We start from the raw sequence: 57,671 nt of genomic DNA on the forward strand, positions 1-57,671 counted from the left end.
ACCAACAGTTGCTGTTGCGCCAAAAAATCGGGAAAATCGCTGACATCACCATTAAACACCGCCAAACTAACCTCTTTTAGTTGCCAACTTGATTGATTGAAATTAGTTTGTAACTGTTTAGCTAAAGAGCTTAACGACAGGTTATTTGGTATAATTGTAGAGTGGATCTTAATCATCTCAGGCTTAGATAATGGATATTTTTCAACACTAAAAAATTGGAGTTGCTTGAGTATATGTTCAGGATATTGTTGCCTAAATTGCAAAAAAGTTTGCCATAACAACAAAAAACTAAGCCCGGAACCAAAACCAGTTTCGCCAACAATAAACTGGTCACTTTGGTGTTGAATAAAACGTTGGTATAAATTATTACCCTCAATAAACACATAGTTGGTTTCGGCAATGGCACCGTCAGTATTAAAATACACATCATTAAAATAACTCGACATAGGATTCTGGTTTTCATCCCAGAAAATGGTAGGTGTTTGCATAAAAATCCTTTAAACAACCATCTTTGATGGAACTGTATATTAACTAAGTTTCCGTATATAATACGCCAGATTAATTGATGAGGTAAATTATGGTTTTTCTATTTCGCTTAGTTAGCGTTTTAATATTAGGGATTATTATTTGTTGTTTAGGCATAATATTTTGCTTATTTAATCCCCGCAACCCTAAAAATGTTGCCCGTTTTGCACATCTATTTAGTTTCTTTTTTGCCCCAATATTAGGTGTCAAAGTTGATACCCGTAAATATCCAAATATCGAAAATCTGGGTAGTTGCGTGTTTATTGCTAATCACCAAAATAATTATGACATGGTGGTCGCCGCCGAAATTGTTCAACCTAAAACCGTTACGGTTGGCAAAAAAAGCCTGGCTTGGATCCCGTTTTTTGGCCAACTCTATTACTTAACCGGTAACATCTTGCTTGATCGTAATAATAAAGCCAAAGCCCACGATACCATTAATCAAGTCGTCAATGAAATTAAACGCCGAGGTATTTCAATTTGGATGTTCCCGGAAGGTACTCGTAGCCGTGGCCGTGGATTACTCCCTTTCAAAACCGGTGCTTTTAAAGCCGCCATTGCCGCGGGTGTACCAATTGTGCCTATTTGCGTGTCAGACACTAACAATATCAAATTAAATCGTTTACATAACGGCCATATGATTGTCGAAATGCTCACCCCTATTGAGACTAAAAGCCTGCACAAAGAAGATGCTCGTGCGTTAATGGAACAGTGTTATCAGCAAATGGCTGCAAAAATCCAACAAATCAATGCCGAAGTACAGCAACTAAATCAACAATCGTAATTCATGCAGAACCAAGATCGCAATTTTGATGATATTAGCCATAAGTTTGCGCAAAATATTTATGGCACTACTAAAGGTCAAATTCGTGCAGCCATTGTCTGGCAACAGCTAGAAAATATTTTAGCGACTTATCCAAAGCAACAACCGTTAACCATTTTAGATGCTGGTGGTGGTCAAGGCCAAATTGCTTGTAAATTAGCTAAATTGGGGCACCACGTCACATTGTGTGACATTTCGCAACAAATGTTAAAACTGGCGCAAGATCAGGCGCAAAAACAACAAGTTTCTATTGAGTTTATTCATGGTGCTATTCAGCAACTGGATAGTGTTATCAATAAACAATTTGATTTGGTCATTTGCCATGCGGTACTTGAGTGGGTTGCCGAACCTGTCGCTTTACTACAGTCACTAAAACACCACCTAAAACCCAATGGTTATTTGTCACTGATGTTCTATAACTACGATGCCTTATTATTTAAAACCGTTACTTTAGGTAATTTTGGTTACACCCAATCTGGTTTAGCTAAACGTAAGAAGAAGACCCTTTCTCCTGATCATCCCCGCGTACCTAAAGAGGTTTATGCTTGGTTAACCGACCTTGATTTTAAAATCACTAACCTAACTGGTATTCGCATTTTTCATGATTACCTAATCAATAAAAGCAAAGCGCAAACCAACTTTGAACAATTACTGCAACTTGAACAGCAATATTGCCAGAGTGAACCTTACCTCAGCTTAGCTAGATACATATTAGTTACCGCTAAAAATATAAATTAGCTAACTAATCACCATTTTGCCGCAAATTGTAAATCATCACTCGAAAAATTACGCATAAATCGGTATGATAAGCACATAAATTTTATCAGTAAAGGAAAGTAATTATGATCGTTGTAACAGGTGGTGCCGGATTTATTGGCAGTAACATTGTTAAAGGTTTAAATGATCTTGGGCATACCAATATCTTAGTGGTTGATGATTTAACCGATGGTACCAAATTCGCTAACTTAGTCGATTTAGATATTGCCGATTATATGGATAAAGACGAGTTTATTGCCGCCATTATTGCCAACGATGATCTGGATATTGAGGTTATTTTTCACCAAGGTGCCTGCTCAGCAACCACCGAATGGGATGGCAAGTACATGATGGAGAACAACTATGATTATTCCAAAGATTTACTCCATTATTGCTTAGATTTTAACATTCCATTTATATATGCTTCTTCCGCTGCCACATATGGCGGTCGTAGTGATAATTTTATTGAAGATCGCGCCTATGAAAAACCATTAAATGTGTACGGCTATTCTAAATTCCTCTTTGATCAATATGTCCGCAGCATATTACCGCAAGCCGAATCGCCGGTTTGTGGCTTCCGCTACTTTAATGTGTATGGCCCACGTGAATCCCACAAAGGCAGTATGGCCAGTGTAGCCTTCCATTTAAATCAACAGATTAATAAAGGGGAAAAACCTAAATTATTTGTAGGTAGCGACAACTTCAAACGCGACTTTATTTATGTGGATGATGTGGTTAGTGTTAATTTATGGTTCTGGCAAAATAACATTTCCGGGATTTATAATTGTGGTACCGGGCGCGCAGAATCATTTCAAACCGTAGCCGATGCTGTGCTTAATTATCATCACCAAGGTGAAATTGACTATATCCCATTCCCGGAAAACTTGAAAGGACGCTACCAAAGCTTTACCCAAGCAGATTTAACCAAATTTAGGCAAACTGGTTGCCCGATTGAATTCCAAACCGTTACTGAAGGCACCACTAAATACATGCAATGGCTCAACCAGCAATAAAGGTAACAAAAATGAAAACTCTCATTATTGGTCCTTCATGGGTTGGCGATATGATGATGTCACAAAGTCTATACCGCACCTTAAAACAGCTTAATCCTGAGAATGAAATTGATGTCATGGCTCCCGCTTGGTGCCGAGCACTTTTAAATAAAATGCCTGAAGTTAACCAAGCAATTGCCATGCCTCTTGGTCATGGTGAATTTGCATTAGGTAAACGCCGTCAATTAGGCAAATCATTGCGGGGGGAACATTATGATCAAGCCATCGTGCTACCTAATTCCTTTAAATCTGCTTTGATCCCCTTTTTTGCTGAAATTCCTAAACGCACCGGGTGGCAAGGTGAAATGCGTTATGTATTGCTCAACGACATGCGCAAACTTGATAAAAAGGCGTGGCCATTAATGGTGCAACGTTATGTTGCCCTAGCCTACCCTAAACATGAAGTTCATACAGCAGACGATTTACCGCAACCACTATTATGGCCAAAACTAGAAGTTCAAGCGGATGAAGTTACCGCGGCTTTAACTAGCTTTGAAATTCCACAAGACGCACCATTAATTGGTTTTTGCCCGGGTGCCGAATTTGGACCAGCCAAACGCTGGCCGGACTATCATTATGCGGCACTTGCCGATCTGTTAGTTAGGCAACATGCCAAGATTCTAATCTTTGGTTCAGCTAACGATCGTGAAGTTGGTGACAACATCATCGCTAAAATGACGCATGGTGAAGAATGTATTAATTTAGCCGGTAAAACTCAGCTTGAACAAGCGATTAACTTAATTGCCGCTTGTAAAGCCATTGTTACCAACGACTCAGGTTTAATGCATGTAGCAGCGGCGGTGGATCGACCTTTGGTTGCGCTTTATGGTCCAAGTAGCCCTGAGTTTACCCCGCCATTGTCTAATAAAGCCGAAGTAATACGCTTGATCACTGGTTATCAACGTGTGCGCCACGGTGATGCCGAGCAAGGTTACCATCAAAGTTTGATTGATATTAAACCAGAAGCTGTGTTTGAAACTTTGATGAAATTAATTGTCCGTTGTGAAAAGAGTAATTAAGTATGCGTGTCCTAGTAGTTAAAACCTCGTCCATGGGTGATGTACTGCATACACTACCGGCGTTAACCGATGCCGCTAACTGCCTACCTAATATTACTTTTGATTGGGTAGTCGAAGAAAATTTTGCTCAAATCCCGAGTTGGCATTTTGCTGTCGATAAAGTTATTCCGGTAGCGATCCGCCGCTGGCGCAAAAACTGGTTTGGCAAACAAGTGCGCCAAGAGCGCCAGCAGTTTATCCAACAACTTAGGCAACGTGAATATGCCGCGATTATTGACGCCCAAGGCTTAATTAAAAGTGCTTTCCTCATTACGCGTAAAGCACGTGGTATCAAACATGGACTTGATCGCACCAGCATTAAAGAACCGATTGCTAGCTGGTTTTATGACATTAAGCACTATGTACCTAAACAATTACATGCCATTGAACGCGTGCGCTTATTATTCGCCGCCAGTTTAAACTATAATTGTCCAACCACTATAGGGGATTATGCTATTGCGCGCCATTTTTTATCAGCATTGCCTAGCGATAACCAACAGTACCTAGTATTTTTACATGCCACCACGCGTGATGAAAAACATTGGACTGAAGCTGCTTGGCGCCAATTAATAGCATTAATCGTACCAACTGGTTTAAAAATTAAATTACCTTGGGGAGCACCGCACGAACATGAACGGGCTTTACGCTTGGCACAAGGTTTTGACCATGTAGAAGTGTTACCTAAACTGTCACTTGCTGAGGTAGCAACCATTATTGCGGGCGCCAAGGCTGTGGTTTCGGTGGATACGGGTTTAAGTCATTTAACTGCGGCTTTAGATCGCCCTAACATCACCTTATTTGGTGCAACTGATCCCCAGTTAATTGGTGGTTATGGTAATCATCAATACAGCATGATATCGCCAGAAAGGAGCATGCACAGCATAACTGCTGAGCAAGTTTATCAAAAGTTAACTGACTTACTCTAAATTTAACAGCTACAATTTTTATCTATTATGAAAAGGAATCAACAAAATGAATCAATACTGTGATCTCATCCGCGAAAAATATGCTCAAATTGGTAGTAACGATCTTGGTTATATCGAGGATGCTTTAGGAGCGGTTATGCAGGCACTTGATGCAGTCGCTCGCGATCAACAAGTACCGGAATCATTAAGACATAAAGCGGCTTATGCGGCTGCCAACCTATTAATGAGTGATTTTGACATCAACTAATCGCCGTAGGTAAATTAATCACAAAGCGCGTAGATTGGTCATCCGATTCAACATAAATACTGCCTTTATGAGTTTCAATAATCGATTTAACAATCGCCAAACCAATCCCGGCACCAGAACCACTTTCATGACTATTACGATGTCGGGATTGATCAACCCGATAAAAACGGTCAAATAAATTAGGCAAATGTTTGCTGTCTATCTTAGTACCAGGATTAGAAACAATCACTTTTACGCGTTTGTCGGTTACTTGGCTTAAAGTAATGGTGATAGTTTCATTTTTGGGCGTGTAGCGCACTGCATTGGATAAAATATTAATAAATGCCCGCCCTAACATAATTTTATCACCTTGAATATGGGAACACTGACCTTCAATATTAAAAGTAATATGTTTTTCATCTGTAAGCGGTTCAAAATAATCACACAGATTAGTAATCATTGTCAGTAAATCAATATCAATTAGATTAGGCACTAATTGTCGATTATCTGCTTGGGCTAAAAATAGCATATCCGAGATCATTTGCGACATTTTTTCATATTCTTCTAAATTAGAATATAAAATCTCACGGTATTCTTCAGTAGTTCGAGCATTATTCAACACAATCTGAGTTTGAGTGGTTAAGTTAGTAATCGGGGTACGCATTTCATGAGCAATATCTGCGGTAAAGTCACGTTGGCGCCGAAACATATCTTCCATGCGGTTAAGCATATTATTAAACGCTTTTACTAAACTAAAGTACTTAATCGGAACTGATGACGTAGGAATGCGATGATTAAGGCTTTTTAAATTAATACGCTCAATTTTCTTAATTAAACGATTGATTGGTTTTTGGGTAAAATAAATAGTAATCAATGAGGCAATTAAAGCTAAAACACAAGCTATCGCAATAAGTATTCCTAAACCATAACGTAAGCGACTAATAAACTCAATTTGTAAATCCCGCCCAACAGCAACAATAGTAGTATATTCTTTACCATCGTCCACCTTCATGCGCGAGGCTGCAATACGATAGGATGACTTATCCATACTGAAAATTGCGGTACGGTGATCACTAATAATTTGTTCTAAATCTGCTGGAGTTAAAGCAATAGCAAGGTTAGGGCCACGGGTACGGTAAAGAATTTTGCTGCCATCATCAATAATATAAACAAACAAGTGATGATGACCGGTTAAAATCAACAACAGATTCTGAAAAAATTCATCACGATTATCATCCGGAGAATAATAAGACAGTTCACGTTCAATCGAAGTGATCACCGAATTTAATTCAGTCACATTTTGTTGAATGGAAAATTTTTCAAATGAACGTTCAATTAAGCAACTAAAACAATAAAGTAGCCCACAAGTCAGTAAGCAAATAATCACCGGCAACCGGAAGGAAATAATATTATTCTGTTTCATTTAAAACATCTAACTTATAGCCCATTCCTCGAACCGTATGAATTAATTTTGGTTCAAATCCGGCATCGATTTTGTTGCGTAAGCGCCTAATAGCAACATCAATAACATTGGTATCACTATCAAAATTCATGTCCCACACTTGCGAAGCAATTAACGATCTCGGTAATACTTCACCCGGGTAACGTAAAAAATATTCTAATAATAAAAATTCTTTATTGGTTAAATCAATGCGAGTACCGGAACGAGTAACAGTTCGTTTAGGTAAATCCATAACTAAATCGGCAATGGTTAATTTATAATTATTAACTTGCGGAACATTTCGCCTTAATAGTGATTTAATTCGAGCCAATAACTCCGCAAATGAAAATGGTTTAACTAAATAATCATCGGCGCCAAGGTTAAGCCCTTTCACTTTATCTTCCACTCGGCCCATAGCCGTAAGTAAAATAATTTGCGTATCTTTGCCAGCTTGGCGTAAAGATTCCACAATCTTCCAACCTACAATATCGGGTAACATTACATCGAGGATGATTAAATCATAATCTTCAGTCATTGCTCTATGGTAACCATCCAGACCATTATTAGTCAGATCGACAATAAACCCTGATTCAATAAGACCCTGACGGAGGTACTCACCTGTTTTTTGTTCATCTTCAACAACTAATAACTTCATTTTAACATTTCCTTCGTTGTTTTATCAGGTTATCTATATTGTATACATACCCTGTTAGCATATACGAATTATGCAAATGCTATCATGACATTTTAATGACTATTTTGTAATGATGTTGTCACTAACCAGTTGGTTTTGGTTTGCTATATTAGCCGCGCAATGATTCATGAGGCTAGACAGTATTGTTTCATTGTTTTATTTCCTTTCATCCATTCCTTGCAATTTAATGCAGCCCTAGTTTATCTAGGGTTTTTTTTTGTCAAAACAATGCTAGTGTCAATCTCAATACAATTATCGGTAATCTTTAGTAAAACTTAAGTTATTTTAGCAAAAAAAATTCAATTTTAAATAGGCAAATTAGTTACTGCTTTTGTAAAACCACTCCGGTTTCAATATGTTGAGTATAAGGAAACTGATCAAACAATGCCAAATGTTTAATACTATGCGTTAACGTCAATTGTTGTAGATTCTCCTTTAGAGTTTGTGGATTGCAAGAAATGTACACAATCGTTGGGTAGTGTTTAAGCATATCTATAGTAGCCGCATCCAAACCCCCACGAGGTGGATCGACTAAAACCGTATTACACTGGTAAGTGTCCAGATCGATACCATTTAAACGCTTAAACTCTCGCTCTTTTTTAAGCGCACTGGTAAATTCAGCCGCGGATAACCGGGCAATAATCAAATTATTAATCTTATTCACAGCAATATTATGTTGAGCCGAATAAACCGACGCCTTGGCAATTTCAGTAGCAAGCACTTTACGAAAGTTTTGCGCCAAAGCAATGGAAAAATTGCCATTACCACAATAAAACTCCAGCAAATCACCGCCTAAGCCTTTAGTTACACTAATAGCCCACTGCAACATTTTAATATTCACAGCCGCATTAGGCTGAGTAAAACTATTTTCTACTTGCCGGTAAGTAAAGTTATTACCTAGCACCGGTAACACTTCATCAACATAATCCACATCCACCGGGATTTTTTGATTACTGGCACGACCAACTAAGTTGGCATTAATACCCACATTAGCTAATTGTTGTTTTAAAAGTTGAGCTTGTAACAACCATTCGTCACCTAACTTTTTATGATATAACAGCGTAATTAGTAATTGACCACTCAAAGTGGCAAAATAATCAATTTGGAACAGCAAATGCCGCAACGTGTGGTTGTGTTGTAACAATGGCAAAATAGCCTGCATTGCCTGATTAATAAGCTGAGAGGCAACCGGGAAACTATCAACTCGCACCCGTTTTTTAGTATGTTTATCATACATAATGTGATATAACTCTGCACCATTATGCCAAACCCTGAACTCAGCCCGCATACGGTAATGACTAAGCGGTGAGGTATGCACGGTTAGTTCCGGTAATGCAAACGTCGATAACAGATCTTTAAGGTGAGTGACTTTATTGGTTAATTGCTGATTATAAGCTGCGGTTGAAAAACATTCAGTCATATTAATTGATTACTATATAAAATATACGGTTGATTATTGGCAAGTTGCTTATTGCTAATAGCATCAGCATAAAACTGGTTGTTAAGCTAGATAGCGCCAATAATTAAATAACAAGTTAATGAAATTGGTTAGCCATAATCTTAACATAAACTAGCACTGATAATAAATTTTTATACGCAAACGTAGGGTTCTCAGGAAACATCTTGGCAACAAATAACCAATACCCAAAATCTATAATACAGCAAATGCCCGGTAAGGCTTAATTACTGATTGTAGTTCTATTGTTTGCCGTTATAATGATTCACATTATTAGCGACAGCATATTATTAACGATAAATACTCTATGACCGCACAGACTTTTTCCAACTTAGAATTAGACGACGTTTTAATTCACAACTTACAACAGCAAAATATCAATACCCCAACCGTTATCCAAGCGCAAACCATTCCGGTGGCCTTAGATGGCAAGGATATTCTCGGCTCGGCGCCAACGGGTACTGGCAAAACCTTAGCTTTTTTAATCCCGGCAGTGCAGCATCTATTGGACTTCCCGCGCCGCAAGCCTGGGCCGCCACGCATTTTAGTTTTAACGCCAACTCGGGAACTGGCAATGCAAATTGCCGAACAAGCGAAACTATTAACGGCAACCACCAATTTAAGTATTGCCACAATTACCGGCGGTGTGGCTTACATGAACCATGCTGAAGTGTTCAGCAAAAATCAAGATATCGTCATTGCTACTACCGGCCGCTTACTACAATATATTAAAGAAGAAAATTTTGACTGCCGCGCAGTAGAAATGCTGATTTTAGATGAAGCTGATCGCATGTTGGACATGGGCTTTGCTCAAGATGTAGAAACCATTGCCGCAGAAACCCGTTGGCGCAAACAAACGTTACTGTTTTCAGCCACTTTAGAAGGTGAAGGTTTACACGATTTTGCTAAGCGCATTTTAAATGAACCGGTGGAGATTAATGCCGATCCATCGCGCAAAGAACGTAAAAAAATCTTACAATTTTATTATCGTGCCGATGATTTAACCCATAAACTTGCCCTGCTAGTTCACTTATTAAAACAACCAGAATTGCAAAAAACGATTGTGTTTGTCCGCAAGCGTGAACGCGTGCACGAATTAGTCACTTGGTTACACCAAGCTGGCATTAGTAGCTGCTATTTAGAAGGCGAAATGGTGCAAGCTAAACGCAACGAAGCCATTAAACGCATCAGTAATAATACTGTCAACGTATTGGTGGCTACCGACGTTGCCGCGCGTGGCATTGATATTGATGATGTTACCCATGTGATTAATTTTGATGCGCCAAAAACGGCGGATGTCTACTTACACCGCATTGGTCGCACCGCCCGCGCCGGTAAAAAAGGCACTGCCATTATGCTGGTCGAAGCCCACGATAACGAATTATTGAAAAAAATCGAACGCTACATTCAAGAACCGATTAAATTAAGAACTATCGATGAACTGAGGCCGAAGACTAAAGCGCCAAAACCGGTCACCAAGAAAAAAGTCTCACAAAAAACTAAGCAAAAACAGTCGGATAAAAAGAAAGAACAAACTACCAAGAAAAAGGTCAAACTCCGCCACCGCGACAGTAAAAATAAGGGCAAACCGAAAAGGTTAATAACTACAGCCGAATAATAAACACCCGCCTAATAGTTTAAACTTATAAAATTGATTGTTCATAACAACTTGGACAATCAACTTTAATTGCTATAATGCACAAATAAATTGTTATGCACTTTAAATACCACAAGGAGATAGATTATGACATTGGTAACTCGTAAAGCACCCGATTTTACTTCCGCAGCAGTTTTAGGTAATGGCGAAATTGTAACTAATTTTAATTTAGCTAAACACATCAAAGGTAAATATGCAGTAGTGTTCTTTTGGCCTATGGACTTTACTTTTGTTTGCCCATCAGAAATCATTGCGTTTGATCACCGTTTAGGCGAATTCAAAAAACGTCATGTTGAAGTTATTGGTGTTTCTATGGACTCAGAATATGTTCACAACGCATGGCGCAACACCCCACAAGATAAAGGTGGTATTGGCGAAGTTAAGTTCCCAATCGTTGCCGACGTTAAACACGCAATTATGCAAGCTTATGGCATTGAACATCCGGAAGCTGGTGTAGCATTACGTGCCTCATTCTTTATTGATAAATCAGGCATTGTTCGTCATGAAACCATTAACGATTTACCGATCGGCCGTAATATTGACGAAATGCTACGTATTGTTGATGCCTTCCAATTCCATGAAGAACACGGTGAAGTTTGCCCGGCGCAATGGACTAAAGGTAAACAAGGTATGAAAGACAACCCTAACGGGGTAGCTAGTTATTTAAAACAACATGCTAAAGAACTTTAATCGCTAAATTGATTAATTCTAATTTTATCTAAATCTACTTTTACTATTAAACCGGAGTTAAGTTCCGGTTTTTTTTATTATAAAAATCACCAACCACAACTAATCTAACTAATTACCAACAAAAACAATAACCAAACTGACTTTGCAATAAATACCATTACCAAATAGCTATTTTTTGTTACTATTAGCTTTATTCAAATTAATTAGATTGTTATTTATAGGATCATTATGGCATGGCTCATTCTTATTATTGCCGGACTGTTTGAAACCGGTTGGGCAATTGGCCTCAAATATTCTGACAGTTTCAGCAAAATCACACCATCAATCATTACTATAATTTTAATGATTATCAGCATAGTGCTGTTAAGTATAGCCATGAAGAACCTACCGGTGGGGATTGCCTATTTAGTGTGGACTGCAATTGGTGCGGTCGGTGCGATTATTGGCGGTATAATCTTATTTAATGATAGTTTCAGTCTGGCGCAAGCCATTTGTATGGTGTTGATTATTGGCGGTGTGGTTGGATTAAAATTAGTTTCATAAGGCAATAATCCTTTACTTATACTAACTGAATTAGGCTAATTGACTACATGGTCATATGTAAGCCTACCACCCCAATAATAATAATTGTCAACCCTAATAGCCGTTCAGCATTTTTAGGTTCATTAAACAGTAACATATTGGCTAATACCGCCCCTGAGGTGCCCAAACCTACCCAAACCGGGTAAATAATACTCAATTCAAGGTAGTGTAATGAAAAATAAAACAACAAAAATGAAACAAAAAAACCGCCCCAATACAACACTAAACGGAGCCAATTTTTTTGTTGGGCATATAACTTAAGGCCGACGGCACCAATAACCTCGAATATCGATGCAGTAAAAATTAACAGCCATCCCATAAAATTATCCTTCAACGCCTTATCTAATCAAATACTCAACTATCGGTGCGTTTAAGTTGTACCACGCCAATAATAATTAATGCCACAAAAAAGATTTGTAACATTTTTATGTCTTTACCAAATAGCAACGCATCAATCGCAGTGGCACCAATGGCGCCGACGCCAGAAAATATTGCATACACCGTGCCCGTGGGAATGGTTTTGCAAGCATTAGTCAAAAACGTAAAATCGACCATAATCAAGGCGATGATAATTAGCCACTGCCATAATTCGGTAGCAATACTAAACCCTAAAATCCAACATAATTCAAAAAAGCAGGTCAACACCACAAATGCCCACTCTTTATTCACGCTAAACATAGCTACCCCGTCACCCTTGTTTTTTTTGCTATTTATTGGTCGATTTTGCTGTTATCAGTAACCAGTGGCACCGACAGCAACAGATGGTTCGCAAACTTGCTAGTCTGCCACCTAATGATCTAATAACTTAAATTGATTTCGAATATTTGTTATTATTTATTCACTGTAGAAATAATTCTACAATGAAGAAATACAAATGGCAACCCGCAATTGCGGTTTAATAAAGTTAAGGAACCGGGCTAAAGGTTATCTTTGCACGGCTAATGATAATAGCGATATAATATTAACGCTTTTCCGCGTTTGAGATTAACCATGAAAAATTCAGATAAAATTAAAACCACTGGCCCTAAAGGCTTAGCCTCGCAAGCAATGGTGAATGCTGCCATTGAATTTATGGAAGAGGTCGGGGATTCTAATTTTAGTTTACGCAAATTAGCGAGTAAAATTGCCTGTGATCCAATGTCGCTACAATATCATTTCAAATCCAAAAAAGGCTTGGAACGCGCCATGGCCGAAGAGTTAACCCGCCGCATCACTACCATTAGCGGCTCGGCGCCATGGGATCAGCGCTTGCAACATTTAGCTTATCAATACCGCGAGATCGCCCTTGCCTACCCCAACACCTTTAAATTAATGCAACAATTTTGGAGTACCGGGCTAGCCGACTACATTCGCGCCGAATATGTATGCCAAGCACTCACCGACGCCGGTTGCAATGATAACCAAGTCACCAGTTTTTGTTTAGGTTACTACGCTTGTATAATTGGATTGGCCGCCTCAGAAGCTGGTGGCTTATTGCGCCCGGCCGACGAAACCGACGTCCAAGACATTGAAAAATTACCCGCCCAAGGGTTTGAACTAACCAAAAAATTAGCTCCCGCCTTCCAAGCAGTCGAACCCGGACAAGTTTTTGCCTACACCGTGGATCTATTTATTGCAGGGATCAGAAAGGCATTACCCAAAAACTCACCGCCCGGCAATTAGCAGGGCGGCTTTTGGGGTTTTATTAAAATAATTTAATAAAATTGCTTAGAAAGAAAGATTAGTACTCACAAATAATGTACGTCCAGGTTCATTATAGGTGGCCGCGCCGGCACCTTTAACTGTAATTCTGCCGGTTTTAGGATCTTTTAATGACGATGAATTACCTTCCCTAAATAAACGTTTATTAAATAAATTATCAACACCGGCAGTCAGCGTAAAGTTCTTATTAAATTGATATTGACCACTAAAGTTCAAAATTGCATATGGACTTAATTGGTTGGTTGAACTATCGGTAACCTTCTCACCTAAATAATTATATTTTTTCGGTTTTTGCTTACCATACCAAGTTACTGCAGTGATAAATGATAATTTATCGGTTGTTTGCCAATCAATAGATGAATTTAAAGTATATTTAGGAATGATGGATAAATAATCACCAGTTTTTTTATTTTTTGACTGTAACATCCAAGTTAAATTATTGCGCCAATTAATTGCCGAGGTAACAGGTACGGTTAAACTGCCTTCAAAACCTTCAACTACAGCTTTGGGAACATTTTGCCATTGGAAAATATTTGAATTTTTGAATGTTTTATTACCGCCTATAGCTCGACTAATAGGTGAAGTACCGGAATCAATTTTATCACGATAATCATTACGGAAGTATGTAAGCCCAGCGACCAAGCCTTCATTATCGTGGAACTCTAAACCAATTTCTTTATTAACACTGGTTTCCGCTTTCAAATTGTTATTACCAATTAAATAACAACTACCACCGGCCCCCCAACATCCTTGCCCACGGCTATAAAGTAAATAATTCGGATTAGTTTGGTATAAATTTGGTGACTTATATGCTCGTGCAATACCCAATTTCAAGGTAAAATAATCACCTAATTCTTGGGCTAAATTTACCCCCGGGCTCCAGTTACTCCCGGATTCACTTTGGTGATTGTAACGTAATGCCGGCGTTAACATGGTAGTTTGAGTAAGCTCAATATTATCTTCCACGAAAATACTCCACAGATTTGCCGAGGCATTGACACTACGGTTTTTATCTTTAATCCAAGGAATTGAACCACCTTCGCTAACATCTTGGGTATTTGAAGTTGGATCCTTCATTTTTTGGTGATTATATTCGCCACCAATGGTCATAGTTTGTGGTACTACTAGAGTAAGTGGCAGATTAGTTTCATTATGTACGGTAATATTATCGTATTTAATTGTGGCAAAATGCGCATCTTTAAATCGGCCTTCAGTACCACCGGCTAAACCTTCATTCAATCGACTATTACGTGTTTTTTCAACTTGCACATACGACATAGTATTCACGCCATTATCCCAATAACCGCGGTGTGTAAGTGCATAGTTATCTCTATACATTCTATTAGTTTCGTGGTTATATAAACTACTAACCAAATCATTTGGATTGTTATTTTGAGTATCACCGGCATAAATGTTACCTTGACGACTAGTGCCAGCTTCAAAGTCTAATGACTGCTGGTCAGTAATATTCCAACGTAATAATCCATTTAAATCTTTATTACGAACCCCTTCACGCCCGGCACTAGATGAGGTTGGATTGATTTGATGTTTTTTATTGATGTCCCAATCATCGGCTTCGGTTTTATTGATATTACCGTATAAACGCAAACTCAAACTATCGGTTAAACCACCAGTTAATACAAAATCAGTACGTTTGGTCGAACCCTCTTCGCTATGTGTAGCATGATTGATATAGCTATTAAGTGACCCATGCCATTCATTAGTAGGCTGTTTAGTAATAATATTTACCACCCCACCGGCAGCACCATCACCATAACGCGCTGCTGCCGGGCCACGGATAACATCAATTCGTTCAATAAGATCTACCGGCACCCAGTTAGTGTCGCCACGAGTATCACGTTCACCACGCCAACCATAACGAACTGACATCCGGCTTTTTACCGGTTTGCCATCAACTAAAATAAGCGTATTTTCCGGCCCCATGCCTCGAATATCGATTTGACGGTTATTACCACGTTGCCCACTGGTTGAATTACCGGTTAAATTAACTCCAGGCATAGTCCGAATGATTTCAGAAATATCATTTTTGGGTGGCATTTTACTAATGTCTTTTTGGGTAATAACAGATGAACCTAGTGCTTGTTTAGTTTGTTCTGCAGCAGTAACAACAATAATATCTTCCGGATCAGCTGAGTTATTGGCCATAGTGTCAGCATAAGCAGAATGACAAATAACACTCACTAAAATGGATAGCAAATAAGTTGATTTATGTCTTAACATTCGAACTTTCCTTAATTAAATGATAACCGTAGTAATAATTATTTTCATTATCATTTAACTAAAGCAAATTTCCAAGAAATTTTTTACAACAAATCATAGCTATTTGTAACTAGATTGCTCAATATCTATCAAAATAGCGTTAGCTAATTTAGGTTAGATTGATTACTATCATTAATACTAAAACTACTTTGCAGTGCATCTTGCAGAGCAATAACCGCGGCAGTTTTATGGCTTTGTTGAGGGTAAATAACATAATTTAAGCGTAGATTTTCAATATTGGCATGCTTTAATTTTGAAAATAACTCGGTCGCATAGTCTACCATTTTTCGATGTTGCCGATGTTGTAATAACTGCTTTTGTTTGGCTGGTGGTAAGTTTTTTTCAGCCGCAATCAATGACTGTTCACTACCACCGACTGAAAGCAAAACGTTAACTGGTTGGGTTAATGGTTTGTTGGCATTTTGTTGGATATATTGTGCTAATGGATTAAAAATAAAACCACCACTAAACCACATTGAAGGGCTAGAAATAGCATATGTGTCAAAAATTGCTGGTTTGGTTAACCACGCATACAACGTAAATAATCCACCATAAGAATGTCCAAAAATAGCTTGTTTATGGCGATTAATCACAAAGCGTTTTTCCATTGCCGGCTTAAGCTCTTGGCTAATAAAATGCCAAAAGGCATCGGCACCGCCATAATTTTCAATGAAGTTAACCTGATTATTTGGTAATACTTCAAGCAATAATTTATCCGGTTTGGGCAAATAATCCTGCCCGCGGCGGGTTTGGTCATAATAATCAATTGCTACAATAATACCTTCTTGAATATTACAGCGGTCACAACTTTGACTGGTAACAATATTAACCGCAGTCAAAAAATAACTATCACCATCTAACAAATAAATAATGGGCCAACCATCTTTAGGTGCTGGTTTATTTGGGGCATAAATAGTGACTTTATAATCACCAATATGTTGGGAATGGAAACGTTCAATTTGCGAATTAGGCACAACCACCTTTGTTGAACTTGCTGACTGCGATTGGCAACCGGCAAGCCCCAAAACAATGAGTAAACCAATAAAAATTATCCGCAACATAAAATAGCCCAATCTTCAATAATACTAATTTAGCTAATAGTTAACTAATGTAGTGCTAATGTCAACTTTCGCCGATGAACTCGACGAAAATCAATGATTATTTACCCTACCACTGACTTACGGTAGGCAACAATGTCTTCAATGGTGACTACCGGTAAGTTATGTTGTTTAGCAAATTTAACCACTTCTGGGGCTCTGGCCATAGTGCCATCGTCATTAGTGAGTTCGCACAACACCGCCGCGGGTTTTAAGCCGGCTAAAGTGACTAAATCAACCGAAGCTTCGGTATGGCCACGGCGAGTCAGAACGCCACCTTCCCTGGCTACTAATGGGAACACATGGCCGGGGTGATTTAAATCGCTCGCTTTAGCATTATCGGCAACCGCAGCTTTAATGGTTGTGACTCTATCGGCAGCCGAAACCCCGGTAGTCACACCTTCCGCGGCTTCAATCGAAATAGTAAAGGCGGTGTTATTTTTGCTAGTATTATTGGCCACCATCATGGGTAATTGCAATTGTTGGCAACGGCTTAAAGGCAAACATAAACACACAATGCCACTACCATAACGAATAGTCATTGCCATTTGTGCATCAGTGATTGTTTGTGCCGCCCAGATGATGTCACCTTCGTTTTCGCGATCTTCATCATCTAAGACTAACACCCCTTGACCGGCTTTAATCGAGGCGATAGCTTTTTGGACCCGCTCAATCGGGGTGCCAAATTCCTGTAAATTAAACTGATTCATGGTAAATACCTATCTCTTTATTTTTAAAAAATATTCATTATTTACCTAAATAGTATTAAGGGTGGTGTTACTCAATAATGACGCAGTAAACCAGTGGCTTAATCGGCAATTACACTACCGCCGATAAACCTTATTATGCTCACATTAATGCTGCCCAAGTTAATACTATTTATGTAGCAATAAATTAAATACCAGAATCAGGGCAAGTGCTTGACCATAGTGACTTTGCTTAACAGCAAATTATGAAAAGATAAGCAACTCTCTTTTATCCAGACTATAACTGTCGGCTTTGGAATTTCACCAAATCTGCTAGTCCTTAATATCATCGCCTATAAAAGCTAAAAATATTAAGCGCTCGTGGGCTGTACCACCGGTGGGGACTTGCACCCCGCCCTGAGAATTTTGTCAGTAAACTGACGCCTATCACTATAATACAAAATGCATAAAAAAAACATGGATATTTTTTTGTGGCCGTTGGCGTTGTCGGTCGTTAGCGGTTGTCGCTAAGGCAACTACCGCTCTTTACTCGCCAACTCGGTCGACTCGGGTTGCCCCTGCCGCTGCAACCGTCCTTTGGTTGCTTAAACTTTATTACCCCTTATTAAACACCCGTGACTTAAGGATTAAGGACTAAGGATAGGCGCAAAGCCAGGCTTCTTTGTCGGAGGAGTTAGTGACAACTCTGCCGGAATTCGGGTAGACAAGGTGCTGGCCATATGTATTGTTGTAGTCACTTGTCCAGTAGAGGTACCCGGTGAAGCCGGCAGCGGTATAATTGCTCATGTCGCCCCATTCAGAAAAGAAACCAGCACGAATAACACGACTGAAACGATTCTGACCTGATGATGGTTTGGCGCCTTCTATTTTATCAACACTGCACGTCCAACCATATCTACCACACGTAGCGTTAGTTAAGTCTTTGACCTGGGGCATACGGTAACCGCGTGAAGCATCACACAAGTATCGGTTGTAATAATCCTTTTGATTTCCGCTGTTGACGAACCAATGCTGTAACCCAAAAATATATTTTAATACCTCTCTATTACTACTATCTTTACCTACAATCACGAATGACTGTGGCAAGGTGGTAGTAACTCGATCGTACCTATCCGGACCAGTGAGGGTGACGCGGATGTTATTTGGCTCTGATGGTGTTGGCGTCATGGTAGCAGTAATATTACCGTTAGTGACTGTTGGCCAAGTTAAAGTTGATGCATTAATACCTTCGACCAATAAATCAAAATATAGATTATTGGCCCCAGTTGAGGGAAAGTTATCGGCGGTATAAGTCGCAGGAAATCTAGCGCCAATCGGCCGGGCGTAACAGATTGCAGGCTCTGCTTTAGGACTGATATAATAAATGGCAGTACTACCTGTGAAATTACTACTATTAGGTAGCCCATACTGGGTGGTTAAACTACCAGCTGTACTGGTTAATGCCACTTTATAAGGGGCACCACAAATACTTAATACCGCATTTCGACTCACCGCTTGATTGTCTTTATCGGTAATACTCACAGTTAAATCACCGCTAGCAGTAACACCATTAGCACCCTGGCCATCACCATCATCATCGCCCCAATAATTATAGGGTGCGCCAATTAGAGCGTTTAAGGTGATTGAATCAGTATTGGTAGGCACCAGCATACCAATATCGGTAAAGCGCTGATTGGCTACCCTGAGCACTATGGGGTTAGCTGCGGTCGAAGTATTATCCGGTGTGTAGGTGGTTTGAGTAGTACCGTCGGAGATGGTAATACTTAGTAGAGCTTCCGTAGTGGTAACCTTAGTTACCCCATTATCAAAGGTTAAATACGGCGCACTACCATGGATTACCTGGGCGGTAGTAGCTGACAACGCTTGGGTAGTAGTAGCATAGGGCAATAATAGCCACGGCATTAAAGCTAAACAACGCTTTAAGTTTGAACCGAAACGCGGTTGGCGCTTAATTGGTAATAATGGCGGTAACTGCCGATTGGGCGGTAATGGTGTTAATGATTTTAGCTGCTGATTTGGGTAGTTGGGTTGCCGACGGCACGGGGCTAAATCGGGGACTAAATTATCACTTCGGTGAAATGAGTTAACTACGGTGTATTGAGATAGATTTTGGACGTAAAGCTGCCAGTGCTTGTGTCTTGTGTCTTGTGTCTTCCAGTATAAGGCATGATGAAGATTCCGTCAAGTAATTTTATGTTTTATTTACACTTTTCCCATTCGAGTGCGCAGAAATTAACCTCAGCACCACTCATCGCTAAAAGTATATCGCCTTGATAAAATTTAACTACTATTTTGTTTAGTTTATTTGTAAAGAATAGTAAAGATGAAGGCATTGGCTTTATTTTTAAGCTGGGTTTGGGTCGAGTTTTTATACTCAAACATATACCTCTCAGGAAACATCTTGACAAACATTATTATGCTTTAATTATTTGAATCGGTTAGGTTTCGAGCGTTTTACGATTTGGTGATTATTTAAATTACGGTGCCGACGCTCGAGCAAGGGAATTTTAACGCGAAAATTCCCTTACAACCCAAACGCGGGCCTGCAGATGGTGGTCTGCGACTGCCCTCCGCCTTCGCTTGGTCTTAACGCACCGGTCGTGATTTGTTCCTACAAAGCACTCCCTCGGCAAACCTCCCTGTTTGCCGTGCTAACCGCACTCAGTTGTCGGCACCATCTAACGGCCAATTTAACACCAACCCCTTAATACCCTAACCTATTGTGGAATGCTGTTAGTTTTAATTCCCCGCTTAAGTGGTGCTGAGGGAGGTAATTGGCATAGAACAAGCGGCAGGAAGCCGGGTGAGCCGTGGGCGCACAGGGAGGTGCGATACGCGGCGGTTCGTTAAGTGCCAATTAGCGAGCGAGGGTAGTCACGCAGTGACCACTACTTCCCGCGGGGTGTGGGGAGATTGTTAAGAGGGATTCACATTAATCCCTCTTAACGAAAAAGCGGCTCGGGTTGCCCCTGCCGCTGCAACCGTCCTTTTATTACTTAAACTTTATTACCCCTTATTAAACACCCGCGACTTAAGGATTAAGGACTAAGAACTAAGGATAGGCGCAAAACCCATTGGTTCTGAATTCGGGGTAGTCTCTGCGAACGTTGCCGTAGACCGTGTTGACAAAGAACTGGCGTGAACCGTCGCGGTCACTTGTCCAGCAGAGGCGGCCGACGAAGCCAGCAGCGGTATAAGTGCCCATGTCGCCCCATTCGGCTAACAAACCCGCACCAATACTACGATTATAATAATTAACAGATGTTGTATACACAGCGTTAGTTAAGTCTTTGACCTTGGACAGACGGTAACCACCGCCTAAACGACTACACCAGGATGAGTGGTTAGCAGGAGTATCTTCTTTAGTTCCGCGGGGGACGAACCACCGCTTTAACTCAAAACCATAGCTTAATACCTCGTTATTACTACTATCTTTACCGACTAACACAAATGTCTGTGGCAACGCGGGTCTAGCAATACTACCTGGATAATTTGAATTTTGTTGGGCGGCTGTTGCCACCGGACCGGTGAGGGTGACGCGGATGTTATTAGCATTATCGGGAGATGGCGTCATGGTGGCGGTAATACCGCCTTGGCTGACTGTTGGCCATGTTAATGTTGAACCATTTACACCACCTATATCTAAATCAAAATACAGATTATTAGCACCGGTAGTCGGGAAGTTACGATTGTAACCTGATGGGTCAATTGATTGAATAAGGAAGCCTTTATCTGGGTTCCAGATAGTGGCGGGGCCGGCATATTGGCCGGTGCCATAGGTCAGATTTGGTCTGGCGTAACAGATTGTAGGCACAGCTTTAGGACTGATATAATAAGTGGCGGTACCACCGCTGAAACTACTACTATTAGGCAGCCCATACTGGGTGGTTAAACTACCAGCTGTACTGGTTAATGCCACTTTATAAGGGGCACCACAAATACTTAATACCGCATTTCGACTCACTGCTTGATTGTCTTTATCGGTAATACTCACAGTTAAATCACCGCTAGCAGTAACACCATTAGTACCCTGACCATCACCATCATCATCACCCCAATAATTATAGGGTGCGCCAATTAGAGCATTTAAGGTGATTGAATCAGTATTGGTAGGCACCAGCATACCAATATCGGTAAAGCGCTGATTGGCTACCCTGAGCACTATGGGGTTAGCTGCGGTCGAAGTATTATCCGGTGTGTAGGTGGTTTGAGTAGTACCGTCGGAGATGGTAATACTTAGTAGAGCTTCCGTAGTGGTAACCTTAGTTACCCCATTATCAAAGGTTAAATACGGCGCACTACCATGGATTACCTGGGCGGTAGTAGCTGACAACGCTTGGGTAGTAGTAGCATAGGGCAATAATAGCCACGGCATTAAAGCTAAACAACGCTTTAAGTTTGAACCGAAACGCGGTTGGCGCTTAATTGGTAATAATGGCGGTAACTGCCGATTGGGCGGTAATGGTGTTAATGATTTTAGCTGCTGATTGGGGTGGCTTAATTGCCAACTGCGCGGAGCTAAATCTGGGACTAAATCGCGGACTAAATTATCACTTCGGTGAAATGAGTCAACTACAGTGTGTTGAGATAGATTTTGGACGTAAAGCTGCCAGTGCTTGTGTCTTGTGTCTTGTGTCTTCCAGTATAAGGCATGATGAAGATTCCGTCAAGTAATTTTATGTTTTATTTACATTTTTTCCTTTTGAGTGCGCGAAAATTAACCTCCGTACCACTCATCGTTAAAAGTATATCGCCTTGATATAATTTAACTACTATTTTGTTAAGTTTATTTGTAAAGAATAGTAAAGATGAAGGCTTTTGCTTTATTTTTAAGCTGGGTTTGGGCTGAGTTTTTATACGCAAACGTATACCTCTCAGGAAACATCTTGACAGGTGTTATTGAGTTTTACTAATTATAGTCCGTTAGGTTTCGAGCGTTTTATGCTTGGGTGATTATATTAATTACGGTGCTGACGCTCGAGTAAGGGAATTTTAACGCGAAAATTCCCTTACAACCCAAACGCAGGCCTGCAGAAGGTGGTCTACGACTGCCCTCCGCCTTTGCTTGGTCTTAACGCACCGGTCGTGATTTGTTCCTACAAAGCACTCCCTCGGCAAACTTCCCTGTTTGCCGTGCTAACCGCCCTCAGTTGTCGGCACCATCTAACGGCCAATTTAACACCAACACCTTAACACCCTAACCTATTGTTGAATTAATTGGTTTTTATGGTTGTTGTTTTTCTTCCCCCGCTTAAGTGGTGCCGAGGGAGGTAATTGGCATAGAACAGCCGGCAGGAAGCCGGGTGAGCCGTGGGCGCACAGGGAGGTGCGATACGCGGCAGTTCGTTAAGTGCCAATTAGTGAACGAGGGTAGTCACGCAGTGACCACTACTTCCCGCGGGGTGTGGGGAGATTGTTAAGAGGGATTCACATTAATCCCTCTTAACGCCTACGCGGCAGCGTGACTGATTAGCCGGTTTTTATACTGAAACATATACCTCTCAGGAAACATCTTAACAAGCATAACAATGCCAGCTCGATGGCTGGCATTTTAAAAAAGCGGCTCGGGTTGCCCCTGCCGCTGCAACCGTCCTTTAGTTACTTAAACTCTATTATTCCTTATTAAACACCCGTGACTTAAGGATTAAGGACTAAGAACTAAGGACTAAGGATAGGCGCAAACCCCGTTGAGGCTGTTGGGGAAGATGTAGCCGCTGCTGACGTTACCGACGGCCGACTGGACACCGAACTGTACCGAACCGATGCTGTCGCTTGTCCAGTAGGTGCCGTAGTCGACGAAGCCGGCAGCGGTATAATTGCGTATGTCGCCCCATTCGGTGAACAAACCCGCACCAATATTACGTTGGTAACCATTCCAATTTGATGACGGCGTGGCTCCCACTGCTCCTTGGCACCCAGAGCCTGAATTAGTTCCCGAACACACCGCGTTAGTTAAGTCTTTGACCTGGGGCAGACGGTAACCGCCGCCTAAACTACGACACCAGGATGATTGGTTAGGAGGAGTATCTTCTTTAGTTCCGCGGTGGACGAACCAATGCTGTAACTTAAAACCATATTTTAATACCTCGTTATTACTACTATCTTTACCGACTAACACGAATGTCTGTGGCAAGGTGGGAGTAGCGATACTACCTGGTGTGGCTGATTGTTGTTGGGATGCTGTTGCCACCGGACCTGTGAGGGTGACGCGGATGTTATTAGCATTATCGGGGGATGGCGTCATGGTAGCGGTAATACCTCCTTGGCTGACTGTTGGCCATGTCAATGCTGAGCCATTTACACCACCTATGTCTAAATCAAAATACAGATTATTAGCCCCGGTAGTCGGGAAGTTACGACTGTAACCTGATGACTCGGTTGATTGCACCAGGAAGCCTTTAGTTGGGCTCCAGATATTGGCGGGGCCGGCGTAGTTTCTTCCTGATACCACTGAGCCAAATTGCAGATTCGGCCGGGCGTAACAGATTGTAGGCACGGCTTTAGGACTGATATAATAAGTGGCGGTACCACCGCTGAAACTACTACTATTAGGCAACCCATACTGGGTGGTTAAACTACCAGCTGTACTGGTTAATGCCACTTTATAAGGCGCTTTACATAAATCTAAGGTAGCACTACGACTCACTGCTTGATTGTCTTTATCGGTAATACTAACACTTAAATCACCGCTAGCAGTAACACCATTAGTACCCTGGCCATCACCATCGTCATCGCCCCAATAATTATAAGGGGCACCAATTAGAGCGTTTAAGGTGATGGAATCAGTATTGGTAGGCACCAGCATACCAATATCGGTAAAACGCTGATTGGCTACCCTGAGTACTATGGGGTTGGCTGCGGTTGATGTATTATCCGGTGTGTAGGTGGTTCGAGTAGTACCGTCGGAGATGGTAATACCTAACAGACCATCCGTAGTGGTAACCTTAGTTACCCCATTATCAAAAGTTAAATATGGCGCACTACCATGGATAACCTGGGCGGTAGTTGCTGACAAGGCTTGGGTAGTAGTAGCATATGGCAACAATAGCAACGGCACTAAAGCTAAACAACGCTTTATACTAAAAGCTAAACGCGGTTGGCGGTTAATTGATGATAATGAATGTAACTGCTGTTTTGGGTGACCCGGTTGCCGACGGTGCGGGGCTAAATTGGGAACTAAATTATCACTTTGGTGAAATGAGTTAACTACAGTGTGTTGAGATAGATTTTGGACGTAAAGCTGCCAGTGCTTGTGTCTTGTGTCTTGTGTCTTCCAGTATAAGGCATGATGAAGATTCCGTCAAGTAGTTTTATGTTTTATTTACACTTTTTCCATCTGAGTGCACGAAAAATAACCTCCGTACCACTCATCTTTAGAAGTATATCGCCTTGATAAAATTTAACTACTATTTTGTTAAGTTTATTTGTAAAGAATAGTAAAGATGAAGGGGTTTGCTTTATTTTTAAGCTGTGTTTGGGCTGAGTTTTTATACTGAAACGTATACCTCTCAGGAAACATCTTGACAGGTGTTATTGAGTTTTACTAATTATAGTCCGTTAGGTTTCGAGCGTTTTATGCTTGGGTGATTATATTAATTACGGTGCTGACGCTCGAGTAAGGGAATTTTAACGCGAAAATTCCCTTACAACCCAAACGCAGGCCTGCAGAAGGTGGTCTACGACTGCCCTCCGCCTTTGCTTGGTCTTAACGCACCGGTCGTGATTTGTTCCTACAAAGCACTCCCTCGGCAAACTTCCCTGTTTGCCGTGCTAACCGCCCTCAGTCGTCGGCACCATCTAACGGCCAATTTAACACCTAAAAACCAAGACTATTGTGAAATGGTTTGGTTTTTACTTGCCGCGGGGCGTGGGGAGATTGTTAACAGGGATTCACACCAATCCCTCTTAACGCCTACGCGGCAGCGTGACTGATTAGCCAATTTTTATACTCAAACATACCCCCCCTATCAGGAAACATCTTAACAAGCATAAAAATGCCAGCACGATGGCTGGCATTTTTTACAGCGGTTAAATATAAATACTTAACGCATGCGTATTTCACGCAGGCGGCGGCGTTCGGCGCGGCGCATTAGCAGCCATGAAACAAAGCCAATAATTGCAACGATCAATAATATGATTGTAGCTAGCGCATTTACTTGCGGATCGACCCCTAAACGCACTTTTGAAAATATCAGTTTTGGTAAGGTCATGGCACCCGGTCCGGTAACAAAGTTGGCGATGACCACATCGTCCAACGACAGGGTAAACGCCAGTAACCAACCCGAAACTAAGGCCGGCGCGATCATTGGTAGTGTAATAATGAAGAAGACTTTTAATGGGTTTGCCCCTAAATCGAGGGCAGCTTCTTCAATTGATTTGTCCAATTCACGCAAACGGGCACTAATCACTACGGTAACGTACGCGGTACAAAAAGTTGCATGCGCCATCCAAATAGTTAATGCACCACGATCTTTTGGCCAACCTAATACTTGCCCCATGCCCACAAACAGCAATAATAAAGCTAAACCGGTAATTACGTCCGGCATAACTAATGGCGCCGTGGTCATAAATGAAAACAAATTAGAACCACGGAAGCGCCTAAAACGAATAATCGCATAAGACGCTAGCGTGCCTAAAATGAGCGAGAACGTGGCAGCACCGGCAGCAATCGACAAACTGAGCCCGACGGCTTTAAGTAGCGTTTCGTTGTGAACCAATTCAAAATACCACTTGGTAGAAAATTCCGCCCACACAGTAACCAATTTTGAGCTATTAAACGAGTAAATAATCAAAATAACCATGGGCACATATAAAAAGGCAAACACTACCAATAAAATTAGCCCTTTCAAACAATTACACATTAGCGCCAAAGTGATAATCGCGGTGACGATTAAACTAAAGATTAAACAGCCAACGTAAAAGCTACTACTGGCGAGTAATGCTAATCCGGAAGCAGAAATCAACATCGTTAATAGCATAGAGCCTAACAACGAGGAGATAAATACGATTAAGGCGGATCGCATAATAATTGGTAAATTATTCATCTACTTACCCCCCAATTGTCGATTTTGGAACTTATTGAAATAATAAATCGGCACAATCAAGATTAATAACATCACGGTGGCAACGGCTGAGGCGGCAGGCCAATCGTGGTTATTAAAGAATTCTGTCCATAACTGCGTTCCGATCATGATCCCTTCTGAAGGCCCTAATAGCTCTGGGATCACATATTCCCCTACCGCCGGAATAAACACCAGCATACCACCGGCAATAACGCCATTTTTAGTTAACGGCACAATAATTTTGAAAAAGGTCTTAATCGGTTTACAACCTAAATCTAAACTTGCCTCGATTAAAGTGGTATCTACTTTACTGAGTGAAGTATAAATAGGTAATACCACAAAAGGTAAGTAGGAATACACAATCCCAATGTAAACCGCTAAATAGGTTTTCATGATGATCAGTGGATGCTCAATATCGATTAAGCCTAACCATGCTAAAAAGTTGTTTAATAGACCATTAGGATTCAATATGCCAATCCAAGCATAAACCCGGATCAGGAATGAAGTCCATGATGGCAAAATAATCAACAATAATAAAATATTGCGGGTGGATGGTTTACATTGCGAAATCGCCCACGCCAATGGGTAACCAATCATAATGCACAATAATGTGGAAATAGCGGCTACCTTTAATGATTGTAAATAAGAATCAATATAAATGGTGTCGCTAACTAGATTGACGTAGTTACCAAAATTTAAGGCAATATTGAGCAAACCATCATCATAGCTTAATAAGTCAGTATAAGGTGGGACTGCGGCCACCATTTCCGAAAAACTGATCCGAAACACGATTAAAAATGGCAATAAGAATAATAACAACATCCATAAGTAAGGAATGGCTATTACAATTAATCGCCCATAGAGCGTCATTAAATCAGAATTGCTTGGTTGTTTACGCAATTGTTTAAAGGCGTAATAAATGGCCACCAAGCCAACTGGAATAAATAATATACTGCCCGCAATAATTAGCCGATAAGCAAATTTAGATGGCTTATAATAAGTTAAATATGCGCCCAAGCATGACAACAAGAAACTCAGTGTCATGGCAGTAAATAACGCATCTAAAAATAGATTGTCAAATGCACCGGTGGTTAAAAAACGCCAATAGACATTGAGCAACACCAAGGCATTTAAAAATAAACCCAATAAAATGGATCGCATCACTATATCCTCTTCGGTTTATTCAGTAAGAACCACACAACTATCTATTTCCCAAGACAGATTCACACTATCACCCCAAGTCGGCATTCCTTTACGGTAGCGGTGCTCGTTTTGTAACTGCGCAATAATAATTTGCCCACTATGTAACTTAACGTGATAAATTGACAGATCACCTAGGTAGGCAATTTCCACGACTTCGCCCACGGCAAAGTTATAACCTTCTTCCGGGATTTCGTCACATAGTTTGATTTTTTCCGGGCGTAAGGCAACTTTGAACGGCACGCCTTCAACCGCTGGTGAATCATAATCCACTTTCAATGGGTGTTTAATCATTGGGCAGCCAATAATTAAGCCGTCTTCTAATGTTTCTTGCAATATACCGTCAAAGATATTAACCGAACCAATAAACTCGGCACTATAACGGCTATTCGGGTGTTCATAAATTTCTTCCGGCTCACCAATTTGCACAAATTGCCCTTTATTCATAATGGCGATACGCCCGGCCATGGTCATGGCTTCTTCTTGGTCATGCGTAACCATTACACAAGTGGCACCCACTTGTTCTAAAATGCTCACCACTTCGAGCTGCATACGGTCGCGCAGTTGCTTATCAAGGGCACCCATTGGTTCATCGAGTAATAATAATTTTGGCCGTTTAGCTAAACTTCTAGCTAAGGCTACACGCTGCCTTTGACCACCGGACAATTGGTGCGGTTTGCGTTTACCAAATTGTTCCATATGCACTAAGGCTAACATTTCTTCTACGCGCTGTTTAATTTCGTTATGGTTTAACTTGTCTTGTTTTAAACCAAAAGCAATATTTTGCTCAACCGTCATGTGAGGAAATAAAGCATACGATTGAAACATCATATTAATTGGGCGATTATAAGGTGGCACTTGTGACATGTCCTTACCATCTAAAATAATCTGCCCGGAAGTAGGTTGTTCAAAACCTGCCAGCATTCGCAACAGTGTTGATTTACCACTGCCTGACGCCCCTAATAATGCAAAAATTTCACCGGTATAAATAGTGAGATTAACATCATCAACGGCATAATAATCGTCATTAAAAACTTTAGTTAAATTTTTGATCTCCAGTAATGGAGTTATCATCTTTTTTTTAGGCTGTACCTGAATTGTTGTTTTATTGTTCACTCTTTTTTCCTCATAACAACAAGCCAAAAAAAACGAGACGGAAAGATTAAATCAATCCCTCCGTCTATAATTAAGCGAGTAAATAACTCTGAATTTAATAAATCACTTATTTACCAGTTTTAAGTTTTGTCCATGTACGGGTGATCACTCGTTCAAGTTTTGGATCTTTAACTTTTAGAGTGAATAATTTTTCCATCACTTCTGGTTTTGGGTAAACCGCCGGATCGTTTTTCACTTCTGGTTTAACAAATTTGTCATTAGCTTCTTTATTGGCACTCGCAAAGTTAACATCATTAGTTACTTGCGCGGCAATTTCTGGCTTCATAACAAAATTTAAGAACTCATGTGCTTCATCAACATTAGCGGAATCCTTTGGAATGGCAAAGGTATCGAAAAATACCAAGGCACCTTCTTTAGGGATTTGATAACCGATGTGTACGCCATTCTTAGCTTCATTAGCGCGATCGCGTGATTGTAAAATATCACCTGACCAACCTAAGATCACACAAATATCACCATTAGCTAAATCAGTGATGTATTGTGAAGAATGGAAATAACGGATATCCGGTCTAACTTTTTCTAACAAATCGTAAGCAGCACCTGTATAATCTTTAGCATCGTTACTGTTGGGATCTTTACCTAAATATTGTAAAGCACTGGCAAAAATTTCGGTCGGCGCATCTAAAAATGCTACGCCGCAATCTTTAAGTTTATCCATATTTTCCGGTTTAAATACTAAATCCCAGCTATCTACTGGCGCATCCGCTCCTAAACGTTCTTTGACTTTATCAATGTTATAACCAATACCTGTAGTCATCCATACATAAGGAATGGCATATTTGTTGTCAGGATCGTGCGTTGCCATTAATTTCATTAAATTGGGATCAAGATTTTTCCAATTTGGTAACTTACTTTTATCTAATGGTAAATAAATACCGGCTTTAATCTGCCTGGCTAGGAAACTATCTGACGGTGAAACCACATCAAAACCAGAATTACCGGCCATTAGTTTACCTTCAAGTGCTTCATTTGAATCATAAACATCATAAACCAGTTTAATGCCGGTTGATTTTTCAAAATCAGTGATAGTTTGCGAACCAATTTGCCCGGCCCAATTATAAAAATGAACCACACGGTCTTTGGCTATTGCAGATTGTGAAAGTGCTAGTGAAACACCAGCTACGATTGAAAGAATAGTTTTACGTTGAGTAAACATGCTCACCACTTCTCCTCTAGTTAGGGATATTACATGTTAGACACAAGCCCATTGCAAAGACACAATGAACCCCCAAATTTTACCAATCATTTGTTATAAATCAATTGGCGAAACCGAGGTAATCAGGCCAGCCAGCGTCAAAAAAAATTAATGACCGAATTAAGTCGACCTTGGATTACGTGGGATAAAATACCTTTTTTTTTTAATATGTCCACATAAAAAATCAAATATCATAAGTTTCAGGCCTGAATGGTCACATTTTAGCCATTCAAGCCTTAATTAATCACCAATTAACTACTAATTTAGTTAATTTTATTCGGCATTAGCTTGCAAAATTTTAGCATCAGCTTGCCAAACTCGGTATTTAACGGTTAAGTCATTAGGTACATAAAACACTATTGGCAACCGACTGTTATAATTCAATAAACCTAAGTTATGACCAATAGTAACAAATTGAGTTTTAGTGGCATTCCCCGGGCAGGCCATTAATGTTGAAATAGTGGCATTTTTGTTGCTTTCAACCACATAATAGTTGTAACCCCAACCGGTTAACTCTTGTTGTTTAACCACACCGGCCAACAGCTGGCTATTACAATCAACATTCATCTCTTTACCAATTAACACTTCTACCCGCGCATTAGCTTCATCAGTTAACACGGGCAAATGAATGGCATAACGCGTATAACCTGCTTCCGCTTTAGGGAATGGTGCGGTGTCGTTAGCATTTTGGTTAGTCTGAGGTAAGTTGCTAGATTTTGCACATGCGGTTAATGCCGCGGCCATTAACACTAATAACATTAACTTTTTCATTTTTTTGCCTCCATTACTATTAAATACAATGCTGACAACATAATATGCTTTTTAAGCGTAAATGGGTATAATATTAACAATAAATTTAATTATTACGGTGCCAAAATGCCAGCCGAAAAAAACACTTACGATTTACTAAAATTAATTCTAAATCTACTGCTAATAGGTTTACTGATTGTTATCACTTACCGCGTGGTGGAAGTTTTTATCTTTGGGTTCTTCTGGGCGGTGATGGTGGTTATTGCTACTTGGCCGTTAATGATCAAGATCCAACACAAATTGTTTAATAAGCGCTGGTTGTCACTGCTGGTTATGGCATTAATCTTAGCGGTGGTGTGTGTAATTCCATTTATTCTGATTATTAGTAGCATTGCGCAAAATGGCCACTATTTAATTGAATGGGCTAGAACCCTTTCGCACCGTGAATTGCCAACTTTGGATTGGTTAAATAGCATCCCGATGTTTGGTGACGAGTTGCACCAAAAATGGTTGGATTTAATTCAAACCGATGGTTCGGACTTAGTTAACACTATTCAACCTTATATTGGCACGATGATTGGTTGGTTATTAGAACAAGTCACCAATATTAGTATTTTCATTTTCCATGCTGGCGTGATGATTGTTTTTAGTCTACTACTGTTTTTAAAAGGCGAACGCATTACTCGCGATCTTTACTTATTCGCCAATCGTTTATCCAAACAATACGGCGCAGACACCGTTACCTTAGCTGGTCAATCCATCCGCGCGGTGGCCCTAGGGGTAGTGGTTACCGCCATTACACTAGCACTAATTGGTGGCATTAGTTTTGTGTTGACTAATATGCCGTTCCCCGGGATTTTAACTTTAGTCTTATTCGTCTGCTGTGTGGCACAAATTGGACCAGTGATCGTGATGTTGGGTTGCATAATCTGGCAATTTTGGGATGGACACACTTTATCGGGCATTATTTTAATTGTGGTGGCAATTATATTAACCACCCTTGATAGTGTAATGCGGGCTTATTTAATTAAAAAAGGCGCTGATTTACCCTTCTTACTTATTCTTTTTGGTGTGATTGGTGGGGTGCTGAGTTTTGGTTTAATGGGGTTATTTATAGGGCCAGTAGTACTTGCCCTTGCCTATAAATTATTCCAAAAATGGATTAACGAACAAGCTTAAGCTGGTTACCGTTGGCATTAACAAATTATAGTTTGCCAGCACATCATGGCTATTTTGGCTATTTATGGTAGCGCCAAGCTAAGCGGATTTTGCAAAAAGGAATGTTATTTTCTGGCGTAAATTATGTTATTCTACAACTTACGCTAGTTACAAACTAAATGAATTATGCGAATACCATTTATAAAATATAATCATCAAAAACATCTTGATGAATTAACTAAAATTCAACAAAACGCCGATCAATACCATATTGCCTACGATCCTAAAAGCTACCGCTTGGCTATCCTCGAACAACTCCGTCAAGCCCAACGGCGCATTTATATTGTCGCCCTTTATTTAGAACGTGACGAAGCCGGGCAAGAAATGCTCGACCTGCTTTACCAAATCAAACAACAACGCCCTAACCTAGACATTAAGATCTTTGTTGATTGGCACCGCGCCCAACGCGGCCGCATTGGTGAACATGAAGCACAAACTAATGCGCTTTACTATTATCAATTAAAACAACAACACCCGGATATTGATATTCCTATCTATGGGGTGCCGGTAAACCGCCGGGAAATCCTTGGGGTGTTGCACCTTAAAGGCTATATTATTGACGATACCGTCATTTATAGTGGTGCTAGCATTAATAATGTTTACCTGCATAAACTCGATAGTTACCGCTATGATCGCTATCACTTTATTACCAACCCTGCCCTAGCCGACAGCATGGTAGCTTATGTTGATCACAACTTTTTGCCTTATGCCGGTTTACAGCGGTTAGATGTGGCGAACCACCAAACCCGCAAACAAATTAAACCCGAAATCAAAGCCTTGCGCCAACATTTAATGGAAGCCAGTTATCAGTACACCGGCACAGCCGATAATAACACCTTGTCGGTTGCACCAATTGCCGGTTTAGGCCGCAACAATCCGTTGAATAAAATTATTCACCACCTGATTAACTCGACCCAACATAAAGTCGTCTTTTGTACGCCTTACTTTAATCTACCTAATATTCTGGTACGCGACATAATCCGCCTACTGCGTAAAGGCCGCCAAGTGGAAATTATAATTGGTGATAAAGTGGCTAATGATTTTTATATTCCTGAAGATCAGCCTTTTAATATTTCCGGTGGTTTACCATACTTATATGAGATTAATTTAAGGAAATTTGTTGAAAGGTTACAACCCTATATTGATAGACAACAACTGATTATTCGATTATGGAAAGATCAGGAACAAACCTATCACCTTAAAGGCATTTGGGTGGACGACCAATGGGTTTTAATTACCGGTAATAATCTTAACCCAAGGGCATGGCGCTTAGACTTAGAAAATGGCATTTTAGTTCATGACCCACAACAGCAACTCAGCGATAAATTCGCCCAAGAGCTGAGCACCATTCGCCAAAAAACCACCTTGGTCACCCATTTCCAACAAATTCAAGCCAGCCAATTTTACCCTAAACCGGTGCATAAATTGATTAAACGCTTGAGCAGGATCAAAGTGGATAGAATCATCAAACGGTTACTGTAACAGGCGTTTTTAATTGTTACAGTTGCCAACCTGTTGCTATTAGCCAATTTTTATACGCAAACGTATACCTCTCAGGAAACATCTTAACGGGTATTATTGCGCTTTAATAATTAAATCCGTTAGGTTTCGAGCGTTTTATGGTTAGGTGATTATTTTAATTGCGGAGTTAACGCTCGAGTAAGGGAATTTTAACGCGAAAATTCCCTTACAACCCAAACGCGGGCCTGCAGATGGTGGTCTACGACTGCCCTCCGCCTTCGCTTGGTCTTAACGCACCGGTCGTGATTTGTTCCTACAAAGCACTCCCTCGGCAAACCTCCCTGTTTGCCGTGCTAACCGCTCTCAGTTGTCGGCACCATCTAACGGCCTATTTAACACCTAAAAACCCTATCATCTAAATGACTTAATACCCTAGCCTATTGCGGAATGATGTTGCTCAATGCTGTTGGTTTTTTACCCCCCCGCTTAAGTGGTGCCGAGGGAGGTAATTGGCATAGAACAGCCGGCAGGAAGCCGGATGAGCCGTGGGCGCACAGGGAGGTGCGATACGCGGCGGTTCGTTAAGTGCCAATTAGCGAGTGAGGGTAGTCACGCAGTGACCACTACTTCCCGCGGGGTGTGGGGAGATTGTTAAGAGGGATTCACATTAATCCCTCTTAACGCCTACGCGGCAGCGTGACTGATTAGCTATTTTTTATACTGAAACATACCCCTCTCAGGAAACATCTTAACAAACATAAAAATGCCAGCGTTGATTGCTGGCATTTTAAAAAGCGGCTCGGGTTGCCCCTGCCGCTGCAACTGTCCTTTTATTACTTAAACTTTATTACCCCTTATTAAACACCCGTGACTTAAGGATTAAGGACTAAGAACTAAGGACTAAGGACTAAGGATAGGCGCAATAACTTAAATATTTGTCATTAACTCCTCCTGAAGGCCCACCGGCACCAAGACTAATTTCTCCATTTCTAATCTTTATTATATAATAATCTCCAGAATCACTTAACCTACAGTATTGAGTGGTATTGCCAAACATGGTCCCTGTACTCCATTCAGCAAGTAAACCCGCACCAATGTTTCTATTGTAATAACGTTTTCCTGAGGCAGGTGTAGCATTCACTGCACCTCTGCAATCACAACGTGCATTGGTTATGTCTTTTATTTTAGTCAGACGATAACCCCCACCTAAACTACGACACCATCGTTCTTGGATACCAATAGTATCATATTTACCTTTAACAAACCACTGCCTTAATACAAAACCATATGTTGCAACTTTTCTATGACTACTATCATAACCCACTAACTCGAAGGTTTTTGGCAAATTAGGTGTAGATAAAGTACCTGGTAAAGTAGAATTAAGCTGCGACTGCGTTGGCTCCGGACCGGTGAGAACCACTTTCACATAGTTACCACTGGTATCTGGCGTCATGGTAGCTGTAATTCCACCTTCGGTAACAGTTGGCCAAGTTAAACCACTGCCACCACATATGTTTAAATTAAAAGTGGCATTATTAAAACCGGTAGTAGGAAAGTTACCAGAGTAACCAGGGTAACCAGATGGTGTAGTTGATTGCACTAAGAAGCCTTTACCTGAGATCCAGATATTGGCAGGACTGTTTCGGGCCGGGTCGGTTCCGCCAGGATCGGCAGATAAAATAGTCGGAGTTGCTTTAGGATTGATATAGTATATTACATTACTACCGCTAAAACTACGGCTATTAGGAACGCCATACTGGGTGGTTAAACTACCAGAAGTACTGGTTAATTCCACTTTATAAGGGGCGTTACATAAATCTAAAGGTGCACTACGACTAACTGCTTGGTTATTTTTATCGGTAATAGTAACAGTTAAATTACCGGTAGCGGTAATACCATTAGTACCCTGACCATCACCATCATCATCGCCCCAATAATTATAGGGTGTACCGATTAAAGCGTTTAAGGCAATGGAGTTAGTGGTGGTTGGTACAAACATCTGTACATTAGCTAAGGTATCTCCTGCTCTAGGTAGCACAATTGGGTTCGTTGCGGTTGAGGTATTGATTGCCGGAGTGATTCGAGTGCCATCAGATAGAGTAATACCTAACAGACCCTCCGTAGTCGTAACCCTAGTTGCCCCATTATCAAAGGTTAAATACGGCTCAGTACCATGGATTTCTTGGGCGGTAGTAGCGGACAACGCTTGGGTAGTAGCAGCATACGGCAACAATAGCCACGGCACTAAAGCTAAACAACGCTTTAAGTTTGAACCGAAACGCGGTTGGCGCTTAATTAGTGATAATGGCGGTAATCGTTGCTGCTGATTTGGGTAGTTGGATTGCCGACGGTGCGGTACTAAATCGGGGATTAAATCGCGGACTAAATTATCACTTCGGTGAAATGAGTCAACTACAGTGTGCTGAGATAGATTTTGGACGTAAAGCTGCCAGTGCTTGTGTCTTGTGTCTTGTGTCTTCCAGTATAAGGCATGATGAAGATTCCGTCAAGTAATTTTATGTTTTATTTACACTTTTTCCATTCGAGTGCGCGAAAATTAACCTCCGCACCACTCAACGCTAAAAGTATATCGCCTTGATAAAATTTAACTACTATTTTGTTAAGTTTATTTGTAAAGAATAGTAAAGATGAAGGCATTGGCTTTATTTTTAAGCTGGGTTTAGGGCTGATTTTTATACTGAAACATATACCTCTCAGGAAACATCTTGACGGGGATCTTAAGCAACAACTTAATTTGGTCGATTTTTTATTCCTCCACTTACTATTTAATTCAACCCGTTCAAAAGAATAATATGATTACTTTTGTTTGTGTAAATATAAGCATAATTTTAATAAAAACTTAGTTAACATTAGAAAATAGTCATTAGTGTGATGCTGATCAAGGTTATTAGTACAAATTAATTGTTATAATGCCATAACTAAAGTTTATGAATAGAACAAATGAAACAGTCTGTATAACTATTAGGTTAATTAGTAAACGATGTGCCTAACTAGTGAGTACTAATAAGACAATTAATAAACTTTGAAGTTTACAATAAGAGGCTATAACTAATGATTAAAGAGCGTGTAAAAATATTAGCATTATTTTGTGCTATGTCTTTTTTGATGTATGTGGATAGAGTTAATTTAGCTGCTACAGGAGGTTTAATAAAACAAGAATTAGGAATGAGTAATACAGAGTTAGGGCTGATATTTTCTGCTTTTGCTTATACTTATTGTATATTTCAAATTGTTGGCGGTTGGTTTGTTGACCGTATTGGTGCTCGCAAAATGATTCTTATTTGTGGGGTTACTTGGGTTACAGCAACTGTTTTAACCGGTTTTGTGGGCGGGTTTGTGTCGCTATTCTTGTGCCGTTTACTGTTAGGTGTTGGTGAAGGTGTGGCTTTACCTTCGCAAGCTAGAGCAATTACCTTTTGGTTTAAAAGGAGTGAAAGAGGTTTAGTGCAAGGTTTAACTCACTCTTTTTCACGCTTAGGTAATGCTATTACACCACCAATTATTGTTTTGTTAGTGTCATTCCATTCTTGGCGTTCAGCATTTTGGATTTTAGGTGGTTTTACGGCAGTTTGGGCTATCATTTGGTTCTTTAAATTTAAAGATGACCCAAGAGAAGCTGGTGTAAATGAGCAAGAACTAGAAGGTATTCCTCATTTTGAAAAAACCGGATTAGGAAATAAAAACGCAGAACCTACGCCTTGGGGCCCGCTACTCAAACGTATGGGGCCGACTATGGCGGTGTACTTCTGCTATGGTTGGACTAGCTGGTTATTTTTTACTTGGTTACCTACATTTTTTATGCATGGTCGCAATATGGATCTTAAATCTTCGGCGCTATTTACCACCGGGGTGTTTTTGTCTGGCGTTGTTGGCAATACTGCGGGCGGGGTGATCAGTGACAAGATATTAAAAATGACCAATAATCTAGTAACTGCTCGCCGGAATGTAATCATTTTTAGCTTTATTTGTGCTTTATTATTACTGATCCCAGTTACTCAATCTGATTCAATGTTAGTAATGACAATTTGTATTAGTATTGCCTTCTTCTGTTTAGAATTAACTATTGGGCCTATTTGGGCAGTACCTATGGACATTACCCCGAAATATGTGGGTATGGCTAGTGGCTTAATGAATGCTGGTTCTGCGATTGCGGGTATTATTTCGCCAATTATTTTTGGTATTATTATCGATAAAACTGGTAATTGGAGTTTGCCATTTTATGGTTCAATTGCGTTATTAATTGTTGGGATTGTATTAACCTTCTTTATGCGCCCAGACCGACAGTTAATTGTGCCTTCTAAAAATAAATAATTAGAGTAATTATAAGGGTGATTTAGCCTTTATTTTAGGTTGTGATGAAAAATATGTTGTTATGAATATATCGTTATTCAATTGATTATAAAAAGGTATCATTATGAAAAAACCAACTATTTCTCTTGTCTTAGGTGATCCGGCTGGTATTGGCCCTGAGTTAGTCGCTAAGGTATTATCTAAAGATGAGAATAGAAAAAAAGTAAATATTATTATCATTGCTGACGAAAGGGAATTGCTTAAAGGGATGGAAATTGCCCAATTAAAATTCCCCTATAAGCAAATTAAAGAAGCAATGTTACCTAATTTAGTATTTGAAGAAGGGGTTCCGGTTTTAATCGATCATAAATGTACTAATCCATTGCCATTAGAATATGGTAAATCTACCGTCCAAAATGGACAATATATGTTAGAAACACTGCAAAAGGCAGTGGATTTTACATTAAAAGGCTATTCACAAGCTATTTGTTTTGCACCTTTAAATAAACAAGCAATGCACATGGGTGGCTTAAAATACCGAGATGAATTGCACTGGTTTGCAGAATTAACCGGTTTTAAAGATTTTGTGTGCGAGCTTAATGTGGTTGATGATATTTGGGCGGGGCGAGTAACTTCTCATATTCCGTTTAAAGATATTGTTTCTAGCTTAAGTATTGAAGGTGTAGTTGATGGTATTGAGTTACTAAATAAAACCTTAAAACAAGCCGGAGTCGAAAACCCTAAAATTGCTGTGCAAGCACTCAATCCTCATGGTGGTGAAAATGGTTTATTTGGTGATGAGGAAATCACAATTATTAAACCAGGCATTAAAATTGCTAAGGAAAGAGGCATTGATGTTTATGGACCATACCCAGCCGACACAACCATGAAGGAAGTGCAACGATTAGGTATTCATGGGGTGCTGTCTATGTATCATGACCAATTTGCAACAGCACTTAAGTTGCTTGGCTTTGAACGTGGAGTTACGGTTCAAGGTGGGATCCCTATTCCTATTGCTACTGCTAATCATGGTACCGCTTATGATATGTATGGCAAAAATAAAGCCACACCACAAGCTTTCCAAACCGCTTTTGATATTGTGGTAAATATGGCAACTAATATTCTTAAAAATAAATAACTATTTTATTAGGTAATTTAGTCATTTTTATTAGGTAATTTAGTCTTTTTATAAATTACCTAATTAAGGAGATGTTATGGATAATAGATCCAAACCATCCAGTGTCCGTTGGCTCGTTTTCGGTATTATATTTATTTTAGTAGTAATAAATATGATGGACAGAATTTGCCTTTCTATTGCTATGCCAACTATTGCCAAGGAGTTTGCCCTTTCCCCGACTATGCAAGGCTTAGTGTTGAGTAGTTTTTTCTGGGCATACGCTTTATTGCAGGTTCCTGGTGGTTTTCTTATTGATAAATATGGCCCTCGGAAGTTAGTTACTGCTTCTACCCTTTTTTGGGGCGTGTTTCAAACTATTGCAGGATTTTCGACCGGTGGTTTATTCCTGTTTGCTACCCGTTTGGGTTTAGGTGCGGCTGAAGCACCTTTATTTCCAGCTGGTGGTAAACTGAATTCAACTTGGTTGTCTGCAAAAGAAAGGGGTCGTGGCGCTGTTCTCATGGATAGTGGCGGACCTTTAGGTGTGGCATTAGGTGGAATTATTATTGCCTATCTTATTGCTGCTATTGGTTCTTGGCGCATTGTTTTTGTTTTAGCTGGGTTGTTCACGATTGTGTTTAGTTATGTTGCTTGGAAATATTTGCGTGATACACCTAAGGAACATAGTCAAGTCAATCAAGCAGAATTAGCCTTGATTGAAAGCCAAAACATTGAAGCAAATGTGATTAATAACGCCACAAGTCAACTTAGTGATAAACAACAAAAAGTACCAGTTAATTCGATGGTCGCTATTATGTTTGGGCGCATCTCTTGGGCGATGATTAATTTTGGTTTATTAACTTGGGGACCAAGTTATTTGGCTCATGCACGGGGGTTTAATCTAAAAGAAATTGGTAGCGCAACTTTTATCATTTTCATTTCTGGAGCGTTGGGATCGCTTTGTTGCGGTTTTTTGGCTGACTTCTTGGTAAAAAAAGGTTATCGACAAAGTGCAGTACTTAAAGTCCTACTCAGTTTTTCTGGCTTGGTGATGGTTGGAGCATTCCTTTTATTACCGACATTGAGTGATCCTATTATTGCAATTTTGGTATTATCGATCGCCGCCTTCTTTTTAATGTGGGGCAGTTTATATTGGTGTTTCCCTGCCTTATTGGCACCTAAGAATAAAGTTGGCATTGTTGGTGGCACCATGAATATGGCCGGTAGTATTGGTGGAATAATTGTTTCATTATTGGTGGGATTAATTATTCAAATGACCGGTGATTATGATAATGTGCTAATGTTTTTCTCTAGCTGCGCGATTGTTTTTGTATTAGGTACCGTGTTGATTAGATTTAACTATAAAAATAGTTAGTACGGGAGGATGTAAGTAAAATGGAAAATAAACTTTATGATGGTCCAATAATTGATGCACACCAGCATTTTTGGCAACCAGCGATTAATCCACACCCTTGGTTAGCAGCTGATGTTTTAATCCCATTTCGTTATGGTGATTATTCAGCAATTAAAAAAGAGTTTTTACCACCGGATTATTTACAACTAGCTGCCCCAAAGCACAATGTGGTAGCAACAGTTTATATTGATGCCGAATGGGACCCACAAGATCCACTTGGCGAAACTAAATATATTCACCACATTGCCGAAAAATATGGTATGCCTAATGCAGTAGTAGCTCAAGCTTGGTTAGACGCCGATGATGTTAACAATGTATTAGCTAAACAAACCCTTTACCCTTTAGTTAGGAGTGTACGCCACAAACCTGGTGGTGCAACAACCCCAGAAAAAGCTAAAATGGGTGAAAAAACCTTGATGAGTGATGATAAATGGCTTCAAGGTTATGCTTTGTTAGAAAAGTATAATCTTAATTTTGATTTGCAGACTCCATGGTGGAACTTTGCTGAAGCATCACAGTTAGCTAAGGATTTTCCAAATACGTTGATTATTCTGAATCATACTGGTTTACCCTCCGATCGTTCCCCTGAAGGTTTAGCTGCCTGGCATAAAGCTATGAGTTTATTAGCCGATAACCCTAATGTAGTGGTTAAAATTTCTGGAATTGGTTTAAAAGGTATTCCATGGAAGATTGAGGATAATTTGTGGATCATCCAAGAAGCTATCGCCATTTTTGGGGTGAATCGGGCTATGTTTGCCAGTAACTTCCCTGTTGATAGCATTTGTGGTTCATTTGATACTATATTTTCTGGTTTTAAACAGGCAACTAAGTCATTACCTTATCAACAACAATATCAGTTATTTTATAGTAACGCTAAAAATTATTATAACACTCAAACTATTAAAATTTAGTAGTATATGAGTTTAAAAAAGGTTGTTTTCATTTCTGAAAAGCAACCTTTTTTATTTGCTATCATGGTGTTATGTTAAATTAGCGTGTCACCCTGCTATTGGTTATTGCTATCATAGTTCTAAATCAATACGATAAAATTGTTTAGCGTTATGCCAGAAAAACTTTTCCTTATCTTCTTGGGAAAAGTCTTTTAAAATGGTCAACATTGCCGCAACCAAGTCATCGTAACTGATTCTTAACTTAGAAACTGGGAAGTTACTCGCAAAAACGCAGCGATCAATACCAAACATGTCAATAGTTTCAAGGATCACTCCGCGGTTAATATCTACCGTCCAAGGATCATTTAACAACCCTAGCTCGGAAATTTTTACCCAAACATTTGGACAGCTAGCTAAATCCTGCATTCCTTGACGCCAAGCATTTAAACCTTTTTCACTCCTATCCCAAGGGAAGCCCGTATGATTTAAAATGATTTTAGTGTCAGGGAAGGATCTGGCTACGTTTGCCGCTTCATCTAAGTGCCAATATGGTACCCGTAGATCCCATGATAGATTAAATTTTTCTAATAATGCAAAACCTGCTAACCAGTTTTTATCTTGCATACTACCTGGGGTGCCATATACGCTTGCTTTTAATTCAGGTGTCTTGGCAGTAACGGGTTTACTCCGAATACCACGTACAGTTGGGAATTTAGTGTGTTCAGCTAAAATTTTTTCACAAGTATTAAGGTGAAACCATACATGTGGTAAGATCGCATTAGGGAAGCCAAACTCTTGGGATTGTTGATATACCCATTTGGTTTCCTCTACTTCGTTAGCATAGTCATGATCAGCCTCACAATGAACGGTGGCAAGAATCATTTGGTTTTGAGTATCTTTTAAATAGTCTTTAGGTAGGTAATTTTTACGGATAGCCGCGTAATCTCCTAAAAAAAATTCTTCTGCTTTGGCTAACCATGGGTAATAATTGGAGTCCAAATTCCATAAATGATGGTGCGCATCAATAATAGGAATTTTACCGGTGCTGCGGGTGGTTAGACCTAGTTTTTGATGAATACTTTTCATGATTACTCCTTCCTTGCTGGTGTCACTGATGCTAACGATAATCCACAAACAAACATGGCAGCCGCCATAATCATAAAGCCGGCTAATGGAGTGCCTGTTACATCAATTAACCAGCCCACTATGTAAGGGCCAAAGAACCCACCCAAATTACCTATGCCACCAATTAATCCTAAGGAAAGTGCTAATACTTCGGTTTTGATGACTAATGGCGGTAAGGCAAAAAATGCGCCATGAATGTATAAACCACCGCCAACTACGCAAAGGAAAATGAATTGCATTGTTGCCGATGGGAAGAATTGCCCAATTAGTAACGCTATAGCCGAAATAGTCAGTGGCACCAATGAGGATGATTTTCGTAACCCATATCTGTCTGCTTTAACAGATATATAAATCATACCAATCAAACCAATTAAATATGGTATTGCAGTTAAAAAGCCAACAATACTCGGCGATGATTTCGAGATGTTAGTTATGACTTGTGGCATCCACATTGTGAAGCCATAAAAACCAGCACAATATAAAAACCAAGCAAAAATTAGAGTTAAGACCTTGGTATTTTTGAATACGTCACGGTATCTTGGTGAATCTTCAGTGGTACGTTTTTGTTTTAATTGTTCGTCCATAGCTAGTTGTTGCATTATGTAATCACATTCATCTTTTTGCATCCACCATGCTTTATCTGGTCTGTCAGCAATCATGATGTACCAAACTATTGCCCAAATAATTGGTGGAATACCTTCGATTACTAATACTGTTCGCCAACTAAAATATTCTAATAGTACTCCAGTAATTGGCGCAGCGATAATTGCAGAAATAGGGATACACATAAGCCAAAAGCCATTAGCACGAGCTTTTTCTTTTTGTGGGAACCATCGAATTAACATTACTAATGTTGCTGGTTGGATCCCCCCTTCAAACACTCCTAATACAAAGCGGGCACAGAGTAATTCTTCGGTGCTCCTAACTAACCCAGTCCAAATGGCTGCTAGTCCCCATAATGTCATTAAAATGAAAATTGTTTTTTTACCACTCCATCTTTCAGCTAGTAACGCAGCGGGTACTTGTAAAATTAGATAACCCAGAAAGAATATTCCGGAAGCAACCCCTTTAATACTGTTGCTTAAATGTAAATCTTCCCCCATATAGGGCAAAATAAAAGAGAGATTAGTACGATCTAAAAAAGCTAACATATACATTATGCTGGCAACTGGTATAAAATAAATCCAGCGCTTACCTATTTTTGATTTACATGTACTCATATAGACATCCTTTATAAAAATAAGTCATGTGACTTGCAGTTGGCGATTTCTGGTTATTCACTTGAAGTTAATAATTCCTAGTTAATAACTTTAAGTTAAACAAGTTTCGTTCAAATGTATGTTAATATAACATTTGATTTAAAGGTAATTGCCAATGCTGTTTTTGTGATCTATATCTATTATTAATATTTATTGTTTAATTATCTTAGAATATGCCTGATTATTTGCTTAATTTTGTGATCATTTTGTTGAACATATGTTTAACAAAATAATTATTGTCGATGAATCTAGCAATAGTAAAATCATGTAAAGGAGGCATTAATATAAGTGCAGTTATATCTATTTTTTTAGAGCATTACAGTTATATTGATACATTTAATATTTATATAGTTATTAATATGAATACTAATGTAAGTTAAACTTATTAATTTGAATGAATCGATTAAACGGTTGCATCAGGAGATCTACGGTTAAATTTACTTTATAGTCGCTAGATGCATACGCGTTTACCTTATAGTTATTAGCATTAAGGAGGTCATTTGATTTTGTTTTGTTGTAAGCTCAGTACTGTTCTAGCATTAGAGGCACTAGTGGCAATAATATCAATTACCCCTGAGCGTAAAGCACCTAAAATTGCTGTAGCTTTAGTGTTTTCCGAGGCAATAGCAATCACACATGGAATGTTGCGCAGTTCTTCTATGCTTAAACCTATTACGCGGTCATTCATGGCAGTGTCAATAGGATCACCATTAATATCAAAGAATCCATAACCAGCAATATCACCGATAACACCTTGATTTAAAGTGGCATCTGTTATTTCTTGTGGAGTGAACCAACCTAATTGCACCATGTAACAGTTTTCGTTCATGTCCCCAAGACCAACTAGGGCTATATCAGCTTTAGAGGCTCGTTCTAAGGTATCTTTGATTACACGATTCTGAATGAAGGCTTGTTTTAATTCACGATTTTCGACATACGCGGGTGCATATAAGGTTTCACTAGTTGCGTTAAATTTACGGGCTAAACTACGACTGATATGGTCAGCATCAATTAGATCACCAACTCGTTGCGTGCCACCAATGCCACAAATAAATTTACATTGCTTTTCTGGGAAGACACCCACATGACTAGCAACCGCGGCTACATTTCGCCCTTGACCAACGGCAACGGTCATACCATTTTTTAAAACACTAGATAAATAATTAGTGACCAACGATGCTACTTGTCGGCGTTGTTCATCTTCATCTTGATGATCTAATGCAATAAGTGCTCGTTTAATACCAAAATTATTTACAAATTGTTGTTCAATGTTGGAACTAAAGATTGGATGATATTTGACATTTATTTCAACAATACCTTCAGCTCGGGCTTTTTTTAGCAAACGACCTACTTTAATACGAGAAATCCCAAACCGTTGCGCTATTTCTTCTTGTGTTTGTTCATGTTCGTAATAAGCAACTGCAATTTCGGTCAGTAGTTCAGATTCTTGCTTATCTTCAAATATACCCATCATATTCGCCTTGTTATATTAATTTTGCTGATTAATAGCAGATAATATATTACAAAAGCCGCTAGCTTGCCATGCACTTCGCCCAATAAATAGTCCATCAATATTCGGTTTGACTATTAATGCGGTTGAATTTTCTAAATTAACACTACCCCCATATAATAAAATCATTTGCTGAGCTATATCGTTACCATAAACTTCAATTAAAGCCGCGCGTAATTTTTGATGAATGTATTCTGCTTCATCAGGAGTAGCTGGAACTCCTTGATCACCAATGGCCCAAATTGGTTCGTAGGCAATCATAACTTGTGTAGCTTGTTGTTTATCAACGCCAGACAAGGCAATTTTCATTTGTTTAACCACTACTTCCGCAGAAACGCCCCATGATTTTTCTTCAGCACTATCACCAATGCATACTAAAGGTGTTAACCCATGCTTTAAGGCTGCTTGTACTTTTTTATTAACAGCAAAATCAGTTTCGCCAAAATATTCACGGCGTTCAGAGTGCCCCATTTCTACTAGTTTTGCACCGGTGTCCTTGACCATAACAGGTGAAATTTCACCAGTAAAAGCCCCAGCATCTTGATAATGCATATTTTGTACACCGGTTAAGCAATTTAATTTATGTGTTGTTATGTAGTCTGTAACTTCACGGATGCAAGTGAATGGTGGAATAACAAAAGGCTGAATATGACTTTTTAGATTTTCGGGATAAAAAGTCTTAAACTGTTCACAAAATAATAATGCTTCAGCCAGAGTTTTATTCATCTTCCAACTGGTACCTATGTATATTTTTTTCATATTTAACCTTTTATTTTGTGCTAATAATTGATACCTAGTTAGGCAATTTTTTTAGTTGTTGTAAAAATACATCCATAATCATCCATGATGATTCCGAACCAGCATCGCGGTGACCGATCGCTCTTTCACCAAGTCGCATTGAGCGACCTTTTTTGGCAATAAGTGGAATGGTGTGATCAGAACCTTTTTTCATTTCGGCTACGCAATTTGCCAATGTTTGTACCGGATCGTCACCCTCTTGGTATTGTTTTAATACTTCCAGTCCAGGCAGCAAAGCATCAATCATGGTTTTGTCATCAAGTTCAGCTTTGCCCCTAAGTTGAACCGCTTCAACACCATCTTGATACATTTGGCAAAATTCTTTAAAGGTAACTTGCTGTTTATTAGCTATATGAGTTGCCATTTTCATAAAAAAACTACCATATAATGGGCCTGAAGCGCCACCCACTTTACTTAATAGGATCATTCCAACTTTTTTCATTAATTCAGCAATGTCGGCAGTTGATTGTTCTAAAGTTGGTAGCTGTTTAGATACTTCACGAAAACCTATGGTTAAATTAATACCATGATCGCCATCACCTATATCGGAATCTAATTTACTTAAGTGATCACGATTTTCTTCCGCCATTAACGCTAACTGTTTAAAAGTTTCAATAAAATAATTTTTATCTAATATAAGTTGTGCCATATTTAATCTCCTAAACAATTAATATGCAATTTTAAAATATGGAGCGTCACATGGATGATCGAGTAACTGTTTAAGTTCGTCATCGATTTTGATTATGGAGATAGAGATCCCAACCATGTCCATCGAGGTAACATAATTACCAACTAATGGCTTATGAATGCTGATGCCATTTTCATTTAATAATTGGTGAGCTTTACGGTAGCAGATATATTGATCCATCAAAGCTAAGCCACCAAGTCCATTTATTAATAATTGGACTTCATCACCAGCTTTAATATTTGAGTCCTTTAATAAATAAGCTATCAGTTGACTAACAACGATATCAGCTTTTTCAAGCTTGGTTCTTTCAATACCTGGTTCACCGTGTATACCCATGCCGACTTCCATGTCACCATCTTCCATATCAAAAATAACTTCACCAGTAACAGGCAATGTGCAGGACGATAAAGCTACCCCCATGGAGTAAGTATTAGCATTAGCTTTTTCGGTTAAGGCTTTAACTTGGTCGAGATCATAACCTTTAGCCGCGGCACTGGCGGCGACTTTAAACACGAATACATCACCAGCGACACCGCGACGATCAGCTATGTTTTGTGAAGAGTAAATATCGTCGGTGACTGTTACCGATTCTACTCTGATGCCATCGGCAGCTGCAAATTCGGCACCCATGTCAAAATTCATTACGTCTCCAGCATAATTACCATAAACAAATAAGCACCCTTTACCTGAATCGACCGCTTTAACTGCTTCATAACAATATTCCGGTGATGGTGAAGTGTTAACATTACCTACAGCAGCCGCATCAGCAAAGTCTTTACCTACATAGCCAATAAATGCTGGTTCATGGCCAGAACCTCCACCAACAATAATACGTACGCGTGGTTCTTTACTTATTTTTTTGCTGATAATAACTCGATCACAATCATCTTTTAACTTTACATAATCACTATGTGCTAAGCAATAACCTTCTAGCATTTCTTCAACTACATCGTAACCATCATTAATTAGTCTTTTCATTACATACCCATTTATGTTAAATATTTTCTAATTCATTTAGAATTGCATCTAAATCATCGTCAACTAAAGCTTGTACTGCTGCAACAAACGAACCTTCAATTAGAGGTGCATCGACTAAAAGAATTTTTTCCTTTAATTTTTCATCACTAATAAGATCTATGGCCGTTTCAGAACTTAAAATGGCACTACCTATATCCGCAAAAATGAGTATATGTTTATCATCTTGGCATTGTTCAATGATTTCCATAACGGCAATCGGATTAGTACCTAATCTGCCATCGTCGGTACCACCAGCAGAAAATATTTTTACATTATCTGAAGTACCTACCATTTCATCAATCATTTCTTTTAACCCATCAGTAATTTTTTTACTGTGAGAGACTAAAATAATACTAATCATTTATTTCCTCTTGGTATTTATGTCACTTATCATCCCAATGAACAAAAGTTAACAATTAAAACTTTTGTAAAAAATTATAGCTATAACTCATAAATTTAAAAGAATTATTAGGAAAAAACGTGATTAAGATCCCAATATATTATTAATAAAATAATTCTTTACCGTTGTTTCTTGTCGAGAACAGAATTTATGATATATGATTAATGGTCTTTTTTTATATTTGATAATTTATGTTGTTCTAAATATCAATCATTGTTCAAATGATAGTTCAATTTGGAACATTAGGGGAAGCATATGAGTAATTCATTACAATTAGCAGTTAATATGTCCATTTATGATGGTTATGACTTAGAGGAAGCGTTATTTTCAGTTAAAAAATGCGGTTATAATTATTTTGAATTAGCATACAATTTAGGCTATGTGAGTAAAGTCAATTCTGAACTATTTAGTGAAGATAATGCAAATTATATCAATAAATTAAAACACAAACATAATTTAACTGTGTCCGCACTTGGTTGTACTATGAACTTAGCCGATGATAATATGGTCGCAGCTTTTAAAGAAAGAATTAAGTTTGCCCATATGATTGGAGCTCCTTTCCTGAATACTTGCGTAGCTAAAAAAGATGAGCACAATGTTGTGGTCGCCAATTTAAAACAAATTGTGCCAGATCTTAATAAATATGGCTGCATTTTATGTATAGAAAATGCCGGCGATTATGATTATAACGCTTTTACCTCATTAGCTGATGGAGTGAATATGTTAAATGAGGTGGCTAGCAATGCTATTGCTTTAAATTGGGATCCAGGAAATATGGTTACTTATGCGGCCCATTTGGATATTAATCAACAAGCCATGGATGCTATCACTTATTGTAAGCATTTCCATATTAAGGATGTCAAAATTATTAATGAAGAATTTTACTTTTGCGCTATTGGCGACGGCATTATTGATTATTCAGAAATCGTGAAGCAATTAGCGGTTAAAAATATTCCTGTTAGTTTTGAAATTCCACTTAAAATGCATCGGTTAAAAGATAGTACTCCGATTAGAAGTGAACATAAAGTTGATATTGATATCATCGAAAACACTCTAGTGGCGTCACTTAATTATGTTAAAAAATTGGTGAATGTTAAATAAGTACATTATGCTAGCCCATAGTCATGAGTAATATGACTTGGTAACTGCATGTTAATTACAAATACTTAAACAATTGCCCTGGTTTATTACTAAAACAGGTTATTACTAAATTTTCTTTAGTGTAATCTGCTCATTAGTGTTTTTTGCTATCCAGTTATTCACCTATTCAATTAACTATTGTTATTTGCAATTTAAATTTGTGTTGGTAAAATTTATCCGTTTTTTGCTAATTTTGTGATCTATGTCCAGATTGATTTATTTTTTTCTGTTATTTTGTTCTAAATATAAAACAATGAGTTTCATATATAGAACTTATGGATAATTTAATTAACAGTAAAGCCCCAGCAGCAGTTAGGTTAATCTCGATTTTAAATTATATTGCCAATAATGAGGATGCCAGTTTTACCGATCTATGTAAAGCCTTATCCATTCCCAAAAGTAGTACTCATTACTTGCTGGAAGTATTAACAACCTCTCAATTTCTTCGTCAACGTTGTGATGGCCGTTATGTATTAGGTTTACGCTTATTTGAACTTGGTGGGCTATCAATTAAAAACATTGACCTACGAAGAGAAGCCATTGAATTTATGCATGAATTAGTCAATGTAACTGAACTTACTAGCCATTTAGGAATTTTGGACGGTAATCGTGGCTTTTTTCTGTCTAAAGTCGAATCACCTAAGGCGATTGTAAAAACATCATGGGAAGGGAAAAAAATTATTTTTAATCGCATGGCATTAGGTAAGGTTTTGTTAGCTTGGCTACCAGAAAGCCAAATTCTAGAAATACTTGAGGAATGTAATTTTGAGCCACGTACAAAAAATACAATTACCAATAAGCATGACTTTGTACAACACTTAAAATTAGTTAAACAACAAGGATGGGCCATTGATGATGGGGAGGATATAGCTGAAATCTGTTGTATCGCAGCGCCTATTTTTAATAAACGAGGTCAAGTTATTGCCGCATTAGGCGTTAATGGAATGCAATCTCAATATGCAAATGGGAAAAAACAACAACATTTAAATAATTTATTAATAACCTGTAAAAAAATATCTGATGTGATTAATCATTGATGGATATCAATATGTTTAATATTTAAATTGAAAGGAAGATGTATGCAAATTAAAAAAGCCATTGATAAAATCCCTGGAGGATTAATGTTAGTACCTCTATTTTTGGGTGCCTTATGTAATACCTTTTTCCCCAATGCTGGGCCATATTTAGGTTCGTTCAGTAATGGTTTAATTAAAGGTACTGTGCCAATTTTGGCTGTTTGGTTCTTCTGTATGGGGGCTTCAATAGAATTAAAAGCAACCGGAACCATGTTAAGAAAATCTGGTGTACTGGTGGTTACGAAGATAGCTACAGCTTGGGTAGTTGCACTTATTGCCGGTAGTTTTTGGACACATGGTTATATGGTTGAAGGTGGTCTTTTTGCTGGTCTATCAATTCTAGCTTTAGTTGCGTCTATGGATATGACCAACGGTGGTTTGTATGCCGCACTAATGAATCAATATGGTTCCAAAGAAGAAGCTGGTGCTTTTGTGTTAATGTCGTTAGAATCCGGGCCTTTAATGACCATGGTTATTCTTGGTGCTTCTGGTATTGCAAGCTTTGAACCTCAATTATTCCTAGGTGCGGTATTACCATTTTTGATTGGTTTCCTTTTAGGTAATATCGATCCTGATTTGCGTAAAATGTTTGGCAGTGCAGTACAAACATTAATTCCATTCTTCGCATTTGCATTAGGTAATGGTATTAAGTTGCAAGTTATTGCCCAAACTGGTTTTACCGGCATTCTTTTAGGTTTATCAATCATTGTTATTACAGGTATTCCGCTAATCTTGGCCGATAAATTTTTAGGTGGTGGTAATGGTACTGCGGGTATTGGGGCATCGAGTACGGCTGGTGCGGCAGTTGCTACACCAATGTTAATAGGTGAAATGGCACCAGAATTTAAACCAATTGCTCCGGCTGCTACTGCACTTGTGGCCACTAGCGTTATTGTGACTTCAATTGTGGTTCCAATTTTGACATCACTTTGGGCTAAACGTTTTGGTAATTATAAACCAAGTGATAATTAGGAATTAACAAATTAGTTTATTGTGTAATTTTCTTTAACCGTTTTATTATAGAGGTAATTATTGTGGATATAAGACAAAGCATTCATAGCGATCACGCTAAACAACTTGATACCACAGGATTGAGAAAAGAGTTTTTGATTCAAAAAATTTTTACAGCCGATGAGTATACAATGGTTTATAGCCATATTGATCGTATTGTAGTTGGTGGCATTATGCCTGTCACTAAAACCGTTTCCATTGGTGACGAAGTGGGTAAACAATTTGGTGTAAATTATTTTTTAGAACGTCGGGAATTAGGAGCAATTAATATTGGCGGTGACGCTACTGTGACAGTTGATGGAGTAACTTATCAAGTACGCAATAATGAAGCTATTTATATTGCCAAAGGTTCTAAACATGTTGAATTTGTAAGTGTTGATCCAAAACACCCGGCTAAACTGTATTACAATAGTGCGCCTGCACATGCAGTATTAAAAACTAGAGTTATTACGCAAAATGATGCCGTTAAACAAACCTTAGGTAGTATGGAAACTTGCAATAAGCGCACTATTTGCAAATATTTAGTACCAGATGTACTTGAAACTTGTCAACTAAGTATGGGTATGACACGTTTAGATGAAGGCAGTAACTGGAACTCAATGCCAACTCATACTCATGAACGCCGTATGGAAGTTTACTTTTACTTTGATATGGATGCGGACACGATTGTGTTCCATATGATGGGTAAACCTCAAGAAACCAGACATATTGTGATGCATAATGAGCAAGCTGTTATTTCACCTAGTTGGTCTATCCATTCTGGAGTGGGGACTAAACGCTATACTTTTATTTGGGGCATGATTGGCGAAAATCTAACCTTCGATGATATGGATCATGTTGCGATGCAAGATTTACGATAAATCTTATAATTGATAATTATTGATTGTCTAAAATTATTTCGTTATAAGGAGAGTTTGATGTCCAACTCGATTTTAAATAAATTTTCATTAAAAAATAAAGTAGCTTTAGTCACTGGTGCATCTTACGGCATTGGCTATGCTATTGCTACGGCACTCCATCAAGCCGGTGCAACAATCGTTTTTAATGATAGATCAAAAGAGAATCTGGAAAAAGGTTTAGCCGACTATAAACAAGCGGGTATTAATGCACACGGTTATAGTTTTGATATTACAGATGAAGACAACGTTGCGAAAGGAATTAAGCAAATAGAAAAAGATGTTGGTATTATCGACATCTTAGTAAACAATGCCGGCGTGATTCAAAGAACGCCGATGTTGGAAACCTCGGTTGCTGATTTTCGCAAAGTGATTGATATTGATTTAACTGGACAATTCATTATGGCAAAAGCTGTATTGCCATCAATGATTAAAAAAGGACATGGTAAAATCATCAATATCTGTTCAATGATGAGCGAATTAGGCCGTGAAACCATTGTTGGTTATGCGGCAGCTAAAGGTGGTTTGAAAATGCTGACTAAAAATATTTGTTCCGAATTTGGTCATGCAAATATTCAATGTAATGGCATTGGTCCTGGTTACATTGCCACACCACAAACAGCGCCACTACGTGAAAAACAGGCGGATGGCTCACGTCATCCTTTTGATCAGTTTATCATTGCTAAAACTCCTGCAGCGAGATGGGGTGAACCGGATGATTTAGCTGGTGCTGCTGTCTTTTTAGCATCGGACGCATCTAATTTTGTTAATGGTCATATCCTGTATGTAGATGGCGGAATTTTGGCCTATATTGGTAAACAACCTTAAATATTTTTATACGCAAACGTATACTTCTCAGGAAACATCTTGACAGATTAAAGTGATTTATAAATCAACTAAAATCTAGCATTAATAAAAAAGGTTGGCATGACCTATTAAGAGTCTGCCAACCTTTCTTAGATGTTACTGTAAATTAATTCCTAACTATTAAATAACACTCTGATTAAAATAGAACCATCAATGGTCAGAGGCATTAGCCAAAAATAACCAAGTATCAATTACGGTGTCAGGGTTTAGTGACAAACTATCAATACCTTGATTAACTAACCATTTGGCAAAATCAGGGTGATCCGATGGCCCTTGACCACAAATACCTATGTATTTATTATGTTTTTTACAGGCAGCAATCGCCATAGATAGCATGGCTTTAACTGCCGGATTACGTTCATCAAAGGTAGTAGCAATTGGTCCACCACTATCTCGGTCAGTACCTAATGTTAGTTGGGTCATGTCATTAGAACCAATAGAGAAGCCGTCAAAATAGGCTAAAAACTCTTCAGCAAGCACCGCATTGGCCGGGATTTCACACATCATGATCACCCGCAAACCATCTTTGCCTCGTTCCAGCCCATTGGCTGTTAAAATTTCGTTGACTTGTTTGGCTTCATTAACCGTACGTACGAATGGGATCATAATCTCCAGATTTTTTAAACCTAGTTGGTTACGCACAATTTTAATCGCTTCACATTCTAACTCGAAGCATGGTCTGAAAAATTCAGAAACATACCTAGCCGCGCCCCTAAAACCGAGCATTGGGTTTTCCTCATGTGGTTCGTAGAGTGTACCAGCAATGAGATTAGAATATTCGTTAGATTTAAAATCCGAGGTTCTTAATATCACTCGTTTTGGGTAAAAAGTACCGGCAATCATCGCAATCCCTTCCGCTAATTTTTGGATGTAAAAATCGCGCGGTGAAGCATAGCCAGATATCCGATCGCTAATAGTTTGTTTTAAATCAGCCGGTAAGGTATTAAATTCCAATAAGGCTTTTGGATGGATACCGATCTGTTTGTTAATAATAAATTCCATTCTAGCCAGCCCGACGCCATTATTAGGTAGTTGGCTAAAACTGAATGCCAGTTCCGGATTACCAATATTCATGTAAATCTTCAAAGGGATTTCCGGCATAGTGCCAAGATCTACCTTGGTTTTTTCTATATTTAAAAGCCCTTTATAGATAAAACCGGTATCACCTTCACAACAGGATGCGGTAATTGGTTCGCCTTCTTTGATGACTTTGGTTGCATTACCACAACCCACAATTGCCGGAATGCCTAATTCACGAGCAATAATTGCCGCATGGCAAGTTCGCCCTCCGCGGTTGGTGACAATGGCTGAGGCTTTTTTCATGATCGGTTCCCAATCCGGGTCAGTCATGTCGGTAACTAGCACATCCCCCGGTTGAATTTTGTCCATATCACGAATGTCATGAATAACCTTGGCATTACCTTGACCAATTTTCTGACCAATGGCGCGACCTTGACAAATAATGTCTGACTTACCTTTGATGTGGTAATTGGTTATGCTATTTTTTGATTCTCGGGATTTAACGGTTTCTGGCCGCGCCTGTAAAATATACAGTTTACCGTCTTCACCATCTTTACCCCATTCAATATCCATTGGCCGGCCGTAATGTTGTTCAATGATCAAGGCATAACGTGCTAGCTGTAAAATATCTTGATCGTTAATTGAAAATTGCCCGCGTAGTTTTTCATCTACATCGACGGTTCTAACCGATTTATTAGCCGACGCTTGATCGGTAAATTCCATTTTGATTAATTTTGATCCCAAACCTCGATGTAAAATACACGGATAACCGTCGGTCAATAGTTGTTTATGTACATAGAATTCATCTGGATTAACCGCACCTTGAACCACAGTTTCCCCCAAGCCATAGGCCGAGGTAATAAATACCACTTTATCAAAACCTGATTCAGTATCCATGGTAAACATGACGCCAGATGATCCAATGTCACTACGCACCATTTTTTGCACCCCAACAGAAAGTGCAACTTGCGAATGATCATAATTTTGATGTTTACGGTAGGATATGGCTCGATCATTATATAGTGAGGCAAACACATGTTTGATTGCTTCTTTAACATTGTCAATGCCATGAATGTTTAAAAACGTTTCTTGTTGACCGGCAAATGAGGCATCGGGTAAGTCTTCAGCGGTAGCGGAAGATCTCACTGCTACTGAAAAATCGTCGCCATAGTTTGCAACCATAGTTTGCCATGCTTGATTAATATCTGTTTCAAATTCAGGTGTAAACTCAGTTTGTAAAATCCAACTGCGGATCTGTTCACCAGCCTTAGTTAATTGGTTGATATCATCTACATCAATGCTATTGAGTAGATCTGTAATGCGTTGATCTAATCCCCCCTGCGCTAAAAAAGCGCGGTATGCAGCAGCTGTTGTTGCAAAGCCATTGGGAACTTGTACACCTTTGGCATAGAGTTGACTAATCATTTCTCCTAATGATGAGTTTTTGCCTCCCACACTTTCAACATCATCCTTGCGTAACTCGTTAAACCAAATTACGTTCTGCATAACCATAATTTACTCCTATGTTTTAAGTCATAAATAAAAAATACACTTCTACGGACTACTAACAGAGATTTTAATTATTTGCATAATTAATACATCTCTAATTCATTTTAGGTGACATTGATCCTACATTCAGCAACTCATTGGCAACAACGTGACTTAGATCATTTTATTTACACTAGCTTTACGGCCTTTACTAAATAATGATTGAAATGTTACTCCCGTTCTTCAATAATGGTCAATACCTGTTAGCTAATTGCCCACCTTTGGAATGAATATGTTGACTAAACGCACAGTTTTTTTTATTTCCGATCGCACTGGTGTTACTGTTGAAAATCTCGGTAATTCATTGCTTAATCAATTTGTGGAAATTGAATTTGAACGCTATACCGTGCCATTTGTGGATTCGGTTGAGCAAGTACAAGCGGTGTTACACGATATCAGCCAAATCTATACTTCCACTCAAGAACCTATTATTGTGATCTCCAGTTTAGTTAAAACTTCATTAAGGAAGCTATTCGATCAACAACCGCATATTTTTCATATGGATTTTTTTAGTTTATTCATTCCACCATTAGAATCTGCCTTAGGAACAAAATCGCAAATGGTGGCGGGTTTAACCCATGGTATTACTGATGAAAAACGTTATGATGCCCGCATGGAAGCGGTTAATTTTGCTTTAACCAATGATGATGGGATTACCGAAAAAAATTACTATAAAGCCGATATTATTTTAATCGGGGTTTCACGTTCCGGGAAAACGCCAACTTGCCTCTACTTAGCCCTGCAATATGGCATTCTAGCGGCCAATTATCCGCTCACTCAAGATGACTTAGATAACAATAATATTCCAAGAATGATTGCACCATATCGTGATAAGTTATTTGGCTTGACCATTGATTATAAACGCCTGAGCCGCATCCGCGAAGAACGTCGCCCAAATTCTAAATATGCCAACCCACTTAATTGCGATTTTGAAGTCAGAACTGCAGAGGCATTATTTAAACGACTTGATATTCCATATCTATCAACTACCAACCGCTCAGTTGAAGAACTAGCGGCCACTATTATGAAAATGAAAAACTTATTAACTCCAAGTTAGTTGGGGTACTAATAAATAATTGGTGGGCTTTTTGACCCCAGCAGGAATCGAACCTGCAACTAGCCCTTAGGAGGGGCTCGTTATATCCATTTAACTATGAGGTCATAGAGAGCTGTTCATTCTAATAAATTTATATAGTTAATGCCAATCAAATAACGAAAAATTTTCTATTTTGAGTAAACATGCTACAATTATACCATCTGTAATTTAATCTAATTAGTCGAAAACAATGAAAAAAAGAATAGTTGGCATGTTGTTTTCTGTTATGGCGTTAACAAGTTGTGCGTCTTATGAACCGGAAACAAATAGTTATAGCGACCCAATGTCAGGGTTTAATAAGGCTATGTTTAATTTTAACTATTATGCTGTTGATCCTTATGTGTTAAGACCAGCCGCGGTAGTGTGGAAAGATTATGTGCCTACACCTGTTCGTACCGGAGTAGTTAATTTTTCTTCTAACCTTTCTGAACCTGCTTCTATGGTTAACAACCTATTACAAGGCGAAGTTCATCAAGCTGGTGCACATTTAGCACGCTTCTTCCTAAATACTGTTTTTGGCTTTGGTGGATTAATGGATGTGGCTAGTATGTCAGATCCGCAATTACAAAAAGGCAATCAACGTAGTTTTGGTAATGTATTAGGGCACTATGATGTTCCTTATGGTCCTTATGTAGTATTACCATTCTATGGTTCAGCAACATTAAGGGATGATGGTGGTAGTGTCGTTGATAGCCTATACCCACCTTTAGTTTGGTTAGATTGGCAATGGGTATTAGTACGTGGCGTGTTTGATG

52 protein-coding genes, 1 tRNA gene and 1 riboswitch (2 of these 54 running past the window's edge) are annotated in these 57,671 nt (G+C 39.1%); of the genes, 26 read left to right on the forward strand and 27 right to left on the reverse strand.

From position 1 onward, the window contains the following. Window positions 1–488 carry the 5' portion of a tRNA (5-methylaminomethyl-2-thiouridine)(34)-methyltransferase MnmD gene (mnmD, locus tag A9G13_RS02615; protein WP_065556063.1) on the reverse strand. Its footprint begins 223 nt before the window's first position, so the window shows 488 of its 711 coding nt (coding positions 1–488); its start codon is at window positions 486–488; its stop codon lies off the left edge, out of view. Between the two features lie 89 nt (window positions 489–577). Here mnmD and A9G13_RS02620 point away from each other — a divergent pair, with 89 nt between their 5' ends. The 6 genes from A9G13_RS02620 to A9G13_RS02645 all read left to right on the forward strand — a co-directional run bounded on the left by A9G13_RS02620 (window position 578) and on the right by A9G13_RS02645 (window position 5,387). Next, complete coding sequence (locus A9G13_RS02620) at window positions 578–1,309, forward strand: 1-acylglycerol-3-phosphate O-acyltransferase (RefSeq protein WP_065556064.1); 732 nt, start codon at window positions 578–580, stop codon at window positions 1,307–1,309. A 3-nt stretch (window positions 1,310–1,312) separates the two neighbouring features. Further along, a complete protein-coding gene (locus tag A9G13_RS02625) occupies window positions 1,313–2,086 on the forward strand; it encodes a methyltransferase domain-containing protein (RefSeq protein WP_065556065.1) in 774 nt (257 codons plus the stop codon). A gap of 104 nt (window positions 2,087–2,190) precedes the next feature. Further along, complete coding sequence (rfaD, locus tag A9G13_RS02630; protein ID WP_065556066.1) at window positions 2,191–3,117, forward strand: ADP-glyceromanno-heptose 6-epimerase; 927 nt, start codon at window positions 2,191–2,193, stop codon at window positions 3,115–3,117. Between the two features lie 11 nt (window positions 3,118–3,128). Next, the gene (gene rfaF, locus A9G13_RS02635) at window positions 3,129–4,175 is read left to right on the forward strand and encodes an ADP-heptose--LPS heptosyltransferase RfaF (protein ID WP_065556067.1); all 1,047 of its coding nucleotides are present in this window, start codon (window positions 3,129–3,131) and stop codon (window positions 4,173–4,175) included. A 2-nt stretch (window positions 4,176–4,177) separates the two neighbouring features. Further along, window positions 4,178–5,140 (forward strand): lipopolysaccharide heptosyltransferase RfaC, encoded by a 963-nt coding sequence (rfaC, locus tag A9G13_RS02640; protein WP_065556068.1) that lies wholly within the window; start codon window positions 4,178–4,180, stop codon window positions 5,138–5,140. A 46-nt stretch (window positions 5,141–5,186) separates the two neighbouring features. Next, window positions 5,187–5,387, forward strand: coding sequence for a YaeP family protein (locus A9G13_RS02645; protein ID WP_065556069.1), 201 nt, complete (start codon window positions 5,187–5,189; stop codon window positions 5,385–5,387). On the opposite strand, the gene A9G13_RS02650 is transcribed toward A9G13_RS02645, so the two are convergent. The 3 genes from A9G13_RS02650 to trmA all read right to left on the reverse strand — a co-directional run bounded on the left by A9G13_RS02650 (window position 5,380) and on the right by trmA (window position 8,921). Continuing rightward, window positions 5,380–6,789, reverse strand: coding sequence for a heavy metal sensor histidine kinase (locus A9G13_RS02650; RefSeq protein WP_065556070.1), 1,410 nt, complete (start codon window positions 6,787–6,789; stop codon window positions 5,380–5,382). The two genes, A9G13_RS02645 and A9G13_RS02650, sit on opposite strands and share 8 nt — an antisense overlap. Next, a complete protein-coding gene (locus tag A9G13_RS02655) occupies window positions 6,776–7,462 on the reverse strand; it encodes a heavy metal response regulator transcription factor (RefSeq protein ID WP_065556071.1) in 687 nt (228 codons plus the stop codon). Before A9G13_RS02655 ends, A9G13_RS02650 begins: the two co-directional genes overlap by 14 nt. Window positions 7,463–7,823: 361 nt before the next feature. After that, window positions 7,824–8,921, reverse strand: coding sequence for a tRNA (uridine(54)-C5)-methyltransferase TrmA (gene trmA, locus A9G13_RS02660; RefSeq protein WP_065556072.1), 1,098 nt, complete (start codon window positions 8,919–8,921; stop codon window positions 7,824–7,826). 343 nt (window positions 8,922–9,264) lie between these two features. On the opposite strand from trmA, the gene srmB reads away from it, so the two are divergent. From srmB to A9G13_RS02675, 3 genes are all read left to right on the forward strand, one after another. After that, window positions 9,265–10,575: an ATP-dependent RNA helicase SrmB gene (gene srmB, locus A9G13_RS02665; protein ID WP_065556073.1), complete on the forward strand. Its 1,311-nt coding sequence runs from the start codon at window positions 9,265–9,267 to the stop codon at window positions 10,573–10,575. Between the two features lie 126 nt (window positions 10,576–10,701). After that, window positions 10,702–11,304 carry a peroxiredoxin C gene (locus A9G13_RS02670; protein ID WP_065556074.1) on the forward strand — a complete coding sequence of 201 codons (603 nt, stop codon included), beginning with the start codon at window positions 10,702–10,704 and terminating at the stop codon, window positions 11,302–11,304. A 228-nt stretch (window positions 11,305–11,532) separates the two neighbouring features. Next, entirely contained in the window at window positions 11,533–11,847 is a 315-nt protein-coding gene (locus A9G13_RS02675; RefSeq protein ID WP_065556075.1) for a DMT family transporter, read from the forward strand. Between the two features lie 43 nt (window positions 11,848–11,890). Here the strand turns inward: A9G13_RS02675 and A9G13_RS02680 are convergent, their stop codons facing one another. Both A9G13_RS02680 and A9G13_RS02685 read right to left on the reverse strand, forming a co-directional pair. Continuing rightward, entirely contained in the window at window positions 11,891–12,205 is a 315-nt protein-coding gene (locus A9G13_RS02680; RefSeq protein ID WP_065556076.1) for a DMT family transporter, read from the reverse strand. Window positions 12,206–12,240: 35 nt separating this feature from the next. Continuing rightward, complete coding sequence (locus A9G13_RS02685; protein WP_218059128.1) at window positions 12,241–12,564, reverse strand: DMT family transporter; 324 nt, start codon at window positions 12,562–12,564, stop codon at window positions 12,241–12,243. A gap of 312 nt (window positions 12,565–12,876) precedes the next feature. Between A9G13_RS02685 and A9G13_RS02690 the strand changes: the two genes are divergently transcribed. Beyond that, window positions 12,877–13,548: a TetR/AcrR family transcriptional regulator gene (locus A9G13_RS02690; protein WP_065556077.1), complete on the forward strand. Its 672-nt coding sequence runs from the start codon at window positions 12,877–12,879 to the stop codon at window positions 13,546–13,548. 45 nt (window positions 13,549–13,593) lie between these two features. Here the strand turns inward: A9G13_RS02690 and A9G13_RS02695 are convergent, their stop codons facing one another. The 4 genes from A9G13_RS02695 to A9G13_RS02710 form a co-directional block, all read right to left on the reverse strand. Continuing rightward, a complete protein-coding gene (locus A9G13_RS02695; protein WP_065556078.1) occupies window positions 13,594–15,828 on the reverse strand; it encodes a TonB-dependent siderophore receptor in 2,235 nt (744 codons plus the stop codon). A gap of 143 nt (window positions 15,829–15,971) precedes the next feature. Continuing rightward, complete coding sequence (locus tag A9G13_RS02700; protein WP_081301134.1) at window positions 15,972–16,928, reverse strand: alpha/beta hydrolase; 957 nt, start codon at window positions 16,926–16,928, stop codon at window positions 15,972–15,974. A 101-nt stretch (window positions 16,929–17,029) separates the two neighbouring features. Beyond that, the gene (gene ribB, locus A9G13_RS02705; RefSeq protein WP_065556079.1) at window positions 17,030–17,674 is read right to left on the reverse strand and encodes a 3,4-dihydroxy-2-butanone-4-phosphate synthase; all 645 of its coding nucleotides are present in this window, start codon (window positions 17,672–17,674) and stop codon (window positions 17,030–17,032) included. 253 nt (window positions 17,675–17,927) lie between these two features. Beyond that, a riboswitch (FMN riboswitch) is annotated at window positions 17,928–18,079 on the reverse strand. A gap of 225 nt (window positions 18,080–18,304) precedes the next feature. Then, window positions 18,305–19,573 carry a hypothetical protein gene (locus A9G13_RS02710; protein WP_065556080.1) on the reverse strand — a complete coding sequence of 423 codons (1,269 nt, stop codon included), beginning with the start codon at window positions 19,571–19,573 and terminating at the stop codon, window positions 18,305–18,307. Window positions 19,574–19,632: 59 nt separating this feature from the next. Here A9G13_RS02710 and A9G13_RS11255 point away from each other — a divergent pair, with 59 nt between their 5' ends. After that, window positions 19,633–19,758, forward strand: coding sequence for a hypothetical protein (locus tag A9G13_RS11255; RefSeq protein ID WP_255307335.1), 126 nt, complete (start codon window positions 19,633–19,635; stop codon window positions 19,756–19,758). Between the two features lie 965 nt (window positions 19,759–20,723). Here A9G13_RS11255 and A9G13_RS02720 read toward each other — a convergent pair. Continuing rightward, entirely contained in the window at window positions 20,724–22,046 is a 1,323-nt protein-coding gene (locus A9G13_RS02720) for a hypothetical protein (RefSeq protein WP_065556082.1), read from the reverse strand. Between the two features lie 59 nt (window positions 22,047–22,105). Here A9G13_RS02720 and A9G13_RS02725 point away from each other — a divergent pair, with 59 nt between their 5' ends. Continuing rightward, on the forward strand, window positions 22,106–22,345 hold the full coding sequence (locus A9G13_RS02725) for a hypothetical protein (RefSeq protein ID WP_065556083.1): 240 nt from the start codon (window positions 22,106–22,108) through the stop codon (window positions 22,343–22,345). A gap of 991 nt (window positions 22,346–23,336) precedes the next feature. On the opposite strand, the gene A9G13_RS02730 is transcribed toward A9G13_RS02725, so the two are convergent. The 6 genes from A9G13_RS02730 to eco form a co-directional block, all read right to left on the reverse strand. Continuing rightward, window positions 23,337–24,728: a hypothetical protein gene (locus A9G13_RS02730; RefSeq protein ID WP_141670850.1), complete on the reverse strand. Its 1,392-nt coding sequence runs from the start codon at window positions 24,726–24,728 to the stop codon at window positions 23,337–23,339. Between the two features lie 985 nt (window positions 24,729–25,713). Next, entirely contained in the window at window positions 25,714–26,532 is an 819-nt protein-coding gene (locus tag A9G13_RS02735) for an ABC transporter permease subunit (protein ID WP_442902788.1), read from the reverse strand. 183 nt (window positions 26,533–26,715) lie between these two features. Then, the gene (locus tag A9G13_RS02740) at window positions 26,716–27,894 is read right to left on the reverse strand and encodes an ABC transporter permease subunit (protein WP_255306491.1); all 1,179 of its coding nucleotides are present in this window, start codon (window positions 27,892–27,894) and stop codon (window positions 26,716–26,718) included. Between the two features lie 18 nt (window positions 27,895–27,912). Beyond that, complete coding sequence (potG, locus tag A9G13_RS02745; protein WP_065556373.1) at window positions 27,913–29,007, reverse strand: putrescine ABC transporter ATP-binding subunit PotG; 1,095 nt, start codon at window positions 29,005–29,007, stop codon at window positions 27,913–27,915. A 148-nt stretch (window positions 29,008–29,155) separates the two neighbouring features. Next, the gene (locus A9G13_RS02750) at window positions 29,156–30,265 is read right to left on the reverse strand and encodes an extracellular solute-binding protein (RefSeq protein WP_065556085.1); all 1,110 of its coding nucleotides are present in this window, start codon (window positions 30,263–30,265) and stop codon (window positions 29,156–29,158) included. A 312-nt stretch (window positions 30,266–30,577) separates the two neighbouring features. Then, the gene (eco, locus tag A9G13_RS02755) at window positions 30,578–31,075 is read right to left on the reverse strand and encodes a serine protease inhibitor ecotin (RefSeq protein ID WP_065556086.1); all 498 of its coding nucleotides are present in this window, start codon (window positions 31,073–31,075) and stop codon (window positions 30,578–30,580) included. Between the two features lie 105 nt (window positions 31,076–31,180). Here eco and ydiK point away from each other — a divergent pair, with 105 nt between their 5' ends. Both ydiK and pssA read left to right on the forward strand, forming a co-directional pair. Further along, window positions 31,181–32,233, forward strand: coding sequence for an AI-2E family transporter YdiK (ydiK, locus tag A9G13_RS02760; RefSeq protein WP_065556087.1), 1,053 nt, complete (start codon window positions 31,181–31,183; stop codon window positions 32,231–32,233). A 165-nt stretch (window positions 32,234–32,398) separates the two neighbouring features. Next, window positions 32,399–33,754: a CDP-diacylglycerol--serine O-phosphatidyltransferase gene (gene pssA / locus A9G13_RS02765; protein WP_065556088.1), complete on the forward strand. Its 1,356-nt coding sequence runs from the start codon at window positions 32,399–32,401 to the stop codon at window positions 33,752–33,754. 886 nt (window positions 33,755–34,640) lie between these two features. Here pssA and A9G13_RS02770 read toward each other — a convergent pair. Further along, the gene (locus A9G13_RS02770; protein WP_141670851.1) at window positions 34,641–35,978 is read right to left on the reverse strand and encodes a hypothetical protein; all 1,338 of its coding nucleotides are present in this window, start codon (window positions 35,976–35,978) and stop codon (window positions 34,641–34,643) included. A gap of 59 nt (window positions 35,979–36,037) precedes the next feature. Here A9G13_RS02770 and A9G13_RS02775 point away from each other — a divergent pair, with 59 nt between their 5' ends. From A9G13_RS02775 to A9G13_RS02795, 5 genes are all read left to right on the forward strand, one after another. Then, window positions 36,038–36,247 (forward strand): hypothetical protein, encoded by a 210-nt coding sequence (locus A9G13_RS02775; RefSeq protein WP_176701937.1) that lies wholly within the window; start codon window positions 36,038–36,040, stop codon window positions 36,245–36,247. 558 nt (window positions 36,248–36,805) lie between these two features. Next, window positions 36,806–38,065, forward strand: a complete 1,260-nt coding sequence (locus A9G13_RS02780; RefSeq protein ID WP_065556091.1) for an MFS transporter — start codon at window positions 36,806–36,808, stop codon at window positions 38,063–38,065. Between the two features lie 103 nt (window positions 38,066–38,168). Continuing rightward, on the forward strand, window positions 38,169–39,182 hold the full coding sequence (locus A9G13_RS02785) for a 4-hydroxythreonine-4-phosphate dehydrogenase PdxA (RefSeq protein WP_065556092.1): 1,014 nt from the start codon (window positions 38,169–38,171) through the stop codon (window positions 39,180–39,182). A gap of 76 nt (window positions 39,183–39,258) precedes the next feature. After that, window positions 39,259–40,536 carry an MFS transporter gene (locus tag A9G13_RS02790; RefSeq protein WP_065556093.1) on the forward strand — a complete coding sequence of 426 codons (1,278 nt, stop codon included), beginning with the start codon at window positions 39,259–39,261 and terminating at the stop codon, window positions 40,534–40,536. Window positions 40,537–40,556: 20 nt separating this feature from the next. After that, window positions 40,557–41,486, forward strand: a complete 930-nt coding sequence (locus A9G13_RS02795; RefSeq protein WP_065556094.1) for an amidohydrolase family protein — start codon at window positions 40,557–40,559, stop codon at window positions 41,484–41,486. A gap of 111 nt (window positions 41,487–41,597) precedes the next feature. Here A9G13_RS02795 and A9G13_RS02800 read toward each other — a convergent pair whose 3' ends face one another. From A9G13_RS02800 to dhaM, 7 genes are all read right to left on the reverse strand, one after another. Further along, on the reverse strand, window positions 41,598–42,551 hold the full coding sequence (locus A9G13_RS02800; protein WP_065556095.1) for an amidohydrolase family protein: 954 nt from the start codon (window positions 42,549–42,551) through the stop codon (window positions 41,598–41,600). A 2-nt stretch (window positions 42,552–42,553) separates the two neighbouring features. After that, the gene (locus A9G13_RS02805; protein ID WP_065556096.1) at window positions 42,554–43,810 is read right to left on the reverse strand and encodes an MFS transporter; all 1,257 of its coding nucleotides are present in this window, start codon (window positions 43,808–43,810) and stop codon (window positions 42,554–42,556) included. A 535-nt stretch (window positions 43,811–44,345) separates the two neighbouring features. After that, complete coding sequence (locus tag A9G13_RS02810) at window positions 44,346–45,320, reverse strand: sugar-binding transcriptional regulator (protein ID WP_065556097.1); 975 nt, start codon at window positions 45,318–45,320, stop codon at window positions 44,346–44,348. Between the two features lie 18 nt (window positions 45,321–45,338). Further along, a complete protein-coding gene (locus tag A9G13_RS02815; protein ID WP_065556098.1) occupies window positions 45,339–46,118 on the reverse strand; it encodes a triose-phosphate isomerase in 780 nt (259 codons plus the stop codon). Window positions 46,119–46,152: 34 nt separating this feature from the next. Next, entirely contained in the window at window positions 46,153–46,806 is a 654-nt protein-coding gene (gene dhaL / locus A9G13_RS02820) for a dihydroxyacetone kinase subunit DhaL (protein ID WP_065556099.1), read from the reverse strand. Between the two features lie 18 nt (window positions 46,807–46,824). Next, window positions 46,825–47,823 (reverse strand): dihydroxyacetone kinase subunit DhaK, encoded by a 999-nt coding sequence (locus tag A9G13_RS02825; protein ID WP_065556100.1) that lies wholly within the window; start codon window positions 47,821–47,823, stop codon window positions 46,825–46,827. Between the two features lie 16 nt (window positions 47,824–47,839). Then, complete coding sequence (dhaM, locus tag A9G13_RS02830; RefSeq protein WP_065556101.1) at window positions 47,840–48,223, reverse strand: dihydroxyacetone kinase phosphoryl donor subunit DhaM; 384 nt, start codon at window positions 48,221–48,223, stop codon at window positions 47,840–47,842. 294 nt (window positions 48,224–48,517) lie between these two features. On the opposite strand from dhaM, the gene A9G13_RS02835 reads away from it, so the two are divergent. The 5 genes from A9G13_RS02835 to A9G13_RS02855 all read left to right on the forward strand — a co-directional run bounded on the left by A9G13_RS02835 (window position 48,518) and on the right by A9G13_RS02855 (window position 53,213). Continuing rightward, window positions 48,518–49,363 (forward strand): sugar phosphate isomerase/epimerase family protein, encoded by an 846-nt coding sequence (locus tag A9G13_RS02835; protein WP_065556102.1) that lies wholly within the window; start codon window positions 48,518–48,520, stop codon window positions 49,361–49,363. A 314-nt stretch (window positions 49,364–49,677) separates the two neighbouring features. Continuing rightward, a complete protein-coding gene (locus A9G13_RS02840; RefSeq protein ID WP_065556103.1) occupies window positions 49,678–50,439 on the forward strand; it encodes an IclR family transcriptional regulator in 762 nt (253 codons plus the stop codon). Window positions 50,440–50,481: 42 nt separating this feature from the next. Next, window positions 50,482–51,450, forward strand: a complete 969-nt coding sequence (gene kdgT / locus A9G13_RS02845) for a 2-keto-3-deoxygluconate transporter (RefSeq protein WP_065556104.1) — start codon at window positions 50,482–50,484, stop codon at window positions 51,448–51,450. 62 nt (window positions 51,451–51,512) lie between these two features. Beyond that, window positions 51,513–52,349, forward strand: a complete 837-nt coding sequence (gene kduI, locus A9G13_RS02850; protein ID WP_065556105.1) for a 5-dehydro-4-deoxy-D-glucuronate isomerase — start codon at window positions 51,513–51,515, stop codon at window positions 52,347–52,349. A 69-nt stretch (window positions 52,350–52,418) separates the two neighbouring features. Beyond that, window positions 52,419–53,213: a gluconate 5-dehydrogenase gene (locus tag A9G13_RS02855; protein WP_442902789.1), complete on the forward strand. Its 795-nt coding sequence runs from the start codon at window positions 52,419–52,421 to the stop codon at window positions 53,211–53,213. Between the two features lie 189 nt (window positions 53,214–53,402). Here A9G13_RS02855 and ppsA read toward each other — a convergent pair whose 3' ends face one another. Beyond that, window positions 53,403–55,784: a phosphoenolpyruvate synthase gene (ppsA, locus tag A9G13_RS02860; protein WP_065556107.1), complete on the reverse strand. Its 2,382-nt coding sequence runs from the start codon at window positions 55,782–55,784 to the stop codon at window positions 53,403–53,405. Between the two features lie 268 nt (window positions 55,785–56,052). On the opposite strand from ppsA, the gene ppsR reads away from it, so the two are divergent. Next, the gene (gene ppsR, locus A9G13_RS02865; protein ID WP_065556108.1) at window positions 56,053–56,877 is read left to right on the forward strand and encodes a posphoenolpyruvate synthetase regulatory kinase/phosphorylase PpsR; all 825 of its coding nucleotides are present in this window, start codon (window positions 56,053–56,055) and stop codon (window positions 56,875–56,877) included. Between the two features lie 32 nt (window positions 56,878–56,909). On the opposite strand, the gene A9G13_RS02870 is transcribed toward ppsR, so the two are convergent. Next, a tRNA-Arg gene (locus A9G13_RS02870) sits at window positions 56,910–56,981 on the reverse strand. A gap of 125 nt (window positions 56,982–57,106) precedes the next feature. On the opposite strand from A9G13_RS02870, the gene A9G13_RS02875 reads away from it, so the two are divergent. Continuing rightward, window positions 57,107–57,671 carry the 5' portion of an MlaA family lipoprotein gene (locus A9G13_RS02875; protein ID WP_065556109.1) on the forward strand. 194 nt of this gene lie beyond the right edge of the window, so the window shows 565 of its 759 coding nt (coding positions 1–565); the start codon lies at window positions 57,107–57,109; its stop codon lies off the right edge, out of view.

This window comes from Gilliamella sp. wkB178 (genome assembly GCF_001690705.1).
Taxonomy (GTDB): Bacteria; Pseudomonadota; Gammaproteobacteria; order Enterobacterales; family Orbaceae; genus Gilliamella; species Gilliamella apicola_K.

What these genes read in the sequence shown, in the direction of transcription:
- A9G13_RS02785 (WP_065556092.1), top strand. Translation starts at nt 38,169, where the DNA reads ATGAAAAAACCAACTATTTCTCTTGTCTTAGGTGATCCGGCTGGTATT.
- A9G13_RS02840 (WP_065556103.1), top strand. Translation starts at nt 49,678, where the DNA reads ATGGATAATTTAATTAACAGTAAAGCCCCAGCAGCAGTTAGGTTAATC.
- ydiK (WP_065556087.1), top strand. Translation starts at nt 31,181, where the DNA reads ATGCCAGCCGAAAAAAACACTTACGATTTACTAAAATTAATTCTAAAT.
- rfaD (WP_065556066.1), top strand. Translation starts at nt 2,191, where the DNA reads ATGATCGTTGTAACAGGTGGTGCCGGATTTATTGGCAGTAACATTGTT.
- A9G13_RS02655 (WP_065556071.1), bottom strand. Translation starts at nt 7,462, where the DNA reads ATGAAGTTATTAGTTGTTGAAGATGAACAAAAAACAGGTGAGTACCTC.
- A9G13_RS02810 (WP_065556097.1), bottom strand. Translation starts at nt 45,320, where the DNA reads ATGGGTATATTTGAAGATAAGCAAGAATCTGAACTACTGACCGAAATT.
- rfaF (WP_065556067.1), top strand. Translation starts at nt 3,129, where the DNA reads ATGAAAACTCTCATTATTGGTCCTTCATGGGTTGGCGATATGATGATG.
- A9G13_RS02685 (WP_218059128.1), bottom strand. Translation starts at nt 12,564, where the DNA reads ATGTTTAGCGTGAATAAAGAGTGGGCATTTGTGGTGTTGACCTGCTTT.
- A9G13_RS02780 (WP_065556091.1), top strand. Translation starts at nt 36,806, where the DNA reads ATGATTAAAGAGCGTGTAAAAATATTAGCATTATTTTGTGCTATGTCT.
- ppsR (WP_065556108.1), top strand. Translation starts at nt 56,053, where the DNA reads ATGTTGACTAAACGCACAGTTTTTTTTATTTCCGATCGCACTGGTGTT.
- A9G13_RS02775 (WP_176701937.1), top strand. Translation starts at nt 36,038, where the DNA reads ATGGCGGTAATCGTTGCTGCTGATTTGGGTAGTTGGATTGCCGACGGT.
- srmB (WP_065556073.1), top strand. Translation starts at nt 9,265, where the DNA reads ATGACCGCACAGACTTTTTCCAACTTAGAATTAGACGACGTTTTAATT.
- kdgT (WP_065556104.1), top strand. Translation starts at nt 50,482, where the DNA reads ATGCAAATTAAAAAAGCCATTGATAAAATCCCTGGAGGATTAATGTTA.
- A9G13_RS02750 (WP_065556085.1), bottom strand. Translation starts at nt 30,265, where the DNA reads ATGTTTACTCAACGTAAAACTATTCTTTCAATCGTAGCTGGTGTTTCA.
- A9G13_RS02805 (WP_065556096.1), bottom strand. Translation starts at nt 43,810, where the DNA reads ATGAGTACATGTAAATCAAAAATAGGTAAGCGCTGGATTTATTTTATA.
- A9G13_RS02720 (WP_065556082.1), bottom strand. Translation starts at nt 22,046, where the DNA reads ATGCCGTGGCTATTATTGCCCTATGCTACTACTACCCAAGCGTTGTCA.
- rfaC (WP_065556068.1), top strand. Translation starts at nt 4,178, where the DNA reads ATGCGTGTCCTAGTAGTTAAAACCTCGTCCATGGGTGATGTACTGCAT.
- A9G13_RS02800 (WP_065556095.1), bottom strand. Translation starts at nt 42,551, where the DNA reads ATGAAAAGTATTCATCAAAAACTAGGTCTAACCACCCGCAGCACCGGT.
- A9G13_RS02650 (WP_065556070.1), bottom strand. Translation starts at nt 6,789, where the DNA reads ATGAAACAGAATAATATTATTTCCTTCCGGTTGCCGGTGATTATTTGC.
- ppsA (WP_065556107.1), bottom strand. Translation starts at nt 55,784, where the DNA reads ATGGTTATGCAGAACGTAATTTGGTTTAACGAGTTACGCAAGGATGAT.
- dhaM (WP_065556101.1), bottom strand. Translation starts at nt 48,223, where the DNA reads ATGATTAGTATTATTTTAGTCTCTCACAGTAAAAAAATTACTGATGGG.
- A9G13_RS02680 (WP_065556076.1), bottom strand. Translation starts at nt 12,205, where the DNA reads ATGGGATGGCTGTTAATTTTTACTGCATCGATATTCGAGGTTATTGGT.
- A9G13_RS02815 (WP_065556098.1), bottom strand. Translation starts at nt 46,118, where the DNA reads ATGAAAAAAATATACATAGGTACCAGTTGGAAGATGAATAAAACTCTG.
- A9G13_RS02825 (WP_065556100.1), bottom strand. Translation starts at nt 47,823, where the DNA reads ATGAAAAGACTAATTAATGATGGTTACGATGTAGTTGAAGAAATGCTA.
- ribB (WP_065556079.1), bottom strand. Translation starts at nt 17,674, where the DNA reads ATGAATCAGTTTAATTTACAGGAATTTGGCACCCCGATTGAGCGGGTC.
- A9G13_RS02675 (WP_065556075.1), top strand. Translation starts at nt 11,533, where the DNA reads ATGGCATGGCTCATTCTTATTATTGCCGGACTGTTTGAAACCGGTTGG.
- A9G13_RS11255 (WP_255307335.1), top strand. Translation starts at nt 19,633, where the DNA reads ATGGCGGTAACTGCCGATTGGGCGGTAATGGTGTTAATGATTTTAGCT.
- A9G13_RS02695 (WP_065556078.1), bottom strand. Translation starts at nt 15,828, where the DNA reads ATGTTAAGACATAAATCAACTTATTTGCTATCCATTTTAGTGAGTGTT.
- A9G13_RS02690 (WP_065556077.1), top strand. Translation starts at nt 12,877, where the DNA reads ATGAAAAATTCAGATAAAATTAAAACCACTGGCCCTAAAGGCTTAGCC.
- potG (WP_065556373.1), bottom strand. Translation starts at nt 29,007, where the DNA reads ATGATAACTCCATTACTGGAGATCAAAAATTTAACTAAAGTTTTTAAT.
- eco (WP_065556086.1), bottom strand. Translation starts at nt 31,075, where the DNA reads ATGAAAAAGTTAATGTTATTAGTGTTAATGGCCGCGGCATTAACCGCA.
- A9G13_RS02790 (WP_065556093.1), top strand. Translation starts at nt 39,259, where the DNA reads ATGGATAATAGATCCAAACCATCCAGTGTCCGTTGGCTCGTTTTCGGT.
- dhaL (WP_065556099.1), bottom strand. Translation starts at nt 46,806, where the DNA reads ATGGCACAACTTATATTAGATAAAAATTATTTTATTGAAACTTTTAAA.
- A9G13_RS02620 (WP_065556064.1), top strand. Translation starts at nt 578, where the DNA reads ATGGTTTTTCTATTTCGCTTAGTTAGCGTTTTAATATTAGGGATTATT.
- A9G13_RS02645 (WP_065556069.1), top strand. Translation starts at nt 5,187, where the DNA reads ATGAATCAATACTGTGATCTCATCCGCGAAAAATATGCTCAAATTGGT.
- A9G13_RS02795 (WP_065556094.1), top strand. Translation starts at nt 40,557, where the DNA reads ATGGAAAATAAACTTTATGATGGTCCAATAATTGATGCACACCAGCAT.
- A9G13_RS02735 (WP_442902788.1), bottom strand. Translation starts at nt 26,532, where the DNA reads ATGTGTAATTGTTTGAAAGGGCTAATTTTATTGGTAGTGTTTGCCTTT.
- pssA (WP_065556088.1), top strand. Translation starts at nt 32,399, where the DNA reads ATGCGAATACCATTTATAAAATATAATCATCAAAAACATCTTGATGAA.
- A9G13_RS02835 (WP_065556102.1), top strand. Translation starts at nt 48,518, where the DNA reads ATGAGTAATTCATTACAATTAGCAGTTAATATGTCCATTTATGATGGT.
- A9G13_RS02670 (WP_065556074.1), top strand. Translation starts at nt 10,702, where the DNA reads ATGACATTGGTAACTCGTAAAGCACCCGATTTTACTTCCGCAGCAGTT.
- A9G13_RS02625 (WP_065556065.1), top strand. Translation starts at nt 1,313, where the DNA reads ATGCAGAACCAAGATCGCAATTTTGATGATATTAGCCATAAGTTTGCG.
- A9G13_RS02710 (WP_065556080.1), bottom strand. Translation starts at nt 19,573, where the DNA reads ATGCCGTGGCTATTATTGCCCTATGCTACTACTACCCAAGCGTTGTCA.
- A9G13_RS02700 (WP_081301134.1), bottom strand. Translation starts at nt 16,928, where the DNA reads ATGTTGCGGATAATTTTTATTGGTTTACTCATTGTTTTGGGGCTTGCC.
- A9G13_RS02740 (WP_255306491.1), bottom strand. Translation starts at nt 27,894, where the DNA reads ATGCGATCCATTTTATTGGGTTTATTTTTAAATGCCTTGGTGTTGCTC.
- A9G13_RS02725 (WP_065556083.1), top strand. Translation starts at nt 22,106, where the DNA reads ATGGCGGTAACTGCCGATTGGGCGGTAATGGTGTTAATGATTTTAGCT.
- trmA (WP_065556072.1), bottom strand. Translation starts at nt 8,921, where the DNA reads ATGACTGAATGTTTTTCAACCGCAGCTTATAATCAGCAATTAACCAAT.